Consider the following 57,671-nt stretch of genomic DNA (forward strand, 5'->3'; position numbering starts at 1 on the left):
TGATGATTCTCCCGCAACTATTAAGAGTTTTGGAGGCATCTTAATATGATTTGTGATATTTCATAAACTTCATCATCTGGAAGTTCAGGATATATTGGCAAAGACAGAATCTCTCTTGAAACAGCCTCTGAAACAGGAAAATCTCCCTCTTTGTATCCTAAAAAACTTACAGCTTTCTGTAAATGTAATGGTAAAGGATAATAAATAACTGAAGGAATATCATAGTTTGCCAATGTTTCTTTTATTTTATCTCTAAAAATTGAGCGTATACTATAAAGATGATATACATGATAGTTATTATCCTTTTCTTTGGGTGTGATTACAGCATCACTTAAAAGTTTTGTATAGAGAAAGGCTTTTTTTCGTCTTTGTTCATTATATTCTTCTATGTATCTAAGTTTTATTCTTAAAATTCCAGCCTGAATCTCATCAAGCCTTGAGTTTAAACCCACTGTTTCATGAATGTATCTACCGGGAGAACCATGATTTCTGAGTATTCTTATTTTTTGTGCTATTTCCGCATTATCTGTTACAACCATCCCACCATCACCAAAACATCCCAGATTTTTGCTTGGATAAAAACTAAAACAACCAACATCTCCAAAACTTCCAATTTTTTTATTGCCAATTCTCGCACCAAATGCCTGCGCAGCATCTTCAACTACTTTTAAACTATATTTTTGAGCAATTTCATTAATTTTCAACATATCTGCCGGTGCACCAAATATATGAACTGGAATAATAGCTTTTGTGTGTGGTGTGATTTTTTCTTCAATTTTTTCAGGGTCAATATTATAAGTATCCTTTTCAATATCAACAAAAACAGGTTTTGCTCCTACATAAAGGATAGCCTCAACTGTTGCAAAAAAAGTAAAGGGAGTTGTTATTACTTCATCTCCTTTTCCAATATTTAAAGCTTTGAGGGCTAAATGAAGGGCGTCTGTTCCTGATGCGACTCCAATGGCTTCAGATACTCCAAGATACGATTTAACTTCTTCTTCAAAAGTTTTTACATTTTCACCCAGTATATAATGAGAGCTTTCAAGAATCTCATTTATACATTTTAGTATTTCCTCTTTGATGTTTCCATATTGTGCCTGTAGGTCAATAAATGGTTTCATAAATCTTATTTCCCTCCGTTTATCTTATCTATTACTTCTATCACTTCAATTATTTCCTCAGGGGATGGTGCATATTGAGAAAGCTTTTTTTGTTTTACAGAATTTAAAAAATCTCTTATTTCCTCATATAGAGGCTGGGAATCTTTATTTTTTATAAGAATTTCAGTAACTTTCCCTGTATTGTCAACCTCTGTTAATGTCTTATTTATCAAATCTGCATATAAAACATTATTCTGCTGAACAATGGATATTCTTCTATTGAAAACAGAAGAAATCCTGCTTGCTGTAAGATGAGCTTTAACATTACAATTAGTATCAACAAACTCCATCCATACATTAGCATAATCAATCTTTGAAGTTACCATGTTCTGTTTGAAGGCTTTTAAATCCTTTAATTTAAAATTTCCTAAGTTTTTAAGTAACATCCATATTAAATCAATGTCATGTATCATAAGGTCATAGGTAACGTCAGTATCAGTTGCTCTGCCAAGAAAAGGAGATACTCTCTCTGCCTCAATAAAAACAGGATTTTTTAGATGTTCAACAAGAGTTTTTATTACAGGATTGTATCTTTCTATTAATCCAGCTTGAATTATTACATTCTTTTTTCTTGCTTCATTGAGAAGTTTTTCTGCAAAAACAGGTTTTTCGGTTAAAGGTTTTTCTATAAAAATAGCTTTCCCTTCATTTATTAATTCTATTCCTATATCAAAATGAGTAATGGTTGGAGTTACAACGAAAAATATTTGAGCTGGTTTTAATAAATCTTTATAGTCAGAGCAATATTTTAAGTTATACTGCTGCGCAATTTCTTTAGCTTTTACAATATCTTTATCTGCAATACCAACAATCTCAACATCAGGCATTTGAGCAAGTAATTTAATATGTCGTTGACCAAAATATCCTGCACCAATAACTGCGACTTTAAACTTCATCTATTATTTTTTCAATCTCCTTTTTAGCTTCTTTAAAACCATACTGTTTCAAAATTGACACAATTTTCTTTGATGCAATTTTCCTAAAAATTGTCTGTCTTCTTTTAATATCAGGGATTGTCTTCTGAATTTCCTTCCTAAGTTTTTTAAGATATTTTAAATATAATGCAAATTCTCTGCCATATAATTTTGAGATTTCGTCCCTTATAATTCTACTCAATGCTGGAAACTCAGTTGAAACAGCAATGGTTAAGTCTCCTTTATGGAGAATTGCTGGAACATTATAGAGTAACCCGTTAGTATTCAGATTAGATTGCCCGCTAACACAATTTACCAAGAATTTAGCATCTTTTGTTATCTGAGCATTTAATTTTTCATTTGATGTAGCAGCTATTACTAAAAAAGCATCTTTAATGTTTTCTTTTTTGTATTCAGTTTTTATGTAATCTATTTTCCCTTTTTGAACTATTTCTTTGAGGTTGTTACTAATTTCAGGACTTATTAATGTTATGTTAGCTCCGTATTTAAGCAGAGCTTTTATCTTTCTTTCAGCAACAGTTCCGCCACCAATAACAACACATTTTTTACCTTTTATGTCTGCAAGAATGGGGAAAAGCTTAGCCATTTATTGAAATCTGAATCCTTCTGCCTTTTTTGCAAACTGGCTATCTGGAAATTTTTCTTTTAAAAGTTTTAAATATTGCTTTGCTTTGTCTAACATATTAAGATTTTTGTATGAATCTACAAGCAAATAAAGAGTTTCATCCAGATTTTTGAAATCTGGATAGTTTTTAACAATTCCTTCAAATCTTCCAATAGCAGCCGTGTAAGAACCTTTTTTATGATAAAACTTGCCAATTATAAGCTCCCCTTCTGCTATAATATTTCTACATTTTTGAATTCTTAAAGGAAGAATATCCCCATAGGGATGTCTTGGATACATTTTTTCAAGTTTTAAAAATTCATTTAGTGCTTTTTGGGCTGTTCCAGCACCTCTTTCAGGTCCTTCTATTTGTCTAAAATATGCCATTCCAATACTATATTGGGCATAGGGAGCATAAGTAGATTCAGGGTAAAGCTCTATAAACCTTCTATATTCAGTAATTGCCAGCTCAGGTTCATCTTCTTTTAAATATGAATCAGCTATCTTAAGCTGGGCAAGAGGTGCATATTCCTTAGCTGATTCCCTGTTTTTTATTTCAAGGAGAAGCTTTCTTGCTTCTTCATACTCTTTTTTACTGACAAGTTCATCAGCTTTTTTTAAATAAACAACGGGATCAAACTCTTCTTTTTTAACAGCTTCTTTCCCACCACAACTGAGAAGCAGAGAAACAATAGCAGTAATGATAAGAAATTTAAACAAAATTTTCATAACATTTATTAAAACCTTAAATATTCAGTTTAGTCAAGCAGTCTTTCTTTACAAATTTTTCATCTGTCTTGGAGGGATTCGATATGTTCAACTCTTGTATTGTTCCACTATTTTATCTCCGCAGATGAGATGTTGCTTAACTGATTTCAGAAATTTTTTATTTAAATTTGAAATTCAACCTTCTTAACATCTCAAATGTATCTATATATTCTATTCTAAAATCCCTACAAATATTTGGGATAGGTATCTCCTTTTTAACATCGGGTTTATAGACTTCATGTGTGACTATTATATTTCTGTTACTTAAAGCATATGCAACAAGCCATGCATCTGCATTTTCAGCATCATAAAATTCTTTTTTGGCTTCTTGAGTAAATTGTGAATGATTTTCTGCCCATTCTATAACTCTTCTATAACTTGTTAGAATAAAATCGTCATCTGTTGATTTAAACCATTCAAAAAAACTTCCCTTTGCCCATTTAGATAACTCATCTTTACCTCTCAGGAGTTCATTTTTAACTCTATCAATGCTGATTAATTTACCTTTTTCAGCAAATTCTGATAATGCTTTCCAAAAAGGTGGAGCAATATCAAAAGCATAATAGCGTCTTGCTGCTTCTATGAATACATTTGCATCTAAAAGGTAAGTTTCTTCTCTATCCACTCAGTTTTTCCTTCAAATAATTTCTTCGTAAATTTCTCGTAAATCTCACCATATAATCCTGTTAATTTATAGGCTTCTCTATATAAAAGAGCCCCTTCTTTAACAGCGAGGTATACAATTTGACCAAATTTTTTTCCCACCCTTTGTAACTGCACCAAATAAAAATCCCCACCTTTATACTTAATTCTTTCTTTATTTAAATAGTATTTATAGAAATTCAAAAATTGTTCTTTATTAATCAAATTTATATCTAATGCTCTGCGTGCTATAACCAATTCACTAACTTTGAAATGCTTTGCAAGTTTCTGATATTTATCTTCATCATCCTTATAGGTTTCCCATATATCCCTAATAGCATTTTGAGGAACTAAAAATTCTGCAGCAACACGGTCACAAAATTGTTCAGTTTTATCATCTGCTGGAAGCAACTCTCTTAAGTCAAAAATAGCACTTTTGCCAAGCCAGACATGCACCAATTCATGAGCAAGAGTAAAAATTTGTGCTGCTCTGGCATCTTGTCCATTTATGAAAACAAACGGAGCAAGTTTATCAGTAATAACAAATCCCCTGAACTCCTGAACATCCAGTTTCCTGCGAGTATTATTACCAACTATTCCATTAATAATCACAAAAATACCTATCTCTTCTACAGCTTCTTTAAAATAATTGAATGCATGTTGCCATGTATTGAAAACCGCTGCCCAATTTTCTTTTAAACCTAATCTATTTTTGATTTTAGCTGATACATCGTTAATGTCATCTTCCAGACTAACCGTTCCTACAAAATCAAGGGGTTCATTACCTGTTTGTAAAAAGTATTCTTTAATCCAATCCTGTCTTTGTTTAATAATGTGAATTGTATCAATCAGTTCAGGGCTTAATTTCCTTTGTTCTCCTTTTGTTCTAAAAAATGGAATTGTGATTTCATCTTCAGGTAGAGCGCGAGTGAAAAACATTCCGAATGGTATATAAAGCATCTTAGCAAGCTGTTCTGCCTGCTTAATGGTAGGTTTATCTTCATCATTAAGCCATTTATCAATTTTGGGAAATTTTTTCTTTATAATATCCAGGTTTAGCCCGCTTCTATTAATTGCCCATATTAAAATTTCTTTATTAATATCTATTTTGCTCATAAATTTCCTTCCTTATTTTACAACTTTTTTCCCCATTGAACAAGCATTTAAATTGAAGATTCTCATGATAATTTTCAAAATCAAACTTTTTATTATCTATGAGGGTTTTTAATACTCACCTCTTTAATCTTTACCTCATACCGTGTTAGCCTTATGACATCTTTTTCTAATAATTCAATAATTTGTTCTTTTTTCAATTGAGGACTTATTTTGTCAATGTTAGCAATGCCTAATTCATCTTTATAGTCTTTGATTTTTTCGGCTATATCAAGTTTTAATTTCATAACTTCTAATTGTTTCATTTCTTTATCATATTCCCAATCTCTAATTATTTTTATAAATTCAACAAATGCCTTTGCAGCGGCTGGAAACCCTATTGCAATGCCTAAAGCCAATTCAATTGATAAAGGAGAATGTAAATGAATATGATAAACCTTTAATTTATCGGCTTCTGACAAAGGGCGAGTGAATCTCCTATAAAAATAATCAGAAACATAGATATTTTCAAATGTCTTAAGGTTTTCAAGATTATAAGGGGCAAGAAGCGCTAATCTATCATGAAGATAAACAAGGTCTTTAAGAAAAGTGGCTATATCTTCTAAATCATGAAGACACTTTTCCTCACATTCTATAATTAGTCGTGTAGTCATAACCAAAACCTCCAAGATTTAATCCTAAATTTTAAACAACATCTGTCCTGATAACATTTTATTTCAATTTGCAAAATATTAATTTATCAATGACTCACACAAAGCATTATAATGTTCTCTATCTTTATTCTGTAATTGAGTTAAAATTGTTATTACACAAGTTTCTACTTCATTGATATCAGGGAATTTTTGTATATGCTCTGGATTTTCTTCATGTGAATATTCATCCAAAACTTTGAGTGTAGATTTTTTTGTTGTTTCTTCACAATTAGTAAAAAATTTGTTACATTTATCTTTAAATTTTTTACCATCAGGGTACTTATAAAATAAATACGCTTCTATAAATCGTCTGGCTATATTGGGTAGAAGATAAAGTAATTCAAAACTTGATTTATCTTCTAATCCTTTAAAATCTTCAAGAATGCTGAATAAATAATTGTATTCAGATTTAAATCTTTTCAGAATAACAGGCAGATTTTCAATTATTGAGCATCTTTGGTTATTAATGCATACCTTCTTTATTAAATAAAAATTTTCTTTTTGCTCTTTAGTTTGTCTGTTTATTGTCCCTACAGGATCACTTTTAATCAAATCTTTTATTAAATTAAAAAAATCAAAATTGTGGGTTGTAATAAATAATTGTTTACAATTCAAAACTTTTTCGCTTAAAAAACCATATACTTTGAAAGTATGATTACTATCCAAACTTGACACCGGATCATCAATAAATATTATTGAATCATTAATATTAAAACTGGTTTCCTCTAATTTAGTTATGAAGTAGATTAAAGCTATAATGTTTTTCTCACCTGTACTTAAATTTTTAGCAATATTTTCATTTCTATAAATTTGATAAGTGCCATCATTCAGTGCTTTTAAATAAAGCTGATCATCTGAGAAGAAAGTTTTTAAATATTTATTAATTTTATCTGCTCCAATATTTGATCTAATTATTTCATTTTTAAATTTATCAATTTCTTTAGTAATTAATTCCATTTCTATATTTTTATTAGTTAACTCTTTAGTTAACTTCTCTATTTCTATTTTCTTATTAAGATAATCCAAGTCGTGAATCGCCAATGCAGAATAGTGATTAAGTAATTCTTGTTTAATCTTATTTTTTTCTTCAGATAGTCCTTGAATTTTTTTGTTATTTTGATTTATTAAATTATTTACTTCTTTCAGTATGCTATCTATCTCATCTTCAATATTTCCTAAAGATATCTTATCAATAACATCAAATGGCTTATTTCTTTTTTCTTTTAATTTCTTAAGCAAATAAGTTATCTTTTCTTCTTTGATAGATTCTATACATTTCTTCAACTCTTCTTTCTTTATTCTATAATTATCATGGAATTCCTCATAAAACCTTGCTTCGTCAGGAAGTTCAATTTTTTGTAAGTTATTTTTATATTCATTTATTTCTTTCTCAAGCAGATTTATCTCGTCTATTAATTCATTAAATTCTTTTGAAAAATGCTTGTTTAATCTATCAAAAAGATCAGCGGGTAAATTGTTCCCACAAAATTGACACTGTTTCTCGTTTTTATGTAAATCAATACCCTCTCTGACCCAATTATTCAACTTAGGGTTATCTCTTAATTTTTGTATTACTCGTTGTACGGATATTTTTTTATTCAGTACATTATTAGTCCTATTGGTTAATTCATTTACTTTTAAATGAACTGTAATGTTATCAATAGTTTTGTATTCTCTTTCATTTCTATAAGTATTTAATTTAGTCTCTAAATCCTTATCATTTAATATATATTTTTTGTAATTCTCACCTAAAATATTTATTTTATTTCCGAGTAAGGTTTTATCAAACTCTCGTTGATTAGTAATATTAAGAATTTTTCTTATCTCCGAAGCTTTATTTGTTAAAGATTGTACTGCACCCCATTTTTGAGGACACTTTTAAGTCTTCCAATTTGTAGAGCCTTATGCAACATTTCTTTTCTGCTCCATGTAGTATTTTAACTCATACTCCTCTGGTGATAAATATCCTAAAGCACTGTGCACATAAAGCCTGTTGTAACAATTCGTTATCCAGTCCTCTATCATCTCTCTGGCTTCATCAAGGCTCCTAAACTCATTGAGCCATATCAATTCCTCTTTTATCGTTCTTATTACCCTCTCAGTGTCAGCATTTCCCTTAGGATTGTCATAAGATGTAAATATTTGCTCTACTCCAAGCACTGCCATTTCCCTCATAAAAGCCCTGGATGTGGGCTGACTGCCGTTGTCACTTACAAGCTTTAATCCACTGCCTCTTATCCTGTCTTGAAATTCAGCCTGTAATGCCTTATCTAATGCAGCCATCCATTCAGCCGTCCTTGCCCTTAATGAAACCTCCAAGCCCACTATTTTCTTCGTATACCAGTCAAGTACCACTATTAAATATGCCCATCCAATACAAGGTATCATAAATTTAGTCATGTCAATTCCCCAGATTTCTTTCGGTCTGTTCGCCCTGGGCTTTCTACCCTCAGATTTCCTTTTAGCCCTGTGAACTATCTGGCTGACAAGTAATCCATGCTCTTTCATTATCTTTCTTACTGTCTTATGATTAACAAAAACTCCTTCTCTGTGTCTCAGCCAGGCAGTCACCCTCCGGTATCCCCAAAAAGGATGTTCTGCTTTTATAGCTTTTATTTTTAGTACTAACTCTAAAACATTTTTTATTCGCTTCGGTTTTTCAGCCTCCCTGGATTTAACAAAACTATAATACCTGCTTCTTGACAATCCCAATGCTTTACAAGACTCTTTCACTGTATAGCCTTCTTTGCGTAAATTGCTTAACCAATTCTATTTTCTCCCTAACAGTTCTTCTGTTTTTTTTAATATCTCTATCTGGATTGCCTGTTTCCCTATGATTCTCTGAAGCTTGTCTATCTCTGCTTTGTAAATGCTTTCATCAGCACTGCCACTGTTAAGTGCTTTTTTACCACCTTCCAAAAATTTGTCTCTCCAGCGATAATAAAGTCCTTGACTTATTTTGTGCTCCCTGCAGATGTCAGCTACTGATTTGACTCCTTTAATTCCTTCCAAAACTATCGCCATTTTTTCTTCTGCTGTCCACTTCCTTTGTTTCATTTATACTGCCCCCTATAAAGTCTTTTCTTTCTGCTTATGCAGAAAGTTTAACCTCTACTAATTGACTGTGTCCACTATTTAAGGGGTTCAGTATACCCTTTCTGTCACCCTGAGGCGTAAGCCGAAGGGTCTCCTCATGAGGAGATTCCTCACTACGTTCGGAATGTTCCGTGTTCTTTTGTCAAGTGCTTTTTACCAAACTGGGATTGAATTCTTTCCCACTTCTCAATACTCCAAAACACTGCCTGAGCAACTTATGCCCCACTGCCACCAATGCCAACTTCTTTGACTTCCCTTTTTTCAATAATCTCTCATATAATCCCTTGCAATATACATTCACCCTTATCGCTGACAGTGTACACATATAAAAAACCTTCCTCACATAACTGTTGCCCCTCTTCATTATGCTTCCCCTCCCCCTCACTGTATCTCCACTCTCATACGGCGAGGGACATATCCCTACAAAACTCCCTACTTCCTTCGCTCTGCTAAACCCCTCAAATCCCCTAAGCATTGATACTACTACACTTATCGCTCTGTCACTTATCCCAGGTATGCTCTCAAGTAATTCCCACTGCTTCTTAAATTTTTCCCTGCAAAGCTTCTGTATTTCTTTCTCTACTTTTTTCATGCTACTGCTCAGTGCCTTTATTATCCCATCATAATACCTTAGCACTTTCTTGATGCCCTCCATAGGAACATGGCTCAATGCCTCCCTCTGATTCTTAACCATGTTTATCTGCTTCTGAAAATCATCAAGTAACCTCAACCGAGTTTCTATTTGCTTCTGAGCCTCTGTCTTAGGTCTATATAGCTTCCCATCAAAAAATTGCCTCCCATACTCAGCTATCACTATGGAGTCTACTTTGTCTGTCTTTGCTCTCTTGCCCTTTGCCTCAAAAAATTTCCTCATTGAATAAGGATTAATCACTCCTACATTATATCCACTCTCATACAGATAATGAGCCAATCTCAGATGATAGACCCCTGTATGCTCCATAACAATTAGTAACTCCGATTTTTTTATCTCTTTCAAATGCCTATTCAATTCCTTCTCAAATTCCTCTGGACAATATAAACTCTTAAATGTTACTGTAGTGTCTCCATTGAGTATCGCTGCATTAAGATACTTCTTTGATACATCAATGCCTATAAAAACTTTGTAAGTGCTCATTATAAACCCCTCCTTATTAGTATATTGATTTTTTAGGAGGACTTCCTTTAACCTATCATCGTGGTAAGTAATACAGGTTCCAGACCTGATGTTCCCGTTCAGGTTCAGGAATCGCAAGGAGAGGGAGCAACATTCCGAACGGTCTTGCATGACCAATGACAACTCGCTCTTCCTCTCCTTCACTTTTACTCCTCCTCTATAATTGTAAACCATCACCACGATCTTTAACCTCCATTATTTAATATACGATGACAGAAAAGGCATACCTCGGAATGGCAGAAAAGATACCGCTTCTTCCGGGATGATAGACAGGGGTGTTATTCCAAGCGAAGCAGCCCTAAGCCGTAGGCGAAGGGTCTGCGAGGTATGATAACCACCTTCTATGCCAAAAAATATCTTAACCAAAAAAGAGATTTTTGTTAAACTAAATTATTATGATAGACAACTGGCTCAGAGAAATCAAAGAAAATCCTCAAAGTAAATCTGCTGGTATGATACTTATTCATAACGGAATCGTTAGAGAAACTTCAAAGGATGGAAAACCTGTTAAGGGTATGAAACTTTCCTATGATGCTAAAAAACTCAATGAAATAATTCATGATATAAAAACAAAACAAGGTATTGTGGATGTTAGAGTATGGATAAATGAAGGAGAGCTAAAAGTTGGAGATGATATAATGATAGTGCTTGTGGCTGGGAGACTGCGCACAGATGTTTTTCCAGCTTTGCAAGAACTTGTTGGAAAGATTAAAAATGAGGTTGTAAATGAAGAAGAAATTTTTTAAAGTTTTCATCATAGCTTTAATCTCTCTTTTATCCCTGTCATGTGTTGCTGAAATTGACCCAATCTCTGGCAAAAAAACCTATACTCTGCTTTCTACCAAACAAGAAATTGAGATAGGACAGAAAGTTGTTCCATCCGGGATAAACGAAAACGAAGGTTTGTATCCTGACAGAGAAGTTCAAAATTACATCAGACAACTCGGAGCAAGGATTGCGGCTGTCACTCCAAGAAAGGTGGAGTATCAGTTTTATATTGTAAACTCGCCAGAAATCAATGCTTTTGCATTGCCCGGAGGTCCTGTGTTCATTACCAGAGGAATAATACTCAAAATGGAAAGAGAAAGCGAACTTGTTGGTGTTTTAGCCCATGAACTTGGACACATAAATGCAAGGCATCATGCTAAATTTCTTGAAAAGAGTTTCGGTATGAATGCTCTTGTAAGCATTCTTGGGATAGCTTTACAAGGCAGTAACTATGCCTCAGCAGTCATGACAGTCGCTCAAATTTCCGCAGGATTACTTCAATTGAAATTTAGCCGTGACCAAGAAAACGAAGCTGATGCACTGGGAGTAAGATTTGCCTATCAGTCAGGATATGATCCTTGGGGTCTTGTGACAATGTTTGAAAAATTCAAAACTCTTGAAAGGGGTATGTCTGTTGAGTGGCTAAGCACCCATCCTTTGCCAGATACAAGAATAAAAAATGTCCAACAAATGATAGCTCAGCAGTATCCAGATTCTCAAAGACTAAAACAAAATAGCAATGAGTTTAATAGAGTTCATGAAATCCTAAAATCAACTAAAGAATCCTATGATATGGTTGAGGAAGCTAAAAAATACATTAAATCACGCAATTACACTCAAGCATTAAATCTTCTTGACAGAGCAATAGCAAGATACGGAAGCAATTATGCCTATACTTACAGAGCCTTAGTAAATCTAAATTTAAAAAAATACAATGAAGCCATTTCTGATGCTGACAGAGCTATTTCCCTTGACAGTCTCTATTTTAGACCAATGTTAATAAAAGGCGTAGCTCAAAACCAAATAGGGCAGTGGAATGCGAGCATAAACACTCTTGAAAAAGCTAAGAATCTCATAAATGATAATGCAGACCTTTATTATTACTTAGGAGTAAACTATCAGGCAGTAGGCAACAGAACAAAGGCAATTGACAATCTTTCCACAGCACTTCAGCTTACAGACGGCAAACGTGGGTGGGAAGCTGATGCTCAAAGAAGATTAAAAGCATTAAGAGGTTACTGAGGGAGCTAAAAAATGAAAAGAGCGCATCTTTTTATAAGTGGCAGAGTTCAGGGAGTTTTTTACAGAGCTTTTACAGAAGAGATTGCTCTATCTCTCAGATTAAATGGTTGGGTTAGAAATCTGAGAGATGGAAGAGTTGAAGCAGTATTTGAAGGAGAAGAAGAGAAAATCTCTATTGCTATACAACGTTGCAAAGAAGGTCCACCTCATGCCAGAGTTGACAATATTGAAATAATATGGGAAGAGCCTGAAGGTTTAAAAGGATTTGAGATAAAAAGGACTGCTTCCTGATCTAATGATGGCAGTCTTAAAAAAGTGAAGTTCAGGTTTAAGAAATCAGCAGGAATTCAATGTAGAGATAAACACTCAAATATTTCAAATTAATATCAAGATTACTTCTCATCATTATTCCCCCACCTGGAGTATTTAGAAATATTTGAAAAAATTTTTGACAGCGAGTATAATGTCTCCAAGCAAAATTTTGATGTTAAAATAAGCGAAAATGAAGTGGACAAATAATTGAAAGAAATACAAAAGGACTGGTGAAGGAGGTGTATATGAGAGAAAAATAAAAGAATAAGGAGGAGAATTAGCATGTTCAAAAAAATTGAAAACATTAAAAATCTTGGAACTTATTCAGGGTTTTCATGGAATAGCCAATTCTGTGAAGTTTTTAAAAGATATAATTTTATTTATGGTTGGAATTACTCTGGCAAAACAACTCTTTCAAGACTCTTTCATTGTTTAGAGATAAAAAAAACTCATCCAGATTACCCCCACCTTCAATTTACTATTGAAACTAATAACGGAAAAATTACAGAAAGAGATATAGAAAATAATAATCTTTCAATCAGAGTATTTAATGAAGAATTCGTTGAAGATAATTTCAAATGGAATGATGAAAATCATAGAGTAAATCCTGTCTTAATTCTTGGTAAAGAATCCTATACTGAACCCCTTAAATAGTGGACACAGTCAATTAGTAGAGGTTAAACTTTCTGCATAAGCAGAAAGAAAAGACTTTATAGGGGGCAGTATAAATGAAACAAAGGAAATGGACAGCAGAGGAAAAAATGGCGATAGTTTTGGAAGGAATTAAAGGAGTCAAATCTGTAGCTGACATCTGTAGGGAACATAAAATCAGTCAAGGACTTTATTATCGCTGGAGAGACAAATTTTTGGAAGGTGGTAAAAAAGCACTTAACAGTGGTAGTGCTGATGAAAGCATTTACAGAGCAGAGATAGACAAGCTTCAGAGAATCATAGGGAAACAGGCAATCCAGATAGAGATATTAAAAAAAACAGAAGAACTGTTAGGGAGAAAATAGAATTGGTTAAGCAATTACTCAAAGAAGGCTATACAGTGAAAGAGTCTTGTAAAGCATCGGGATTATCAAGAAGCAGGTATTATAGTTTTATTAATCTCAGAGAGATTGAAAAACCGAAGAAAATAAATGAGATAGAGATATTAGAGAAAATAAAAGCTATAAAAAGTGAGCATCCATTTTGGGGATACAGGAGAGTGACAGCATGGTTAAGGCACAGGGAAGGAGTTCTGATTAATCATAAGACAGTAAGCAAGATAATGAAGGAGCATAGCTTACTTGCAAGCCAGACAGTTCATAAAGCTAAGAGGAAAGCTGAGGGGAGAAAGCCCAGAACTCAAAGACCGAAAGAAATCTGGGGAATTGACATGACCAAATTTATGATACCTTGTATTGGATGGGCATATTTAGTAGTGGTGCTTGACTGGTATACTAAGAAAATAGTGGGTTGGGAGATATCATTAAGGGGAAGGACAGCTGAATGGAAGTCTGCATTGGATAAGGGATTGGTTTCTGAATTTAAAGAAGGAGTAAGAGGCAGAGGATTAAAGCTTGTTAGTGATAATGGCAGTCAACCAACAAGCCGAGCATTTATGAAGGAAATGGCAGTGCTTGGAATAGAGCAAATATTTACATCTTATGACAATCCTAAAGGGAATGCTGACACTGAGAGGGTAATAAGGACGATAAAAGAGGAATTGATATGGCTAAATGAGTTTAGAAGCCTTGATGAAGCCAGAGAAAGGATAGAGGACTGGATAACGAATTGTTACAACAAGCTTTATGTGCACAGTGCTTTAGGATATTTATCACCAGAGGAGTATGAGTTAAAATACTACAGGGAGCAGCAGAGAAATGTTGCATGAGGCTCTACAAATTGGAAGATTTAAAAGTGTCCTCAAAAATGGGGTGCAGTACAATCTTGGTATATTATAGGAGGAGGTGTTTTATGGATGAAAAAAAGATAAACAATAAAATTATGAGAATAATTGTTGGAGACATAACAGAAAGAAATACAGATGCTATAGTAAATGCTGCGAATAATTATCTTAAACATGGAGGAGGGGTTGCTGGAGCAATTGTGCGAAAAGGAGGGTATATAATACAGGAAGAAAGTGATAGAATAGGTTTTGTTCCAACAGGCTCAGCAGCAATAACATCTGCTGGCTCTTTGAAGACAAAATATGTTATCCATGCTGTAGGACCTAAATGGGGTGAAGGAGATGAAGAGAATAAATTGAAAAGTGCTGTATTGAGTAGTCTCAGAAAAGCAGAAGAATACCAATTGAAAAGCATTTCTTTTCCTGCCATAAGCTCTGGTATTTATGGATGTCCAAAAAGCATGGTAGCTAAGATTCTTGTTACAACAGTAGCTGAATATTTAAAGAGTCAGTCAACTTCCCTTGAAACTATAGAATTTTGCCTTTTTGATGAAGAGACTTATCGCTACTTTAAACAAGAGTTTGATAAAATATAAAGAAAGCCGGGATAGCTCAGCGGTAGAGCAGTCGATTCGTAATCGACCGGTCGTGGGTTCAAATCCCATTCCCGGCTTTTAATTTGTGTGTCTATCTGCTACTTTTGAAGCTCCGAAGGAATCAGGTTTAGTTACTGCTATATAACCCGAACCTATAATCATTTTTATGACTTCTTTTACCAAACTTCTTGTTGCTCCATTTTTCCCCACATCAAGATGTATCTCTACTGGTAAACGGGAAACACCATTTTCAGAAAGCTTTTTTTTCAAAGCTTCAGCAATTTCCAAACTTAAAGAGGCTTCGGTAAATATTCTTAATTTTAAATTGTCCATTTTTTCATATTTAAGTTTTCTATAGAAATATCTACCCCCTGAACCTTTACGATGAATTATTATTGCTGTCACAAATATGGTCTCTTCTCCGGGGAAAGAATCACTGCCTACAATCAGGCTATATTTTTTGTCTGGTTCTTCTTTGACAAATTCTATTATTTTCTCAAAGACTTGCTCAAAAGATACAGAACCAAACGTTGGACTATTAAAAACTGATTTTATTAACGACTCAGCTTCCATTTATTTTTATCTTACCAAATTTTAATAAAATTAACATAATCAACAGAGAAGTTTACTAATTGACATATTTTAATCTACAATGCTATAAAAATTTATAGCACTTTGCGGGCGTAACTCAGCGGGAGAGTGTCAGCTTCCCAAGCTGAAGGTCGCGGGTTCGAATCCCGTCGCCCGCTTTTTTATTGGAGGTTAAGTTTGTCAATATTCAAAGAAGAAGATTTAGCACTCCTCATAGATTCAAAAGGTAGAAAGTATCTTGTTAGTTTAAAAAAAGATGCCACCTTTTCCTTTCATAAAGGATACGTGCAATTTAATGATATTATTGGTAAAAATGACGGACTTAAAGTTTTCTCTTCTATGGGAGAAAAACTTTATGTTTTTAAACCTACTCTTGAAGAATATATACTTAAAATGAAAAGAGGTGCTCAGATTATCTATCCGAAGGATATATCAAGAATTATAACTCTTCTTGATATTTTTCCAGGAGCAAAAGTTTTTGAAGCAGGAACAGGTTCTGGAGCACTGACTTTATATCTTTTAAGAGCAGTGGGCGAAAGCGGGAAAATAGTATCTTATGAGAAGAGAAAAGATTTCCATGAAACAGCAAAAGTAAATATTGAAAAATTTATGAAGAACAAATCATACGGAGAATTAACCCTTGAAAATAAAGATATTTCTGAAGGAATAGATGAAAAGGATTTTGACAGAGTAATTCTTGACCTTACAGAACCATGGCTTTTTCTTGATAAAGTTATAGATGTTTTGAAACCAGGAGGCATTATTGGCTGCTATCTCACAACAGTTCTTCAGATTTATAGTTTAATGGAAGAGTTTGATAAAAAATTTTATGACCGCCTCTATAAAATTGGTATATTTGAACTTCTTGAAAGAAAGTGGGAAAAAGAAGGTTTAAGCCTGAGGCCTGCATTAAGAATGGTGGCACATACAGGATTTATTGTTGCTTTTAGAAAACTGTCGTGACTTACAGAGTTTTACTCATTAATCCATGGATTTATGATTTTGCTGCCTATAATTTCTGGGCAAGACCTCTTGGCTTACTCAAAGTTGCTGAGTTTTTAAGTCAATTTAATCTAAAACTTTTTTTCATTGACTGCTGTGACTCATTTATAGTTAAAAAATATGGAACTGGAAAGTATAGTTATCAGATTGTTGAAAAGCCTGATATTCTCAGAAATATTCCCAAAAAATATAAAAGATATGGAATTAGTCTTGATGAGTTCATAGATAAACTAAAAGAGATTTCTCATGTAGATTTGATTTTAATTACATCAATAATGGCTTATTGGTGGTATGGAGTAAATGAAGTTGTAAATATCATCAGGGAAAAGTTCCCTAATATTCCAATAGTTATCGGAGGAATTTATGCAACACTTTATAAGGAACATGCAAAGGAAAAAATAAATGCTGATTCTATATATACAGGACAGATAGAAGATAGACTGATTGATAATATCAGTAATTTCGGAATCAAACTTAAAAGAGTCAGAGAACAATCTAAATTCTGGTGGCAGTTAGGTTTTTACAATAAAATACCCTATGCTCCCATATTAACTTCTACTGGATGTCCGTTTAGATGTCACTATTGTGCATCTTCCCTCATATATAAATCATTTGAGCAAAGAAAAATAGAAGAAGTTATCAATGAAATAGAAGAACTCTATAATATGGGTGTAAGAGATTTTGCTTTTTATGATGACGCATTGCTTTATAAATCTGAAACACACTTAGAGCCCTTACTTAGAGAAATAATCAAGAGAAACTTTCAATTGAGGTTTCATACTCCAAATGGACTTCATGCAAGATTTATTAATAAAAATGTTGCTCAATTGATGAAAAAAGCTGGATTTAAAACATTGAGATTGAGCCTTGAGACCGTAAATATTAAAAGACAGATTGAAACAGGTGGAAAGGTAACTAATGAAGAACTTGAAAAAGCAGTTTTTTATCTTAAGGAAGCAGGATTTTTATCTCAAGATATAGGTGTTTATATAATGTATGGATTGCCAGAACAAAGCCTTGATGAAGTAAGAGTTGGGGTTGATTTTCTGAAAAAACTAAAAGTTAGAATACATTTAACAGAGTTTTCTCCTATAAAAGGAACTTATTACTGGGATGAACTTGTCAAAAAAGGAGTTATCCCTGATGATTTGGATCCTCTTTTAACCAATAATACAATTTTTTCAGAACTTTTTTCTGGATATTCAAAAGAAGAATTACAAAGATTAAAAATTGAAGTAAATCAATTTAATTTGCTATTATAATCCAGCATTTTGTGGAGGTTAAATATGGTTAGAAAATCAAAAATGATAAGCATGGAACGAAGATTTAAAATTTTAATTAAAAAAATACAACAAACACTTCACCCATCACTTCTTGAAAGAGCAAAATAAATTGATAGCACTGTTTTTTGCAACTCCGATTGAGTGTGAGATAATTTTTGATAGATTAAAGAATAAATCAAGTTTTGTTTTAAAAAAAGTTTCTTTTATAAAGGGTAAAATACAAAAGCATGAAATACTCTTATGTATATCAGGAATCGGGAAAATAAATGCTTCAATTGCATCAATCCTTGCATTTGAAAACTTTCCCATAAATAAAGCAATTATCTCAGGAATAGCGGGAGCGTATCCATCCTCTGGACTTGATATTGGTGATATTGCCGTTGCTGAAAAGGAGATAGAAGCAGATCAAGGGCTATTAATCAATTGTGAAACTGGTGAAAATTCTTTTCTTTTTATGGATTATCAGGAATTTCCCCTTCATATACCTACTTCATTACAAAATTATAAAAAAGGAACATTTCTCACTGTTTCAGCCTGCACTGGAAATCTAAAAAGAGCAAATTTTCTTGAGAAAAAATTCGGTGCTATATGTGAAAATATGGAAGGCGCTGCTATAGCAAAAGTTGGTCAACTTTATAATATTCCTGTTACTGAGATAAGAAGTATTAGCAACATAGTTACTGATAGAACTGAACTTTTAATAACTAAAGAAGTTAAAAATGCTGCGGAGATAGTTCAGAAATTTATACTTGAGAACCCTCTTCTTTTTGAATAGATTTAATCTGAGCAATAATTTTTTGAACGCTTTCTTTTAATTTTCCGTAATCATCTCCTGAAACACCAAGAAATGCTTCATAGTGTTTCAATGCGTCGGTTTTTTTATTTAGTCTATAATATGTTACTGCAATATTATAGTGTGTTTCAGGATTTTCAGGGTCTCTTTCAAGTGCTTGCAAAAAAAATTGTTCTGCCTTTTCATATTCAGCCTTATTTAAATAAACAAGCCCCATGTTTGCGTAAGCTAAGGCAAAAGAAGTGTCAATTTCAATTGCTTTTTGGAATTTTTCTACAGCTTCATTAAATTTATCAAGATAAAAAAGTGCAAGACCATAATTATTGTAGAGTTCAGGAGATTGATAGTTTTCATTTAATAACTCATCATAAATTTTACAGGCTTCTTCAAACTCTCTATATCTAAGAAGTAGATTTGCTTCTTCCAGTTTTTCTTCAAAGTTGATTTTATTTTCCATAGCAAAAAATTATAGCAAAATTACTGAGGCTTTGTATACATATACCATGGTTTTTCAGATGGTCTTTCTATTCCGCATATTTTTGCAACGGCATCAACCATTTGATTTGCATTAAAGGGTCTTATAATAACATTATCAACCATTCTGTCCTGAATAAGTTTTAATATTTCCTGCTTTGGAGTATCAGCTGAAATTATAAGAAGAATTTTTATTTTGGATTTGTCTCTAATTGTCTGCAAAAAAGGAATTGAACTTTCATTATCAATTTTTGAATCTATTACTATTCCACAAAAATCTGTTTCTCCTGCAAAAAGTTTCTCAACTTGATAGATATGGTCAAAATATTGAGCAGAAACAACCGGAAGGTCTTTTAATGCCCAGTTAATAGTGTTTTTGATGTCCTGTTGCACGCATACAATAATTTTTTTCTTCATAATGCCTCCACAAATAAATTAGCTAAAAAATTTAATGTCTTCTGCACACCTTCAGTTTTTAAAATTTCACTGAATTGAGATACATCTATTATAAAGTATTCATCTTTCTTTTTAGCAGTTATAAGAAAAGCCTGAAGAAAATCCTTTTCTGAAAGAACTACTTCTATAGCATAATCCTGATTTCTTTTCCATACAGAAAAACACTTTAAATATAAGCCCTCTTCAATCTTAAATTCCTTATGAGATATTGCATTAATATTCAATTCTTTATTGAATACTTTTACAGGAAACAACTCCTTCACCTCCGTAATTTTTTTGACTTCTATAAGTGCTGGTTCTTTTTCTTTTTTAAGAACAATATCCCATATACTTTTGCCCATTGAAAGCCATTTTTTTTCATATTTTGTTAAGGGCTCATTGATAGAGGGATTTGAAATACTGGTGGAAAAGCATTTCAGAAAATTACTCTCTTGTAAGGTAAACTCAACAAAGGGATAATCATCTGTTCTTATCTTAATTTCACCATTGGGAATGAGTTTTTTTGCATAAATAAAAAGATTCTCTCTTTTTGTAAGTCTTTTTTCAACATGAGATTTTTTAAACCAAGGGTCTGGATAGTTCATTATTATCATTTTGACGCTTTTGTCTTTGAACAAAAGCTGAAATGCCCAGTAAGCATCAAGCCGTGTACAATAAATATTATTGATTTCTCTGAGTTTACATTTTTTTAAAAGTTTGTTAACAGGTATCCATGATTTTTCAATTCCGAAAAATATCTCCTCTCTGTTTCTCTCAGCAAGTGCGATTAAAAAATCCCCTGAACCAAAACCGATTTCAACTATAAAGTTATCAAGATTAAGAGGTTTCTGAGCTTTTCTATAATCAATATAGGTTTGCATAAACTAAAAGTTGAAAGGTGTAGGAGTAAAGGTCAATAGGAAAATAATAAAAGACAATATTCCTACAATTCTTCTACTTAATGATAATCTACTTTCCCATACTAATATAGGTGGATGGTCTACACCTAAAAAGACAAGCAATAATGCCCATACAAGCCATCCATACCAGTAAAAGACTCCTAAAGCAGCGATAAAAAAAAGCATTGTTCGTGAGATATAGAAATGCCATTTTCCAAATAATGCATATGCAATATGACCGCCGTCAAGTTGTCCTACAGGTAAAAGATTCATTGAAGTTACAAATAGTCCTATCCATCCAGCAAAGGCAACAGAATGAAGAAGAACATCCTGACCTGCCGGAATATTGCCAAGAGTAAACTTAACAAGTAAAGAAAAAAGAATAGAGTCTCCAAGCATGAACATATCTTCTCCATAAGTTAAAGGAATGATTTTTGACATTTTAAGCCCTATGATGCAAGCAATTAGAGATAAAATAAAGCCTACTATCGGACCTGTTGCTCCTATGTCAATAAGTGCTTTTCTTGTAAGAATAGGTGATTTCATCTTTATAAAAGCTCCGAAAGTTCCTATTATTGAAGGAGCAGGAATAAAATATGGCAATGTTGCTTTTGTTCTGTGAGCTTTTGATGCAAAGTAATGACCCATCTCATGTCCAAGTAAAATTGTCATTATACTTATTGAAAATGGATAACCTTCCCATAGCCTCATTGGCTCTTTAAACAGATTAATCCCCTGCTGAAGTGCTCCTGCAAAAAGAGTTGTAAAAATAGTCATAATAAAAAGAATCAAAGGAATTAAATATTTTTTCACTAAACAATAACTCCTTTCACATCGTATTCATAGCCTTCAGTTATAAGTATAGTTACTTTTTCTCCTGCTTTCAAATCTGCTGTATTTTCTAATATTACCACACCATCTATTTCTGGAGCATGACAATAAAGCCTTGCTATTGCAATATCAGCATCAATATAATCTATCAATGCCTCATATTTTTTCCCAATAAGTGCTCGGTTTTTTTCAAGAGATATAACTGCCTGTCTTGCCATAATCTCATTATATCTTCTATTTTTAACATTTTCAGGAATCTGTCCCTTTAAACTATAAGCCTTAGTTCCTTCCTCTTTTGAGTATTTAAATACTCCAAGCCTGTCAAACTGAACTTCTTCTATAAAGTCAACAAGTCTTTGAAACTCTTCTTCTGTTTCTGTAGGAAAGCCAACAATAAAAGTGCTTCTTAAGGTAACTTCCGGTATTGCTTGTCTAATTTGTTTTATCTTTTTTAGATACTCCTTTTTTGTTCCTCTCCTTCCCATTAATCGGAGAATTCTTTCTTCACTGTGTTGCATAGGAATATCAAGATATTTGACGATTTTTTCTTCATCAGCAATTGTTTCTATTAAATTTTCATCAATATCAGATGGATAAAGATAAAGAAGCCTTATCCAGAAATCTCCTTTTATAGAACATAAATCTTTAAGAAGTCTTTTCAAAGTATATCCTTTCAAATCTTTACCATACTGTGTGATATCCTGAGCAACCAAAATAAACTCTTTTATTCCTGAATGAACAAAATTCTCTACTTCTTTAAGTATCTCTTCAGGATTTAAACTTCTAAAAGGACCACGAACATCTGGAATTATACAGAAACTGCATCTTCTGCTACATCCCTCAGCAATTTTTATATATCTATAGCTTGGTGGTTCTACAGTATATTGAAAATTTTGAGATATAAAATTAGAGTTTTTGCTGAATTGTTTAATATAGTCTATTATTTTATCCTTTTCGTCAACACCGAAAACTGCATCAATTTCAGGTATCTCTTTTTCCAATTCTTTTCCATATCTTTTTGAAAGACATCCAAAAACAATAAGTTTTCTGTCAATTTTAAACTTTGCTGCTGTTAAAATTTCATCAATTGATTCTTCTTTTGCATCATTTATAAAACAGCAGGTATTTATGAAAACAAAATCTGCTTTTTTAAACTCCTCCACATAATAAAATCCTTCTTTTGTTAATGCATCAATTAAATGGCGTGAGTCTACAGTGTTTTTGGGACATCCGAGAGTGATTACTGTAAAATTTTTCATTATTGAAAATGCTGCCAACCTTCTGGCTTTGTAGGAATTTTGCCTCTCTGAGGATCTATCAGATATATACCTTTTTCTTCAACTATTCTCCCCACAGGAATCAAACCAAACTCTTTAGCATCCTGCCTATCAGATATAACAAGAAGCTCATAATCCTCACCACCAGAGAGTATGGGGTTCATAGGTTCAATATTTAAATAATCTGCAATTTTTGTAATCGCTGGATGAATAGGAAGTTGATCTAAATAAATTTCTGCTCCAACCTTATTTTCCTCACAAAGTCTATGTAAATCAATAAGCAATCCATCACTTATATCCATCATAGCCTTTGCAATATGTTTGAATTTATCAGGTTTTCTTGCAATAGGCATAAGGTGTCTCTCTAAAATTTCATTGATGCCCTTAAATTTTAAGAGTCTATCAGGATATTCCTTGCAATTTTTGAAATTTCTAATTGATTTTATAAATCTTTTTTCATCATCAGAAAGATTGTTTAGAAGATTTAAACCAGCTGATGAAAGACCAAGGTAAGACGTTATGAAAATTAAATCGCCTGCCTGTGCACCTTTCCTTAAAATAGGTTTTTCAGCCTCTCCAACTGCAAAACCTGAAAGAACTATATTTTTACTTCTTGAGAGGTCACCACCAATTAAAAATCCACCATAATGTTTTAATGCATCTTCAATTCCATCAAATAATTCCTTAAAATCTTGGTCCGATACAGTTTCTGGAACTCCTGCAGAAAATAAAAAACCCTTAAAATCTCCCCCCATTGCATAGATATCACTCACATTTACAGAAACAATCTTGAATCCAAGATGATAAAAAGATGTATAGCTCAGCTCAAAATGAACATCCTCAATCATTAAATCAGTAGTAAGAATCGCAGAACTTTTAAGATTTAAAACTGCTGCATCATCTCCTATTCCGATCCCAATATCTTCAGGCAATGAAAATCTATCTCTTATTTCTTTTACAAGGGTAAGTTCATCTTTTTTCATAAATACAATTAGACAGTTACAACTTGCTTTTTGTCAATCTTTGTTTTTATTTTTGAGAATATGTGTTTTAAAACCTGATCCATTGATTCTGCAAGGATAAATTTCATTCCTTCCTTTACATATTTCGGTAATTCCTCAAGGTCTTTTTTATTTCTTTTAGGTATGATAACTGTTTTTATACCCATTCTTTTTGCAGCAAGCACTTTTTCTTTAAGTCCTCCAATTGGTAGAACCCTTCCTCTTAAAGTAATCTCTCCTGTCATTGCAACATCTTTTCTCAAAGGTTTTCCTGTGAAAACAGAGGCAATTGCTGATGCCATTGTTATTCCTGCTGAAGGACCATCCTTAGGAATAGCACCTGCAGGAACATGTATATGTAAATCCATTGTACTGAAGAGTTTTTCATCAATTTTTAGTTCTTTAGCCTTTGATTTTACATAGCTTAAAGCAGCTTGTGCAGACTCTTTCATAACCTCACCGAGTTGTCCCGTAAGAATGAGATTTCCTTTCCCTTTCATGATAGTTGCTTCAACATATATTACATCGCCGCCAGCTTCAGTCCAAGCAAGACCTGTGGCAACTCCGACCTCTTCTTTTTTAAGTTCTTCCTCTGGAAGATATTTAGGAGCACCAATAAATTTAGAAACTTTTTGGGGGGTAATATAAAATTTTTTCTTTTTTCCCTCCGTAATAAATTTAGCTACTTTTCTACATAGATTAGCTATTTCTCTTTCAAGATTTCTTACTCCTGCTTCCCTTGTGTAATGAGTAATTATATATTTTATGGCTTTATCGCTAATCTTCATAATTGAATAATTAAGCCCGTGTTCTTCAAGTTGTTTTGGAATTAGATATTTTTTTGCAATCTGAAGCTTTTCTTCTTCAGTGTATCCTGAAAGATATATTATTTCCATTCTATCTCTTAGAGCTGAAGGAATGGTATCAGCAATATTACCAGTGCATACAAACATAACATTGCTTAAATCAAATGGAACAGCAAGGTAATGGTCAACAAAACTGTTATTTTGCTCAGGGTCAAGGACTTCCAAAAGTGCAGAAGAAGGATCACCTCTGAAATCCATTCCAAGTTTGTCTATTTCATCAAGCATAAATACAGGATTATTTGTTCCTGCCTGTCTTATACCCTGAATTATTCTGCCAGGAAGTGCTCCAACATATGTTCTTCTGTGTCCTCTAATTTCTGCTTCATCTCTTACTCCTCCAAGAGATATTCTCACAAATTCTCTACCAAGAGCTTTTGCAATAGAGCGGCCTAAGGAGGTTTTGCCAACCCCTGGAGGACCAATAAAGCAGAGAATTGGTCCCTTCATTTTTTCCTTTAATTTTCTTACACTCAGATATTCAAGTATTCTTTCTTTGACTTTTTCAAGATCATAGTGGTCTTTGTCGAGGACTTCTTTAGCTGCTTTTATATCAAGTCTATCTTCTGTTGAACGGGACCATGGCAGTTCAGTCAACCATTCAAGATATGTTCTGACAACTGCTGATTCAGCTGCCTCAGGGTGCATTCTTTCAAGTCTTTTAAGTTGTTTTTCGGCTTCTTCTTTTACTTTTTGAGGCATTTTTGCTTCTTCAATTTTTTTTCTAAATTCGTTTATCTCTTCTGCTTTTTCATCAATGTCTCCAAGCTCTTTCTGAATAGCTTTAAGCTGCTCTCTCAGAAAATACTCTCTCTGTGTTTTATCTATTTCATCTCTTGCCTCTTTTTTAATTTTTTGCTGGATTGTGAGCAACTGAATTTCCCTATTAAGAATTTCTCTTATTTTATTTAACCTTTCAAAAGGATCTGTAATTTCAAGAATTTGCTGTGCTTCAGAGCTTTTTAATCCGAGATTAGAAGCAATAAGGTCAGCAAGCCTTCCCGGCTCATCAATATTTTCAATTATCACCATTGCATCAGGTGGTATATTTTTCCCAAGTGAAATTGCCTTTTCAAGTTGCTCTTTTACTGTTCTTACCAATGCTTCATGTTCAAGAGTAAATTCTTTTAGTTGAATATCTTCAATTTTTTCTATTTTTGCAAGATAAAAACCTTCAAACTGTGAAAACTCTAATGCCTTTGCTTTTGAAAGTCCTTGAACAAGTATTTTAAGCCTTCCATCAGGCAATCTCAGCATTCTCATAATCATGCAAACTGTCCCTATATTGTAAAGGTCTTGAGGTTCGGGAGTTTCTATATTGAAATCTTTCTGAGTAAGTAAAAGAATGAGTCTGTTAGTATTTAAGGAATGTTCAACAGCTTTAACAGAAATATCTCTTCCAACAAATAGCGGAATTATCATGTAAGGGAAAATAACTATGTCTCTTACAGCCAGAATTGGAAGCTGTTCTGGTATTTCTATTTCTTTATTTTCTTGTTTTTCATTGGTTTGTTCTTTATCTTCCTTTTTTATTTCATCCATTTTTGCCCCCTGAAAAAATTTTTCAATCTTTAGTTTAATTTTAACAGTTTTTTCTAAATTTTTGATATTTTTAAAAAAGATTTTTTAGTTGATGTAAAAGTTTGAGAGTTTTTCCTGTAGAAATTTTACAAACTCAGAAGAAATTTCCCTGTCTTTCAAGGCAAATTCAACTATTGTTTTTAAATAGCCAAGCTTTTCTCCTGCATCGTATCTTTTACCCTTAAGAATATATCCATATATTGCAGTTTCCTCTAAAAGCGATTTTAAAGCATCGGTTAATTGAATTTCTCCGCTTTTACCTGGTTGAAGATTTTCAAGATATTTGAATATCTGAGGAGTTAATATATATCTGCCAATTATTGCAAGTCGTGAAGGACTAAAAGATGCTTCGGGCTTTTCTACTAAGTCGTCAATAATGTAATAACCATTAACTGTTTTTCCAGAAACTATGCCATATCTTGAAACTTCACTTAGAGGAACTTCCTCAAGAGCTATTACAGGAGCTTTTTTTGCTTCATAAATTTTCATCATTTCATTCAAAATAGAGTATTCAGGGTCTATTAAATCATCACTGAGAATTACTATAAAAGCTTCATCTTTGACAAATGGTTTAGCACAGAGGATAGCATCTCCAAGTCCTTTAGGTTCTTTCTGTCTAATATATGCAAAATTGAGATTTTCAAAACAGTTTATTTTGTCTAAAAGTTCATACTTTCCAGCAGTTTTGAGTCTTTCTTCCAATTCATAAGCTTTGTCAAAATGGTCTTCAATAGCTCTTTTATGTTTACCTGTGATAAATAAAAATTCTTCAATTCCTGCTTTTACTGCTTCCTCAACCGCATATTGAATAAGCGGTTTATCTATTATAGGAAGCATTTCTTTCGGTGAAGCCTTTGTTGCGGGAAGAAATCTTGTTCCAAGCCCTGCTACAGGAAGGACAGCCTTTTTAATCATTATGCCCTCCAAAATAAAAATAATGCCGGAGACGAGACTCGAACTCGTACGGAGGGAACCCTCCGAGGGATTTTAAGTCCCTTGCGTCTACCAGTTCCGCCACTCCGGCTTTATTTAAGATACAAAAAAAATCAAACTTTATTCAAGTATTGCACCTTTGTCAGCTGAACTAACATTACGGGCATATCTCAGAAGATATCCTTTTTCTATTTTTTGTTTTGGAGGTTTCCAGTTTTTAAGCCTCTTTTTAATTTCGCTTTCTGAAATAAGAATTTCAATTTTCCTTTTTGGTATATCAATAAGAATTTTATCACCATCTTTAACAATAGCAATCGGACCACCACGAGCTGCTTCTGGTGATACATGTCCAATGCATGGTCCTCTGGTACCACCTGAAAATCTTCCATCTGTAATCAAGGCAACGGATTCATTAAGTCCCATTCCTGTGATTGCGCTTGTTGGAGAAAGCATTTCTCTCATGCCAGGACCGCCAGAAGGTCCTTCATATCTTATTATGATTACATCACCTTCTTTAATTTTTCCATCAAGAATTGCTTTCATAGCATTTTCTTCAGAATCAAAGCATCTGGCAATTCCTTCAAATTTAAGCATTTTTGAAGAAACAGCAGTTTGCTTTACAACAGCTCCATCTGGTGCAAGATTTCCTTTAAGGATAGCAACTCCTCCTTCTTTGTGATAAGCTTTTTTGATTGAACGAATTACATTTTCATCGTAAATTTCTGCTTTTTGAGCAATTTCTTTTATATCAATACCTGAAACTGTCGGATTTGAATAAATTTTATCTTTAAGTCTTTTAAGAACCGCTGGGATTCCTCCAGCTTTATAAAGGTCTTCCATGTAGTGTTCACCTGAAGGAATTATATTCACAAGATGTGGCGTTTTTCTGCTTATTTCATCAAATACTTCAAGTGGAAGATTTATGCCTGCTTCATTGGCAATTGCCTTTATGTGAAGCACGGTATTTGTAGAGCCACCAAGTGCCATATCAACTGCGATAGCATTATAAAAAGCTTCTTTTGTAAGTATCTGACGTGCATTGATTTTTTTTCTAACAAGTTCAACAATCTTTACTCCTGTTTCAAAGGCAAGTCTTCTTTTTTCAGACATAACAGCAGGAGTTGCAGCAGTTCCTGGCAAACTCATACCAAGAGCTTCAGTAACACATGCCATTGTATTTGCAGTATACATTCCCTGACAGGAGCCTGCTCCAGGACAGGCACAAAGTTCAAGTGCTTCAAGGTCTTTTTCTGTTAAAACTCCTTTTTTGAATTTTCCAATAGCCTCAAAGGTATCAGAAGTAAGATTTCTTCTCTGCCCCTTATAGTAACCTGCGAGCATCGGACCTGCTGTAAGTACAATTGCAGGGATATCAAGCCTTGCTGCAGCCATAAGCATTCCGGGAGTAATTTTATCACAGTTCGTAAGAAGAACAATTCCATCAAATTGATGTGCCTCAACAATGCATTCAATTATATCTGCGATCAATTCTCTTGATGGCAAAGAATACTTCATTCCTTTATGTCCCATTGCTATTCCATCACAAATACCGGGAATACCAAAGAAAAATGGATAGCCTCCTCCGGTATGGATTCCTTTTTCTATAAATCTCTCAAGTTCTTTCATTGAAATATGTCCGGGTATTATATCTGTAAAACTCGTAGCCACCCCTATGAATGGTTTATTCATTTCGGATTTTGGAATTCCTGTTGCGAAAAGAAGAGCCCTGTGAGGAGTTCTTTCAAGACCTTTTTTAATGCTGTCGCTTCTCACTTAGTTGCCTCCTTTGAGAGCTTAGTTTTGTATTGTCTTATGATTTCAGCCATTTTATCTTTCTTATAAAGTTTCTCTTTCTGCATTCTTTTTTTCTCAACTTCTTCTTCAGGAGTTAAATAAGGTTTTTTGTTCATTTCATCAAGAATACTATCAAGATGCCTGTGTTCTTCATAAAGCTTGCGAAATTCTTCATTTTCTCTTTTTAGAACTTCAATGATTTCTTCTTCTCTCATGGAACACCTCCTAAGGAATGTTTTTTAAATTTTACAACAAATAAGAAAAAATTGGTAAAAAAATTTTTTGATATATGGTATAATTCTTTTCATTTTTTAAAATTTTTGGAGGTGGGTATGAAGCAACTCTTCAGGTTTCTATTATTTTTCGGCTTTTTTATTAGTTTTTTTTCTGTTTCCTTTGCTACTGAGAATGAACCAGGTGCTTCTGTAAGACTAAGGCAGGAAATCTGGGATAATGTAGTCTCTCTCGGAACAGCTCGTGATGCTCAACCTGACAGAAACTTTTTTAGACTAAGAATTCAGCTATGGGACAATGTAAAGTTTAATGATAATTTAAGTGCCTATGCAAGAATAGCGACTGAGCCAAAATATTATGATGGTCCTTATGAATTACCCCTTGACAATAGAACAAATTTTAAAAATCTTGACCAGGATGAGGTGCTGATTGATAATTTATATATTGATATTAAAAAACCTTTTGATATACCAATAAATTTCCGCATAGGTAGGCAGGATTTTCTTGGTAAAGACATGTATGGAGAAGGATTTCTAATTCTTGATGGTACGCCAGGTGATGGTTCAAGAACCTTTTATTTTAATGCATTAAAGGCTACGGTTTTGATTGCTGAGGGACAATCTGTTGATATTGTGTATGTCTCAGACCCTAAAACAGACCAATATCTGTCAAGCCTTCATCCAGCATATTACGATAGTGGCACTGCAGGTCGTACATATATAGAGCATAAAAAAAGGCTTACTGCTTCAAATGAGAGGGGATTCTGGGTCTATGGAAGGAATAAAATATTTGAATGGTTGAATATAGAACCTTACTACATCTATAAAAAAGAAGAGGAGTATATTGAAATTGATGAAAAATATATCAATACCTTCGGTATAAGAACAGTTTTCAAAGTAAATGACTTTACGCTAAGAGGCGAAATAGCCCGACAGATAGGAAAATATGATGATGGTGGAAAGAAAATAAGAGGAGTTGGAGGATATGCTTTTGCAGGTTATGGTTTTAAAAACTCGCCACTTACACCAAACGTAGAAGTAGGTTATGTATATCTATCGGGCGATAAAACAGTTTCTAACGATAAGGATGAAGGATTTAATCCTTTATTTTCAAGAGCACCGCAGTGGAATGAGCTTTTGATCTATACCTTAATTCCTGAAACTTCAGGTAAAGGTGGTCCAATTCCTGGGTACTGGACAAACATGAAAGCATTGGTAGCAAATTTAAAAATTTATCCATTTAAGAATGCTGATATAAAATTGTCTTATCAGCATTTATGGGCTGATGAGCAAATTCAAAGCAGTAGCATAAATTCAACGTATCAAAATATGTTTTCATATAATGGCAAAAACAGAGGTGACCTCTGGGCAGTTATAGGAAACTATAAATTCAATAAAAATCTTGATGGAATGCTTCAGATTGAGTATTTTGAACCCGGTGATTTTTATAAAGATGCTAAAAATGCCACTTTCATAAGATGGCAGCTTCAGTATAAACTATAAGAGAGGTTTAACTAATGAGGATGAGAGAAAAATTAAAATATTTCATAGTTTTCCTCATCCTCTTTTTTCCTATTTCCATCTCCCATGCATGGGATTGTAAAACCCATGCCTATATTGCAAAAAAAGCTGGGATTAGAATTCCTGAGGCAGCATGTATGCCTGACATTATTAGAGATGAAAACTATGATTTGCTTGCACCTTTTCATTATCATGATGCTTCACCTGATACCGTAGTTACTCCTGAATATATAGATAAATTTGGTATCAAAGAGGCTTTTCTTTTAGTAGATGGTAAAAATTTTAGAATTTCAGTTCCTCATCCTGCAGGAGTGCTTTACTGGAAAATAGTTCAGATTTATGAAAAAATGAAATCTCTTGACAGAACAAAACCTGACAATGTTCTTGCTTATGAATACTATCTTGTTAGCATAGCCCATTATATAGGAGACCTTTCTCAGCCTCTTCATAATTTTCCTTATGGAGACTCACCTGCAAGTGATGGAAAAATGTATGAAAAGGAGGGCTATTTTAATAGGGAATATCATATAAAATTTGATGAAGCTTTTAGCCATTATTTAAATACATCCGCAGATATCCACATTAAAATAGATAATGCAATAAAACAGATAAAGTTAAGTTCCAAAGAAGATTTGAAAAAGGAAATCTCTGAGATAGCAAATTCAGCAATAAAAATAGCTAACAAATGCTATAATGAAAACAGATTGCCCAACGAAGAAGAACTTATAAAACAAATATCATGGTCTATTTCTCTGCTCAGGGCAGTTATCATATCAACGAATTAATATCACCGTGACAGAGAACAAAGTCATATTTTAATGGGTCTTCTGGCTCTATTTTCTTTAAATATTCGGTAATTTCCATAGCAGTTTTTATACTCTGAGTGTTTCTTTTGGTAAAGCCCAATTTTTTTGAAACTCTCCATATATGCACATCAAGAGGAATAATAAGTTCAGATGGTTTAATTGTATTCCATAGAGCAAAATCAATATCCCTTTTCCTTACCATCCATCTGAGAAAAAGATTAATTCTCTTGCAGGGACTTCCTTTCAATGGGTCTGGGAAAAAGTGAAGTAATCCTTTGGTTTTAATATTTTTTCCATATATAGGTTTCAAATTTACCTTAAATGCTGATTGAACAAAGTTAGAAATTTTTTGAATATGACTGTCCGATTGAAAATAATATTCCAGAGATTTTATTGGAGACTGCTGAATCAACTTTTTAAGAATGAAAAGAAAGGCAACAACATCATAAACACTACTGAATCTGTATTTAATCTCTAATTTTTTCATTAAAGAAGAAGGGTTGAAATTTAATATAAACTCTGAAGGATGCTGTCCCATGATATTAAAAAGTCCTTCAAGAAAATTACAAAAAGATTTTATATTTCCATAGGCAAAAAAAGAGGCAATTATTCCTGCTATTTCTATGTCTAAAGGATTTTTATATCTCTTAGGAAATCTTATAGGGTCTCTCTCTACAGTAGATTGGAAGTCAAAAGAATTATATAATCTTTCCAATTTATCTATTATTTTATCCATGTCATATTTTTGATTATTTTCAAATCTTTATGCAATAATAAAATCTAATCTTTTAACTTAAATAAAGAGTTCGGAGGTTTTTATGGGAATGACAATTGCAGAAAAAATTCTTGCTGCCCATGCTGGTAAAAAGGAAGTCACACCAGGTGAAATAATAAATGCGAAGGTAGATATAGTTTTAGCCAACGATATTACAGCTCCAATTGCTATAAAAGAGTTTGAAAAGCTTGGCGTTAAAGATGTGTTTGATAGAGAACGCATAGCCCTTGTGCCTGACCATTTTACTCCTCAAAAGGATATAAAAGCTGCTGAACAGTGTAAAATGCTTAGAGAATTTGCGCAAAAATATAAAATCAAACACTATTTTGAAATTGGCAGAGTAGGAATAGAACATGCCCTTCTTCCAGAAGAAGGCATAGTGCTTCCTGGTGACCTTGTAATCGGAGCAGACAGTCACACTTGCACCTATGGTGCTTTAGGTGCTTTTGCAACTGGCGTGGGCTCTACGGATGCGGCAATAGCAATGGCAACAGGTGAATGCTGGTTTAAAGTTCCTGAGACAATAAAATTTATATATTACGGGAAACTTCAAAAATGGGTTAGTGGGAAAGACTTAATCTTATATACAATTGGTGATATTGGAGTTGACGGAGCCTCCTATATGGCAATGGAATTTATAGGAGAAGTAATTGACAATATGCCAATGAGCGGAAGATTTAGTATGTGTAATATGGCAATTGAGGCGGGAGCAAAAGCCGGTATAATTGTTCCTGACAAGATTACAGAGGAATATGTCAAACTACGTGCAAAAAGACCTTATAAAATCTATAATTCAGACCAAGATGCAAAATACTTTGAAATAAAAGAATATGACTGTTCAAGAATTCCTCCAGTGGTTGCCTGCCCTCATCTTCCTTCTAATGTCAAACCTGCAAATGAGCTTTCTCATATAAAAATAGACCAGGTGGTAATAGGTTCATGCACCAATGGAAGGCTTGAAGACTTAAGAGAAGCAGCAATGGTTTTGAAGGGCAGAAAGGTGCATCCTGAAGTAAGAATGATAATCATCCCAGCAACACAAAAAATCTATATGCAAGCATTAAAAGAAGGTTTAATTGAAATATTCATAGATGCCCAGGCAGTAGTTTCACCTCCTACTTGCGGTCCATGCCTCGGAGGGCATATGGGCATTCTTGCAAAAGGCGAAAGAGCTATTGCAACAACTAACAGAAACTTTGTTGGCAGAATGGGACATCCTGAGAGTGAAGTATATCTCAGCAATCCAGCAGTTGCTGCTGCAAGCGGAGTGCTTGGGAGAATTGGAACACCTGAAGAATTAGGGCTTTAGATTAGATAGAATCTTTTGCTCTAATTTACGCATTTTTCTTGCTTCGCTGTCAGATACTTCATGGTCATAGCCGAGGAGATGAAGGATACCATGTGCTAAAATTCTATCAAGTTCTTGCCAGAATGTTTTATTATATTGCTTTGCTTGTGAGAAAACTTTTTTAGGATTAATAATAATTTCGCCAAGAAATAAATTGCCAGAAGGTTCGTTTTCTAAATAGGGGAAAGATAAAATATCAGTAACAGAATTTTTGCCTCTGTATTTAGAATTGAGCTCTTTCATTTTTTGATCTCCGACAAATATTACAGATATTAACAGAAAGGCTGGATTTTTAACGGTTATTTTAGATAGTTTTTTATCTTTGGTTTCATATAAAAAACTAACTATTTTTTTTATTCTGCTTATTACTTTTTTTGATGCAACTCTAATTTTTCTCTGTCTATTGATAACTTCAACAGAAATTCTCATACTATTTTTTCCTTTGCAGGTTCTGGATAGGAAATTCTTCTGTGAAATATTCCTGCAAGAATGTATTCAAACTTCTTTTTTATCTCACTTAAATCTTTCAGAGTGATTTCACATTCATCAAGTTGTCCATCAAGAAAGATATTTTTAATTATTTTATCTACAAGTCCTGAAATTCTTGCTGGTGTTGGATCATCAAGAGTTCTTGAAGCAGCTTCTACAGCATCTGCAAGCATAATAAGTGCTGCAAGCTTTGTTTGTGGTTTTGGACCCGGATATCTGTAATCCTGTTCAGATGGAGGAGTTTCCATTTCCTTTAAAGCTTTTTGATAAAAATATGTAACAAGCGTGGTTCCATGATGTTGTTGAATTACATCTTTAACTATTTCGGGTAAATTGAACTCTTCCGCAAGTTCAACTCCGTCTTTTACATGAGCAATTATAATCATACTGCTTAGATGAGGATTAAGCTTTTCATGCTTACTTATACAACCTGTCTGATTTTCAACAAAATACTCTGGCATTCTTATTTTGCCTATATCATGATAATAAGAAGCAACTTTTGCAATCAAAGGGTTAACTCCAACTACTTCTGAAGCAGCTTCTGCAAGACTTCCTACTATCATGCTATGATGATAAGTTCCAGGTGCTTCAACTGAAAGTTGCTTCATCAATGGATGGTCAATATCAAGTAATTCTACCAAACTTACAGGGGTTGTCACATTAAACAATCTTTCTATAGCAGGTAAACACAAAAAACACAATGCTGATACTGTAAATCCATTTATAACTGAAAAAACAACGGCAAAATATAGTGAATGTAAATCAAAAAATCCCATTATAAGAAGAATAGCACTTGAACTAAATATATTTGCCAATGCTATATATATTCCTGCATTTATGATATCAGTCCTTTTTTTACATTTAAGAAGGCTGAATGCACCGATAAGGCATCCGATAAAAACATAAAGAGGTATTAGAGAGGTTTTTAACCATATACCAGCCATAAGGCTAAGAATTAAAGAAAATGTTATAGCGGTATGAAAGTCAAATATTAATACTACAATTACAGGTCCTAGGGCAAGAGGTATTCCAAATGTGTGCATAACTATGCTTTCAACTCCTAATCCTTTAGAAAACACTAAAAATATATGTTCAAATCCTCTTGAAATAATCAGTGTGAAAACTATAAGGCTTGCAAGCAAAGCCATCATTTTTTTCTTTTTAAGATAGGCTGGTTTGTACCTTTTTAAATCTCTATAGAAAAATATAAGAAGAAGAAAAATAACAATAAAACTTCCAAAGAATGAAGATATGCCAGATTTAAAATCATGAAGCAAGAAGGCATTTAAAAGTGATAAAATTATAAGATAAGGTAAAGTCTCTCTTTCAATAAGTATTTTTCTTTCTTTTCCATTTTGATGTGTTTTGAATTTTTCAATAAATTTTCTTAGATAAGACCTATCTGGAGTAGTAGGCTTAAGTTGGGGGTTGTCTTTCATGTTTTTCATAGGCTTTTATAATCTCCTGAACAAGTCTATGTCTTACTACATCTTTTTCAGTGAAATAAATAATTTTTATTCCTTGTACATCTTTAAGAATTTTTAAAGCTTCAACTAGCCCTGATATTTTTTGAGGTGGAAGGTCTATCTGTGTAATATCTCCGGTAATAACTGTTTTTGAACCAAAACCAAGTCTTGTCAAATACATTTTCATCTGCTCTGTTGTTGTATTCTGAGCTTCATCAAGGATTATAAAGGCATCATTGAGAGTTCTACCTCTCATAAATGCAAGGGGTGCAATCTCAATAGCTCCCTTTTCAATAAGTTTGGAAGCTCTGTCCAGGTCAAGCATATCATAGAGTGCGTCATAAAGCGGTCTAAGATATGGGCTCACTTTTTCCTCTATAGCACCTGGAAGAAATCCTAATTTTTCTCCTGCCTCAACAGCAGGCCTTACAAGAACTATTCTGGAGACTTGTCTTGTTAGTAAAAAGTGAATTGCCATAGCCATTGCAAGATAAGTTTTCCCAGTTCCTGCAGGACCTATTCCAAAGACTATGTCATACTTCAACATAGCTTCCATATATGCTTTTTGCATTTCTGTTTTAGGAATGATAACTCTTTTTTTTGAAGGAATGGGGATTCCTCCTTTAAAAAGACTCAGTATGGATACAGGCTTGCCTTCTTTAAGTCCTTGAATAGAATGAATAATATCTTCAGGCTTTATGATATATCCTTCTCTATTAACTGTTCTTATTTCTTCTATTATTTTTTCTACCTTTTCAATATCTCTTTCATCTTCTCCTTGAATAATTAGTTTGTTTCCTCTAACATTTAAAGTTACATTCAGAGCATCTTCTATTAACTGAAAGATTTTATCCAATCCCCCATGGATAAATGGATATTCTCTTTCTTCATCAAGTTCAATTATACGTGCGATGGCTATCCTCCTTTTGAATGTTTACTTATTTTAATTATAAAGTTTTCAAAACCCTTTGACTTAAGAATTTCTGAAGCTTTTTGAGCATCAGTAAATCGTCTGTAATAACCTGTTCTAATTTTGTATAAATTTTCTTTGAGAAGTTGAGCATTAATTCCTGCTTCTTTAAGTTTTTTCATTAAAATTTCTGCATTTTCAATTTCATTAAAAGCGCCTATCTGAAGTGTATACATAGCTTTTCTATAAGTTAGTTTTTTTGAGATATGTTTTTCTACCTTTGAGGTTTTTGGTAACTCTTTATTTTCTTTAACTTCACTTTTTTCCATTGCTTCCACTTCTTTGATTATTTTTACATTTTCTTTTTCTGATTCCTTTTCTGAACTTTCAGGTTGATTTTGTTGAATAGTATTATCCTGTTTTTTTGCAAGCTGGGACTCAAAGGTAGATGGTAGAACTGTTTTTTCAGGCTCAATAGTTTTTTGAACATAAACTTCTTTTGCTGGTACTGTAATATAACCAATTGTATAGCCAACTAAGACTCCAATAATTGCTATACTGAAAACTATTAAAAAAAATGTTTTTTTATGTATCACTATAAGTTCCTCACCCTTTTTTTTCATATGATTAACATAGCATCACCATATGAAAAAAATCTATATCCTTTTTCAATAGCTTCTCTGTAAGCTTTTTTCACTTTTTGCATTTCACAGAAAGCATAAACCATGGCAAGAGGAGTTGACTTTGGTAAATGAAAATTTGTAATTAATGCATCAACAATTTTAAAAGAAAATTCTGGATAAATAAAAATATCTGTGCTACCCTTTATTTTATAATTATCAGACCCCCTATCTTCATATTTGCCTGAAGCATATCCTTCTAATGCTCTTGTTGTTGTTGTACCAACTGAAAAAATTCTTTTACCAGCCTTTTTAATTGCGTATATTTCTTCTATAAGAGTCTTGTCTATCTCAAAATATTCGGGATCCATTTTATGTTCCTGCAATTTGTCCACTTTTATTGGTTTGAAAGTTCCTACTCCAACATGAAGAGTTATTTCTCTTAATTTAACACCTTTACTTATGATAGTTTCCAAGAGTTCCTTTGTGAAATGAAGTCCTGCTGTAGGAGCTGCAATAGAACCATTCATTTTTGCATAAACTGTCTGATAGTCTTGTCTATCACTCTGGATAGGTTTCCTTTTAATATAAGGAGGTAAGGGCATAAACCCTTTTTCATTGATGAGATTCCTCACTTTAGGAGAGGTCATATTCTTGAAAACAATATATCTTCCGTCACAATTATTTCTGAGTTCAGCTATAAACTCATCAATAAAAACTTCTCCTTCATAGCTTCCTTTAGTCATTACTTCCCAGACAACGTTTTGAGATGAACATTTTTTTTCTTTAATTAAAAGAATTTCTATTTTTCCTCCTGAAGGCTTTTCCGCGATTAGTCTTGCAGGGATAACTTTTGTGTTATTAATAATAAGAATATCACCTTCATTTAAATATTCAACAATTTCATAAAATATTCTATGCTCTATTTCCCCAGTGTTTTTGTGTAAAACAAGAAGACGAGATTTATCTCTTTCTGATAAGGGTTTCTGGGCAATTAAATCTGTAGGCAGAGTATAATTAAGTTCAGTTATTTTCATTGATTATGTTTATTTCCGTCCCTGGATAAAAATATTGAAGAATTTCCTTATAATTCTTTCCCTCTTGTGCCATCTGAAACGCGCACCATTGACACATTCCAACTCCATGACCATATCCTTTTCCTTCAAACACTATACCATCATCTTCAATTCTAATAGATGTAATCATTGTACTTGGCAGTGCTGTCCACTGAAGAAGTCTTCTGAGTTCCGTTGCTTTTACTAATTTTTTGTTTTTACCATCACTGAATTCAAGTTCTTTTACTCTTCCGGTAGTGGTGTAACTTGCTATTTTAACATAAGATATCTTTGTCATTGATAAAACCTTTTCAAGGATTTCAAAAGAAATTTTTTTCTCCCATAAAGTATAAGGTGATGGTGTTGATGGGACTTCTACTGACTTTAAATATGGATATTCTTTTCCAAAAACTTCCTTTGGCTCTTCTGTTTTTTCTACACTACAGGCATGATAAAAAGCCATTACTGGCTCTCCATTATAACTAAGTATCTGTCCTTTTGTTTCTCTGACAGCTTTTTCTACCTCTTCTGTTCCTTCATCTTCTTTGTAAACCTGATGAAATACTGAGGATGTTACATCGTAAAAATTTTTTGTTCTGTTGCGAAGAATATGGGCAACTGCATAAGTCCTTGCCAAAACTGCTTGTGCTTTCAAGGCTTCTTCTGGCCAATGAATCCCAACCTCTGATGCAACAACTCCTTTTACATAGTCTTCAAGTTGAATTACATTTATGAGAAAATATCCTTCATTTCCTTTCCATATCTCTATCTCACCATGATAAGCTGAACCGTTCACAATGGTTTTTGCTGCAACTTTTTTTATTTTTTCTAATTCATTTGAAGATGGCCTTTTATCTCCTAAAAGAACTCTTATAAAAGAATTGCTATTTTTATCCATTGCATAGGTTTGCAAACTAAAAATTAGAGTAATCAGGATTGGTAAAATTAATCTCATCTCTTTCATTTCCTGCTTAGAAGATAAAATATCAGACTAATTATAATACTTAAGAGTATTGATGTGCCAAGAGGGAAATAAAATATAAAATTTTTTCTCTCAATTACAATATCTCCTGGGAGCCTGCCAATAAAAGGGATTTTGCCAGTTAACATGAGAATTAAACCGATTATAATTGTAATTATTCCAATAAGAATTAAAAATTTTCCAATCTCATTCATAATCTATTTTCTTTAAATATCTTTCAGCCTCTGAATATATGCATCCACAGTATTTCTGTCTGTAAAGTTCAATCTCTTGAGCAGTATTCATTGCTTTTCTGAATCCTTTTCTAAAGTCTTCTGCAATAAAATTGATGTTATAGTTTTTGCTTATTTGCATTCCTATTTTTATTATTTTATCAAACTTTTGATATGGGCTTACTAATAGGGTGGTTGTAAAATCTGTAATTCCAATTACTTTAGCTTTTTCAGCAGTTTTTTCAAGTCTTATTCTATAACATATTTCACATCTTTCCTTTTCTCTTCCTGAAACCAGTTTTAAAAACTTATAAAACTCACTATAATCAGCATCATAAATAACTTCAAGATTCCATAATTTTTGTAGTTTTTTCAAAGAGTCAAGTCGCAGTTGATATTCTGTATATGGATGAATATTGGGATTATACCAAAATAAAACCACATCAAATCCTTTATTTTTAAGAACTTCATAAGGATAAATAGCACAGTTACTGCAACATGTGTGAAGCAGTATTCTCATTAAAACAACCTTTCAGGTATTTTTCTTTTTAAAACCTCATAGGCAAACCTGGTAGCCACTCTTCCCCTTGCTGTTCTTTCAATAAATCCTTCCTGCATGAGATAGGGTTCATATACATCTTCAATTGTATCTTTATCTTCTCTTAATGATGCTGCTATTGATTCAATACCTGCAGGTCCGCCATTAAACTTCTCAATTATTGTAAGAAGAATTTTTCTATCCATATCATCAAGCCCATAGTCATCAACATCCATGGCAATCAGTGCTTCCTGTGCTATTTGTAAATCTATAATATCTTTATCCTTAACCTGAGCAAAGTCTCTTATTCTTTTAAGTAATCTATTTGCTACTCTCGGAGTTCCACGAGATCTCCTCGCAATCTCCGTAGCGGCGTTTTCTTCTATCAAAATTCCGAGAATTCTTGCTGACCTTTTTACAATTTCTTTGAGTTCTTCTGAATTGTAAAACTCTAATCTGAAAACAACTCCGAAACGATCTCTTAGTGGTGATGTAATAAGTCCTGTTCTTGTTGTTGCACCAATAAGCGTGAATCTCGGAAGGTTTATTTTTATTGAGCGAGCAGAAGGTCCTTGACCAACGATTATATCAAGGGTAAAATCTTCCATTGCAGGATACAATATCTCCTCAACCATTCTTGGAAGTCTGTGAATTTCGTCAATAAATAAGATATCTCTGTCAGAAAGATTTGTGAGAATTGCTGCAACATCACCTGCCCGTTCAAGAACAGGTCCTGATGTGCTTTTAATATTCACTCCAAGTTCATTTGCTATAACTGTTGCAAGGGTTGTTTTTCCAAGCCCAGGAGGACCGCAGAAAAGGACATGATCAAGGGGTTCCTGCCTTATAAGTGCAGCCTTGATAAAAACTTCAATATTATCTTTAATTTTTTTCTGCCCTATAAATTCTTTTAAACTCTTGGGTCTCAGTGTAATATCTAAAAGCTCGTTATTTTCCATCTTTTCCAGCTAATATACTCAAAGACTCCCTAATTATTGTTGCTTCATCTTTTTCATTATTATAAATTTTATCCAAAACTTCTTTTGCTTCAAGTCTTTTATACCCAAGATTTAAAAGAGCTGACAAAATATCATCATATTTCTGGTCTTTTTCATATTGCAAAGAAGGCAAAATACCTCTCAATTCAAGAAGAATTCTTTGAGCAGTTTTTTTACCAATTCCAGGAATTTTGCTTAGTGATTTTATATCTTCGTGGTCAATTATTTTGTAAAGAGTTTCTCTATCATAGGTTGAAAGAATATTGATTGCCATTTTTGGACCAATGCCTGCAATTTTTATTAGTTCCTCAAAAAGGTCTCTCTCTGAGCTTTCTAAAAATCCATAAATTTCAATGGATTCTTCTTTTACAATTAGAGATGTAAAAATCTGAGTTTCTTCATCTCTGTTAATATATCTGGACACTCTGATTGGTATTTTAACTGAATAACCGATCCCACCTGTTTGAATAACAATCTTATCCGGTTTAACTGTAATAACTTTCCCTTTTATGAAATCAAGCATTTATTTATTTTAACACTTTTAACTGATTTCGCATACATTTACTTCTATAACGTAATTAAAAATGTGAATATGCAAAAGTAGTATATTTTGTTTTTTGATATCGTAGAATTTTAACTACCAGAAATTGCCTGAATATTGACAAACAAAAGCGAAAATGGCTATTATTTAAAACTTCAATGATTTCATTTATAAAATTCATTGGTAGATACTCAATAGAGCTTTTTGTGTTTCTTGGAAAAATGTTTATTTTCCTTGTAGATTCAATTTATTACATTTTTATACCTCCATTTAAGTTCCGTAATTTTCTCAGACAAGTAAGATTTTTCGGCAATAAATCAATGATTGTAGTAATTTTTACAGGTGCTTTTAGTGGTATGGTTTTAGCTCTTCAGGGATACTATGCATTAAATAAATTCGGAGCAGAAGCATTGCTCGGTCCTGTTGTTGCACTTTCTCTTATAAGAGAGTTGGGTCCTGTTCTCTGTGCATTAATGGTTACCGGAAGAGCTGGTTCTGCGGTGACAGCAGAGATTGGAATCATGCGAATTACTGAACAGATTGATGCTCTTACTGTAATGGCAGTTAATCCCATGAAATATGTAGTTGTGCCGAATATTCTTGCTGGTATAGTTGCTTTTCCTCTTTTAACAGCAGTTTTTGATGTTATAGGTATTTATGGTGGATATCTTGTTTCTGTTCATGCATTGGGACTTAGTGAAGGAACATATTTTTCACAGATGGAGCTTTATGTTGACATGGAAGATATAAGAATTGGGCTTTATAAATCATTGAGTTTTGGACTGCTTGTAACCTGGATTTGCACATTCATGGGATATACCTCAGGTTACGGTGCAAGAGGTGTAAGCAGAGCAACAACTAACGCTGTTGTGCTTTCCTCTGTTGTTATTCTCCTCTGGGATTATATGCTTGGAGCATTTCTTTTATGATTGAAATAAAAGAACTTTACAAATCTTTTGGAAAACAGCAAGTATTAAAAGGTGTTAGTTTGGTTATAAATGAAGGAGAGGTAACTGCTGTAATTGGAAGAAGTGGAGGCGGGAAATCTGTTCTTCTTAAACACATTGTTGGATTACTAAAGCCAGACAGAGGAAGTATATTTATAAAGGGACAGGATATAACAAAGCTAAAAGGAATCAAGCTTGATGAAATAAGAGCAGATATTGGAGTAGTTTTTCAGGGAGGTGCACTTTTTGATTCAATGACTGTTTATGACAATGTTGCATTTCCTCTTGCAGAGAAAACTAAACTAAATAAAAAAGAGATTTATGAAAGAGTTATAAAAGCACTAAGTGATGTTGGACTTCAGGGGATGGAGTATAAATATCCCGCAGAACTCAGTGGAGGAATGCGTAAAAGAGTTGCTCTCGCAAGAGCATTAATAGCTCATCCAAAAATAATTTTGTTTGATGAGCCCACAACAGGTCTTGATCCTATTCTGGTTCGGTCTATTCATAAACTTATAAGAGATACTCAGAAACAGTACGGCTTTACTGGGTTGATAATAAGTCATGAAATTCCTGAAATATTTGAGATTTCAGATAGAGTTGCGATGCTTCATAATGGAAAAATTGTTGAAGTAGGAACGCCAGAGGAAATTCAAAAAAGTGATAATATTGTTGTAAAAAATTTTATAATGGGAATAGAAAACGGAGGGAATAATGAAGAAAGAACATCTTGAAATATTAGTTGGAGTATTTGTTTTAATTGGAATTCTTTCGCTCGGATATCTTTCTTTCAGGCTTGGTAAGATTGATATGTTTAAGACAGGTTACTATACTGTTTATGCAGAGTTTGACAAGGTAGGAGGGATTAAAAAAGGATCTGTCGTAGAAATTGCTGGAGTTCCTGTAGGATCTGTTGAAAAAGTAACTCTTAATAATAAATACCAGGCAGTGGTTGAATTGAAGATACTAAGTTCAATTAAGCTTCCAGATGATTCAATTGCTTCAATTAGGACAAAGGGATTAATTGGCGAAAAATATGTTCAGATTACTCCAGGAGGCTCTGAACAATATATTGCTCAGAATGGCAAAATTAGGGAAACAGAATCATCAGTAGATATAGAGGAGGTATTGTCAAAATATGTGTTCGGTAAAATTTAGAGGTTTGATTTTTATCTTTATAGTTTTTATTTCATCAGTTTGTTTTGCAGAAGACAGGATAGTTCTTGACCTTAAAGGATGTATTGAAAGAGTTGTTAGATTTCACCCAGAGCTTGGAGAATTTAAACAGGATGTTGAAATTTATAAAGCAAAACTTACTGAGGCTCAAGCTGCAGTATTTCCCCAGATTGAATTAATGGCTTTAGGTGGTCCGTCTCCGAAAGCAGAAAAAGAGGCAATATCTCCAGAGATAAGAACAGATGTTAAATCAACTACAATTAATGGTATTTTTGGAATGCTCACGATGCAGGTATTGCAGCCAATTTATACCTTTGGCAAGCTTTCAGGATATAAAACTGCTGCAGAAGGAGGAATTAAAGTTTCAGAAGCAGAACTTGAAAAAAAGCGTTCAGAGATTATTTTGAAAACCAAGGAGCTTTATTGGAGTCTTTCTCTGATAAGAGAATTAAGAAATTTGGCAAATGAGATTAAAGATGAACTTGAGAAAGCAATAAAACGCACAGAAGAAGATTTAAAAAAAGATATTCCACCTGCTGATGAGCTTACTCTTTATAAACTTAAAACCTATTTTGGCGAAGTTAAAAGAAATTTAAATGAGATTGATAAGAATGAAGCAATAATAATAGAAGCTTTAAGATTTATGGCAGGACTTTCAGGTAAAAGGATTGAGATAATTACAGAACCCTTAAAGTATGAAGAATCATATATGAAACCAGATGAATTAATTGCTAAAGCTTTTATTTTAAGACCTGAGATGATTCAGATAAGAGAAGGACTTAAGGCAAGACAATCCTTAATTGATGTTGAAAAAAGTAATCTTTATCCACAGATTTTTTTCTTAGTTAAGGGTTCTTTAGCGGGAGCAACCAACAGAGACAGAATTCATAATCCGTATATTTATGACCCTCTTAATGATTCTATGCTTGCAGCTGTGCTTGGGATGAAACTCAATATAGATTTCGGAATAACAAAGGGTAAGATAAGAGAAGCAGAGATTGAGTATCAAAAAATAGTTGAAAAGAAAAAACTTGCTGAAAACGGTATCCCTGTTCAAATTATGAAAGCATACATTGAGCTACAGGAAGCATCAAAGAGTGCTAAGGATATGGAAGAAGCTTATCAAAATGCAAAAAAATGGCTTGTAACTGCAGATGCAAATATTGATATGGGTATTGGAGAGACAAAGGATTTAGCTGATGCTGTGCTTGCGTATGCAACTACAAGAATAAATCATTTAAAAGCACTTTACAACCAAAAAATGGCTTTGGCAAACTTAGTTCAGGCATCAGGACTTGATAAAGATGAAAGGGAGGTTAAATAGAATGAAAAAATTGATACTGATTTTATTAATTCTTGTATTTACAATCTCAGGTGCTTTCGCTGTTGTTTCTCCGAAAGAGCAGATTAAAAAGACTGTTGATAAGGTAATAAGCATTCTCAAAGACCCTAAATATAAAGGCAAAAATAAAACCCAGCAAAGAAGATTAGCTTTAAGAACAGAAATAGGAAAAGTTTTTGATTTTGAGGAAATGTCAAAGCGCTCATTAGGAGTTTACTGGAAAGATAGAACACCTCAGGAGAAAAAAGAGTTTATTGAGCTTTATAAAGATCTGCTTGAAAGGTCTTACATTGATAAAATTGAATCATATACTGATGAAGAGGTAATTTATACAGATGAAAAAGTTGAAAATAGTAAATATGCTGAAGTAAAAACAAAGATAATAACAAAGGACAAAAAGGAGATTCCGATTGATTACAGGCTTTATTTTGCGGGAAAAGAATGGAAAGTTTATGATATTGTTATAGAAGGAGTTAGTCTTGTAAGTAATTACCGTTCTCAATTCAATAAAATTATTAGAAATCATTCCTATCAAGAACTTGTAAAAAGGATGAAAACAAAACAAACAGAGGAACTAATGAGGGAAAAATAAATGTTTACAATCCTTTTAGTTGGAAAATCTTCTTTTATATCAAACTATTTGAATAGTTTAAATAAAAACAAATTTTCGGTTAAATTTTTTCCAAATATTGATGAAACATTGCAGAATATTGACCGTTATGAACCTAAATTAATACTTTTAGTCGCAGATCAAGAAGAGACAGATTTATTGGATTTTTGTAAAAAGATAAGAGAAAAATACTCTCTTTTATTGCCAATTTTACTGGTTGTAGATTTTTATTCTTTTGTTAATCTTAATCAATTTAAAAACTTAGGAGTAGATTTTATAATTAAACCATTTACTCAGGAAGAATTTAATGCAAAAATAGAGTCTTTTCTATCTGAACAGGAAAAAACTGTAGAGCATATTTATGAAAAAGAAAGTGAAATTATTGATAAACTTAGACCTTATATAAGAGAGGAAGTTAGAGCGGAGATGCAAACTATTTTAAAACAAATTCTGGAGGGCATGGAGCAGAAGCATGTTTAAGAAAGAGTTATCAATTAGTGAAATCTATAAACCTCAGGAGATTGAAAAAAAACTTTACAGTTTCTGGGAAGAAAAAGGATTTTTTAAACCAGACTCTGATTCTGAAAAGCCTTCTTATTGTATAGTAATTCCACCTCCAAATGTGACAGGAACTCTTCATATGGGGCATGCTTTAAATGCTACGCTTCAGGATATTCTTATAAGATGGAAAAGAATGCTTGGATATGCAGCATTATGGATTCCGGGAACTGATCATGCGGGGATTGCTACTCAGAATGTTGTGGAAAGGCAATTACTTCAAGAAGGTATTGATAGATATCAATTAGGAAGAACAGCCTTTCTTGAAAGAGTATGGCAGTGGAAAGAATCCTGTGGAGGTAGAATAATAGAACAACTTAAAAGAATAGGCGCATCATGTGACTGGTCTCGTCTTCGTTTTACAATGGATGAAGGGCTTAGTCAGGCTGTTAAAGAAGTTTTTCTAAGACTCTTTGAAGAGGGATTGATATACAGGGATTTAAGGCTCATAAACTGGTGTCCGAGATGTCATACCGCGCTTTCTGATCTTGAAGTAGAACACGAGGAATTAGAAGGCAAACTATACTATATTAAATATCCTCTGAAAGAAGACCCTGAAAAATTCATCACAGTGGCAACAACGCGTCCTGAAACCATGCTTGGTGACACAGCAGTTGCAGTTAATCCAGAGGATAAAAGGTATAAAAATCTTATTGGTAAAGTATTAATACTACCATTGATAAATAGAGAGATTCCTGTAATTGCAGATAGTGCTGTAGATATGGAATTTGGAACAGGTGCTGTTAAAGTAACACCGTCTCATGATTTTAATGATGCTGAGATGGCTCAAAGACATAATCTTCCTTATGTTTGTGTAATTAATGAAGAAGGCAGGATGACAGAGGAGGCTGGAAAATATAAAGGACTTGAAAGGTATGATGCGAGAAACAAAATTATCAATGATTTAACAGAGCTTGGTCTTCTTGAAAAAACAGAAAAACACAAACATGCTGTTGGGCATTGCTACAGATGTAAAACAGTTATAGAGCCTTTTCAGACAGTTCAATGGTATGTCAAGATAAAACCCTTAGCTGAAGAGGCGGTTAGAGTTGTAGAGGAAGGGAAAATCAAGTTTATCCCAGAAGGTTGGGTTAACAATTACTATGCATGGATGCGTGATATTAAAGACTGGTGTATTTCAAGACAGCTATGGTGGGGGCACAGAATTCCTGTATGGTATTGTGCAGAATGTAAAACCATTGATGGCAAAGAGCAAGGTGATTTAATAGAAATTTTGTTTTATAAACCTATTACTCTTAATGGAAAGGAAATATGGGGAGGCAGTTTCAATGAATTGAAAAAACTCGGGGTTTCAAAGGAAGAGATTGAACAAAGGGCTAAAATGATAAAAATACCGAAAGAGATTAAACATTTTGCAAATAGAGAAGAACCAAAAACTTGTCCTTATTGCGGAAGTAAAGAATTGATACAAGATCCTGATGTTCTTGATACATGGTTTTCCTCTGCATTATGGCCATTTTCAACGCTCGGTTGGCCTGAGGAAACAGAAGATTTAAAACGATTTTATCCAACAAATGTTCTTGTAACAGGGTTTGACATAATATTTTTCTGGGTTGCAAGAATGATTATGATGGGTATGAAGTTTATGAAAGATGTACCATTTAGGGATGTTTATATACATGCTCTTGTAAGGGACTCCAAGGGACAGAAGATGAGTAAATCAAAGGGCAATGTTATAGACCCGATTGTGATGATAGAAAAATATGGAGCAGATGCTTTCAGATTCACATTGGCAGCATTTGCAGCTCAGGGAAGAGACATCAAATTTTCAGAAGAAAGAGTTGAAGGATACAGACATTTTATAAATAAAATCTGGAATGCAATGAAGTTTATAATGAGTTTTGCTCATTTAAGAACAAAAGAAGAAGTCAAATTAGAAGACGTCAAATCATTGAAAGACAGATGGATTTTGTCCAAACTCTCAGATGCTATATATGAAACAAACAGAGCACTTGATGCTTATAGATTTAATGATGCTGCAGGAACTGTTTATCAGTTTTTATGGCATGAATTTTGTGACTGGTATATAGAGCTAAGCAAAGTTGTTCTATATTCTGATACAGAGGAAAAAGACGAAACAGTTAATTGTCTTTTCTATGTTTTTGAAAACATCCTTAAACTTCTTCATCCTTTCATGCCATATGTTACAGAGGAGATATGGCTTAATATTTTGGGAAAGGAAAAATCTTTAATGATTTCACTATATCCTACTCATGATTTGATAAACAAAGATGAAGAAGCAATAGATAAGATGGAACATATAATTGAGGCAATTTCAGGAATACGAAGCATTCGTGGAGAATTAAATATCGCGCCTTCTTTAAATGTTGATGTTTATATAAAATCTTTAACTCCTCAAGCAGAAAATATTTTAAATGAGGGATATCAGTTTATTTTGAAACTTGCAAAAGCAAAAAGTTTGAAAATACAAAAAGATCTTAGCAGAGCAAAAGGCTCTGCTGTATCAGTTAAGAAAAATTTTGAAATATATATACCAATTAAAGGATTGATTGACATAGAACAGGAGAAAAAAAGACTTTTAAAAGAACTTCAAAAGACAGAACAAGATATTAATTTTCTCAATAAAAAGCTGATGAATGAGGATTTTATAAAAAACGCTCCTGAGGACGTTGTAAAAAAGGATAAAGAAAAATATGAGGGACTTCTCGTAAAACATGATAAAATAAAAGAAAATCTTTCAGTTATTGAAGAATTAAAAAATTAGGGGGAAACAATGGAAGAAAAGCTTGATATTGAAGGGCAGAGCCTTGATATAGTTGAAGCTGAGTTTTTAAATGTAAAACAAAGCACGATTAGAGCTGTTGAGGCTGGTACAGCAGAATTGCAGCAGGTTTGTGCATTAAGTATTGATTCTGAAAAAGCTGAGATTACTCAGGGAGCAATCGGATTTGTGAAATCTAATGAGTTGAATATGAATCAGTGTATAAGCGGAGTTTCAACAGGAGAAAAAACAGAGATTAATTTTTCACTATGTCCTTTTGCTCTTAGTAGGGATAAAGCAGAAATAAAAAGGTCAGCAACAGGTCTCATAATAGGTAGTAATGTAGAAGTTAAAAACTCCGCAAGTGTAATTGTGATAGGTAAGAATATAGAAGGAAACATTACAACACTTTTTGACTGGAAAAGCGCTCTTGCAGTTACTGCAGTTGCAGGAGGCATTTACGGACTTTTAAGACTTTTTCTTAAAAAATAATGTTTAATCCTTTGATTGATGAGCTTTTTAAACTTTCAATAATAGAAGATATTGGAAATGGAGATATAACCTCTCAGCTTATTATACCTGAAGATTGTAAAGCATTAGCTCAGATAATATGCAAGGAGGATATTATTCTTGCAGGCATGCCTTTTGTAAAAAGATTTTTTACTATTCTATCTTCATACTTTGGATTCCAACCTGAGCAAATATATTTTGAGGAATACTATAAAGATGGTGATTTTATTAAAAAATCCAATGTCATAGCTTCTGTTAAAGGAAATACGAGGTTACTGCTTGCAGGTGAGAGGATTGCTTTGAATCTTTTACAGAGGCTTTCAGGTATTGCTACATTTACAAGAGAGTTTGTAAAAAAAGTAGAAGATTTACCAGTAAAAATTCTTGATACAAGAAAAACAACTCCTGGATTAAGATTTATGGAAAAATACGCAGTAAAAATTGGTGGAGGTATTAATCATCGGTTTGCACTTTATGATGCAGTTTTAATAAAAGATAATCATATAAAAGTTGTAGGATCTGTTAGAGAGGCTGTGATAAAAGCTAAAAATCAATGTATACATCAAAAAGTAGAGGTAGAGGTAAAAAATCTTAAAGAACTTGAAGAAGCAATTTCTGCAGAAGCAGATATAATCATGCTTGACAATATGAATATTGAAGAAATGAAAAAAGCGGTAGAGATTGCAAATGGAAGAGTTTTACTTGAAGCATCAGGTGGTGTAAATCTTGAAAATATTAGAAATATCGCATTAACAGGTGTTGATTTTATATCAATTGGTGCATTAACTCATTCAGCTACTGCTGTTGATATTAGCATGAAGATAAGGGAGGTTTTATGAGTATTACATATAAAAAAGCAGGAGTTGATATTGATGAAGCAGATAAATTTGTCAGCATGATTTCTCCTATTGTTAAAACGACATTTCGTAAAGAAGTTCTCACTGAAATAGGACTTTTTGCAGGATTATTTAAATTTGATGTAAAAAAATATAAAGAACCAGTGTTGGTTAGTGGAACAGATGGAGTTGGAACAAAGCTCAAAATAGCCTTTGAAGCAGATAAACACGATACAGTTGGAATAGACCTTGTTGCCATGTGTGTGAATGATATTTTAACAGTTGGTGCAGAACCCTTGTTTTTCCTTGATTACTTCGCAACTGGAAAACTTAATGCAGCAAAAGCTACGGAAGTTATAAAAGGTATTGTTCAAGGTTGTAAAGAAGCTGGTTGTGCTCTTATAGGAGGGGAGACTGCAGAATTACCGAGGTTTTATAAAAAAAATGAATATGACCTTGCAGGATTTGCTGTAGGTGTAGTTGATAGAAAAGAAATAATTGATGGTTCTTCAATAAAAGAAGGAGACGTTTTCATAGGTGTAGCATCTTCAGGGCTTCATAGCAATGGTTTTTCTCTTGCAAGAAAAGTCCTTTTTGATATAGGCAAATTGAGAATTGATCAGTATATACCTGAATTAAACTGTATCCTTGCAAAGGAACTACTTAAACCAACAGAAATTTATGTTAAAGCATATTTTGCCCTTAAAGATAAAGTCAAAGTTAAAGGTATGGCACATATAACTGGTGGAGGTATCCCCGGAAATTTATCCAGAATTTTACCTAAAAATATAACAGCAATTTTAGACAAAAATAGCTGGACTGTGCCTTCAATTTTTCATTTAATAAAAAACATAGGTAAAATTAATGAAGCAGAGATGTTTAAAGTTTTTAACATGGGAATAGGTTATATTTTTGTTGTTGAACAAAATGAAATTCAAAAATCCTTAGCCATCTTAAATAAAAAGGGTTACAAAGCCTATTTAATTGGAAAAGCTTCAAAAGGTGGTGAAGATAAAATCACAATAAAATGAAAATATTTCAGAAGGAAACGCAGTTAGGTGAAATTTTTTTAAAGTTTATAGATATATATTCAGAATCTGTAATTGTTTTTGAACCTGAAAGATATGAAATATTATATATGAATCAGAAAGCAAAAGATTTTTTGGAAGGGAATCCAGATTTATCAACATTTTTTCAAGAAGATGAATATTTAAACTTCATAAAATTAATAAAAGATTGTCATAAAGTTGAAGAAAACAGGGTTATTAGTTTTAAAAGAAATGACAATAAAAAGGGAGTTTTGCTTTTTAGTTTATACCCCGTTGCATATGATGATTACAGGACAGTTTGTTTTACATTTAAAGATATTACAGAAAAAATTAATAAAAAAGAAGAAAAACGAAGAAAAAATGCTCAACTTATACTACAGGACAAGCTAAAATCTGTAGATTTAGTTACATCCAGCATATCTCATGAAATAAACAATATTTGTAATTTTATGGTTAATAATCTGAAAATTACTTTTCAAGCATGGAATGATATTTTTACTATAATTAAGGAATATGAAGATGAAAATGGAGAATTTTTGATAGGAGGGATTTCTTCTTCAGAAATAGATAAAGTAATACCTCGACTTATGATTTCAGTAATAGATGGGATTAACAGAATTTCCGATACAATTGATGATTTTAGAAAATATGTGAAAGAAGGTTTGAAGTCAGAAACTGCGGTTATTGATATAAATGAGGTTGTAAGAAGAGTAGTTACAATTCTTAATCATCATATTTTTATTTATACAGAGAACTTTAATTTTAATTTTACTGAAGGATTGCCAAAGATTAAAGGCAATATGCAGAAATTAGAGCAACTAATAATAAATTTACTAATGAATGCATTACAGTCATTACCAAATAGACAGAGAGGAGTTTTTATTTCTACAGGTATGACATCAGATAAAGTATATATTGAAATTAATGATGAGGGAGTAGGAATTCCAAAGAATATTATGCCTCATATATATGAACCTTTTTTCTCTACTAAATATTCATCAGGTGGTTCAGGGCTTGGACTTTATCTTTCCAAATCCATTATAGAAGATTTTGGTGGTGAAATTAATATTCAGTCTGAGGAAAATAGAGGAACAAAAGTAACAATTTATCTTCCCTATGTTTTAGAAAATGGAAAATTTTAATTACAGTGTTGCTATTGTAGATGATGAAAAGGAGGCACTATACTCTTATTCTCTTATTTTAAAACAGGCAGGGCTTAAAGATGTTGTTTTAATTCAAGATTCCCGTGAAATTCCTATTATTTTAAAAGAAAGAACTTTTTCTATTTTGCTTCTTGACCTTTCAATGCCGTATATATCAGGTTTTGATTTGCTAAAGTATCTTTCAGTAGAGTATCCAGAAATTCCAGTTATTATAATAACAGCAATAAAAGACATAGAAACTGCAGTTGAGTGTATGAAAATTGGTGCATGCGATTATCTCGTAAAGCCTATTGAAAAAAATAAGTTAATATCATCTATAAAAAAAGCATTAGAAATGAATAGGTTAAAAGAAGAAATTTTAGGATTAAAACATAGATTGATTGAAGATAAACTGGAACAAGAAAACGCTTTTTCAGAGATCATAACTGTTAATCAGAAAATGAGAGGAATTTTTAAATATATTGAAGTAATATCAAAAACTGAACAACCTGTTTTAGTTACAGGAGAAACAGGAACAGGAAAAGAACTCGTTGCAAGAGCAATACATAAGATAAGTGAAAAAAAGGGAGAATTTGTAGCAGTAAATGTTGCAGGTCTTGATGATACCATGTTTTCAGATACTTTATTCGGTCATAGAAAAGGGGCATTTACTGGAGCTTTTTCTAATAGGGAGGGATTGATTTCAAGAGCAAAGGGAGGGACCCTGTTTCTTGATGAGATTGGAGATTTATCAGAAGCTTCTCAGCTTAAGCTTTTAAGGGTTATTCAGGAAAAGGTCTATTATCCTTTGGGGTCTGACCTTCCTAAAAATACTGATGCAAGACTAATCGTTGCAACCAATCAGGATATACAGGAAATGGTTAATAGTGGAAAGTTTAGAAAAGATTTATTTTATAGACTTAAAGCTCATCATGTTCATTTACCACCTTTAAGGGAAAGAAAGGATGATATTCCTGTTTTACTTGAATATTTTATTGAAGAGGCTGCTCTTTCTCTTTCAAAAAAACCTCCTAAATATCCTGAAGAATTGATAATACTTTTGATGAATTATCCTTTTCCTGGCAACATAAGAGAATTAAAAATGATAGTTTATGATGCAGTAGCAAGATGTAAATCTAATTTTTTATCCTTGGAGATTTTTAAAGATATGATAGATATAAGCAATACAATTGATAAGGAACTTAAAAGTGAGATAGTAAAGTTTTATATTCAGATGAGGTTTCCAGAAAGGCTTCCAACCTTAAAAGAGATGGAAGAAATACTTGTTACCGAAGCTTTAAGAAGATCAAAAGGAAATCAGGGTATAGCAGCTTCTATGCTTGGTATAACAAGACAGGCACTCAACAAAAGACTACACAAAAAAACAACCCCCTGAAAAAATTTTTTCTATATTTTAGATTAAGCAAAAAAAGTTGCACCCATTTATATTGCTAATTAATTGAATAATATTAAAAAATTCTATGGCATGAGAATTGATAATCTATAAAATAGATGAACCGATTAAATCTTCCATACAGCCCCCTGAGAAGTTTAATCGGGAGACAGGGGATGCTTTTGAGGTGTGTAACTTCAAGGCATCCTTTTTTATTTAAAAAATTAAACAAGGAGGAGGTCATATGGAGATTACAAGACGAAGTTTTTTGAAAATCTCCACAGGTGCTCTGCTTCTTAGCTCGCTGGGACTTAATCTTGAGCCTGCAAAGGCTTATGCTGCTGAGCTGAGAATAAAGGGTGCTAAGGAGACAACGCATATCTGTCCTTACTGTGGATATGGATGTAGTATTATCGTTTATTCCAAAGAAGGAAAGGTGATTAATGCAGAAGGCGATCCTGATAGTCCTCTTAATGAAGGTTCTCTTTGTCCAAAAGGAGCTGCAGTTTATCAACTCGTAAACAATCCTAACAGAATTACTGAACCGATGTATCGTGCACCAGGTGCAACAGAATGGAAGAAGATTTCATGGGAGGAAGCATTAAACAAAATTGCAAGACTGGTCAAGAAAACAAGAGATAAGTATTTTATTACCAAAAATGCTAAAGGACAGGTTGTAAACAGAGTAGATGCTATCGCTCATGTTGGCTCTGCTGCCCTTGAAAATGAAGAATGCTATTTATTACAAAAATTAATGCGTTCATGGGGACTTGTTTATATTGAGCATCAGGCTCGTATATGACACTCTCCTACTGTAGCGGCTCTGGCAGAGTCGTTTGGTAGAGGAGCAATGACAAATCACTGGATTGATTTTAGAAATGCAGATGTAATTTTAAACATGGGTGGTAATACAGCATCAAATCATCCCATGTCAATGAAATGGATAATGAAAGCCAAAGAACAAAGAGGTGCTAAACTTGTTGTAGTTGATCCTCGTTTTACACAAACAGCATCAAAAGCAGACCTCTATGTTCCGATTCGTCCAGGAACAGATATTGTATTTCTTGGTGGTTTAATAAAATACATAATTGACAATAACCTTTACTTTAAAGATTATGTATTAAATTATACGGATGCGTCATTCCTTGTTGATCCAAACTTTAAAACAGCTGAAGACCTTGATGGATTATTTTCTGGCTATGATGAGAAGAAGAGAACTTATGACAAATCCACATGGAAATATCAGCTTGATGAAAATGGTATACCAAAGAAAGATCCAACGCTTCAGAATCCAAACTGTGTATTTCAGCTTTTAAAGAAACAATACTCAAGATATACAATAGATACAGTTTCTAATATCACAGGAGCACCAAAAGATAAAATTGAAGAAGCATACAAAATTATTGGTTCTACAGGAAAACCTGACAGAACATGCACAGTCTCTTATGCAATGGGCTGGACCCAGCATACTGTAGGAACACAGAATATAAGAGCATTTTCAATTGTTCAACTCTTACTCGGCAATATGGGAATGGCTGGTGGTGGAATCAATGCTCAGAGAGGTGAACCAAATGTTCAGGGTTCAACTGACCATGCTTTGCTTTTCCATCTATGGCCTGGTTATAATCCTTCACCTGTAGCAAGTGATGTTGATTTAAAGACTTATATTGAAAAATATACCCCTAAGACAAAAGAGCCAAAGAGTGTTAACTGGTGGGCTAACAGGCCAAAATATGTAATCAGTTACCTTAAAGAGCTTTATGGAGACAAAGCTACAAAGGAGAATGATTTCTGTTACAGTTATCTTCCAAAGAGAGATGATACACAAAACTGCTCATGGTTAGTGCTTTTTGATGAAATGTATAAAGGAAATATAAAAGGCTTCTTTGCCTGGGGACAGAACCCAGCTTGTGGTTCCTCAAATGCAGGGAAGGTGAGAAAAGCACTTGCAAAGCTTGAATGGCTTGTATGCGTGAATCTCTGGGACACAGAAACTTCTTCTTTCTGGAAAGGTCCAGGAATGGATCCCAAGAAGATAAAAACAGAAGTATTCATGCTTCCAGCTGCTTCATCACTGGAAAAAGAAGGTAGCAGAACAAACTCAAGCAGATTAGGACAGTGGTTATATCAAGCTGTAAAACCTATTGGAAAATGCAAATCCGATGAAGAGATAATGAATGAGCTTTATTGGAGAGTAAAGAAACTCTATCAAAAAGAAAAAGGAGCCTTTCCTGAGCCAATTATACATCTTACGTGGGATTATGGAGAAAAAGACCAAGATGGTAAGGTTAAACATATTGATGTTCACAAAGTAGCAAAAGCAATAAATGGATACTTTACAACAGATATACAGGAACATCCAATTGACAAAAAATCATACAAGAAAGGTCAGCAGGTGCCGAGCTTTATTTTACTTAGGGATGACGGAAGTACAGCCTGTGGTTGCTGGATATATTCAGGCAGTTATACAGATGCTGGCAATATGATGGCAAGAAGAGGTAAGGAAGACCCAACAGGGCTTGGGCTTTATCCAAACTGGGCATGGTGCTGGCCCGTAAATAGAAGAATAATTTACAACCGTGCAAGCTGTGACCCACAGGGCAATCCATGGGATCCAAAGAGAGCAATACTTAAGTGGGATGCAACAAACAAGAAGTGGGTAGGAGATGTGCCTGACGGACCAGCTCCACCACTTGCAATGGAAGGTGGAAAACTTCCATTCATTATGAAACCTCTTGGAGTCGGAGCTATATTTGGACCAGGACTTGCAGATGGTCCATTCCCAACACATTATGAGCCGCTGGAATGTCCTTTCCAGGAAAATCCACTTTACAAGAAAACAAGAATTAATCCGACAGTTAAGATATTTGGTACAGATGCAGATACCTTTGTATATTGTGATACAAGATATCCTTATGTAGGTACTACATACAGAGTAACAGAACACTGGCAGACTGGTGCAATGACAAGACATCAGGAGTGGTTGCTTGAACTTCAACCCCAGATATTTGCAGAAATAGACCCTGTACTTGCAAAGGAAAAGGGAATAAAGAGCGGAGACAAAGTAATTGTATCTTCTGCAAGAGGAAAACTCTGGGCTATAGCTATAGTTACAGACAGATTGCAACCATTTAAAGTAATGGGACAAACCATACACATGGTAGGACTGCCATGGCATTATGGCTGGAGATTCCCGAAAGATGGTTCAGGTGGAGATAGTGCAAATCTGCTTACCCCGACAATTGGTGATGCAAATACCATGATACCTGAAACAAAGGCATTCATGGTAAACATAGAGAAGGCATAGGAGGTGAAACATGGCACGTAAAGGATTATTAATAACACCAGATATATGCATAGGATGTAGAGCCTGTCAGGTTGCATGCAAAGAATGGAATCAGCTTCCTGCAAGTAAGACAAAAAATTACGGAACTTATGAAAATCCACCTGACCTGGATGGAAATACATACAACAAAATCAGATTTATAGAGCATAAGGACCCTAAGGGATTTCGCTGGCTTTTTGTAAGTCAACGCTGCATGCATTGTGGAGAGCCTGCTTGTGTTCAGATATGTCCTGTTGGAGCATTGATGAAAGATAAGGAAACAGGAATTGTTTATTATGACAAAAACAAATGCATAGCCTGTCATGCCTGTAAGTCTGCCTGCCCCTTTGATGTACCAAGATATGATGACGGTGGAAAGGGTAAGATAGCAAAATGTCATCTTTGCATAGACAGAGTAAAGGCTGGACTTACACCTGCCTGTGCAAAGACCTGTCCAACAGGAGCAATTAAATATGGAGACAGAGATGCATTGATAAAAGAGGCAAAGGCAAAGGGCTTTAAGCTTTATGGAGAGACAGATCTTGGTGGATTGGGTGTAGTATTTGCTCTCAAGGATTCACCAAAGGTCTACAAACTTGCAGAGAATCCGAGAATATCAGAGTCTGTGGCATTCTGGGGTTCTGTATTAAGAACACTTGTAGGAAGAAGTGGTTCAACTACATCTTCGTTCATCAAATATCTTGCTCAAAAATCTACTGAATAAGTTTTTTAATTAAGGGGAGGATTCGAACCTCCCCTGATTTTTTTATAGTTCTACTATTCTAATTTTTGG

59 protein-coding genes, 3 tRNA genes and 2 pseudogenes (2 of these 64 cut by a window edge) are annotated in these 57,671 nt (G+C 33.4%); 28 read left to right on the plus strand and 36 right to left on the minus strand.

Annotation, left to right across the window (positions count from 1 at the left end; genetic code table 11):
• From lpxB to THEYE_RS04150, 12 genes and pseudogenes are all read right to left on the minus strand, one after another.
• Window positions 1-39: the beginning of a lipid-A-disaccharide synthase gene (gene lpxB, locus THEYE_RS04100; RefSeq protein WP_012545666.1), read on the minus strand. Its footprint begins 1,107 nt before the window's first position; 39 of the gene's 1,146 nt are visible here — the first part of the coding sequence; the start codon lies at window positions 37-39; the stop codon falls past the left edge of the window.
• Window positions 21-1,121, minus strand: a complete 1,101-nt coding sequence (locus THEYE_RS04105; protein ID WP_012546476.1) for a DegT/DnrJ/EryC1/StrS family aminotransferase — start codon at window positions 1,119-1,121, stop codon at window positions 21-23. Before THEYE_RS04105 ends, lpxB begins: the two co-directional genes overlap by 19 nt.
• A gap of 5 nt (window positions 1,122-1,126) precedes the next feature.
• Window positions 1,127-2,056, minus strand: coding sequence for a Gfo/Idh/MocA family protein (locus THEYE_RS04110; protein WP_012545905.1), 930 nt, complete (start codon window positions 2,054-2,056; stop codon window positions 1,127-1,129).
• The gene (locus THEYE_RS04115) at window positions 2,046-2,681 is read right to left on the minus strand and encodes a precorrin-2 dehydrogenase/sirohydrochlorin ferrochelatase family protein (protein WP_012546750.1); all 636 of its coding nucleotides are present in this window, start codon (window positions 2,679-2,681) and stop codon (window positions 2,046-2,048) included. Before THEYE_RS04115 ends, THEYE_RS04110 begins: the two co-directional genes overlap by 11 nt.
• Window positions 2,682-3,428 (minus strand): outer membrane protein assembly factor BamD, encoded by a 747-nt coding sequence (locus THEYE_RS04120; RefSeq protein ID WP_012546017.1) that lies wholly within the window; start codon window positions 3,426-3,428, stop codon window positions 2,682-2,684.
• A 157-nt stretch (window positions 3,429-3,585) separates the two neighbouring features.
• A complete protein-coding gene (locus THEYE_RS04125; protein WP_012544978.1) occupies window positions 3,586-4,092 on the minus strand; it encodes a DUF4411 family protein in 507 nt (168 codons plus the stop codon).
• Window positions 4,065-5,225 carry an ImmA/IrrE family metallo-endopeptidase gene (locus THEYE_RS04130; RefSeq protein ID WP_012546117.1) on the minus strand — a complete coding sequence of 387 codons (1,161 nt, stop codon included), beginning with the start codon at window positions 5,223-5,225 and terminating at the stop codon, window positions 4,065-4,067. The genes THEYE_RS04125 and THEYE_RS04130 overlap by 28 nt, the downstream gene beginning before the upstream one ends.
• A 92-nt stretch (window positions 5,226-5,317) precedes the next feature.
• Entirely contained in the window at window positions 5,318-5,875 is a 558-nt protein-coding gene (locus THEYE_RS04135) for a hypothetical protein (RefSeq protein ID WP_012545265.1), read from the minus strand.
• 78 nt (window positions 5,876-5,953) lie between these two features.
• Window positions 5,954-7,741 (minus strand): annotated as a pseudogene (locus tag THEYE_RS04140) (AAA family ATPase); the annotation flags it as partial.
• A 75-nt stretch (window positions 7,742-7,816) separates the two neighbouring features.
• Window positions 7,817-8,650: pseudogene (locus THEYE_RS04145) on the minus strand (IS3 family transposase); the annotation flags it as partial.
• Window positions 8,651-8,683: 33 nt separating this feature from the next.
• The gene (locus THEYE_RS10385) at window positions 8,684-8,971 is read right to left on the minus strand and encodes a transposase (RefSeq protein WP_012545884.1); all 288 of its coding nucleotides are present in this window, start codon (window positions 8,969-8,971) and stop codon (window positions 8,684-8,686) included.
• Window positions 8,972-9,152: 181 nt separating this feature from the next.
• On the minus strand, window positions 9,153-10,145 hold the full coding sequence (locus tag THEYE_RS04150) for an IS110 family RNA-guided transposase (protein WP_164924833.1): 993 nt from the start codon (window positions 10,143-10,145) through the stop codon (window positions 9,153-9,155).
• Between the two features lie 434 nt (window positions 10,146-10,579).
• On the opposite strand from THEYE_RS04150, the gene THEYE_RS04155 reads away from it, so the two are divergent.
• The 7 genes from THEYE_RS04155 to THEYE_RS04185 all read left to right on the plus strand — a co-directional run bounded on the left by THEYE_RS04155 (window position 10,580) and on the right by THEYE_RS04185 (window position 15,073).
• A complete protein-coding gene (locus THEYE_RS04155) occupies window positions 10,580-10,930 on the plus strand; it encodes a molybdenum cofactor biosynthesis protein MoaE (protein WP_012546341.1) in 351 nt (116 codons plus the stop codon).
• Window positions 10,911-12,194 (plus strand): beta-barrel assembly-enhancing protease, encoded by a 1,284-nt coding sequence (locus THEYE_RS04160; RefSeq protein ID WP_012544988.1) that lies wholly within the window; start codon window positions 10,911-10,913, stop codon window positions 12,192-12,194. The genes THEYE_RS04155 and THEYE_RS04160 overlap by 20 nt, the downstream gene beginning before the upstream one ends.
• A gap of 12 nt (window positions 12,195-12,206) precedes the next feature.
• Window positions 12,207-12,485 carry an acylphosphatase gene (locus THEYE_RS04165; RefSeq protein WP_012545551.1) on the plus strand — a complete coding sequence of 93 codons (279 nt, stop codon included), beginning with the start codon at window positions 12,207-12,209 and terminating at the stop codon, window positions 12,483-12,485.
• A 303-nt stretch (window positions 12,486-12,788) separates the two neighbouring features.
• Window positions 12,789-13,160 carry an AAA family ATPase gene (locus THEYE_RS04170; RefSeq protein ID WP_012545216.1) on the plus strand — a complete coding sequence of 124 codons (372 nt, stop codon included), beginning with the start codon at window positions 12,789-12,791 and terminating at the stop codon, window positions 13,158-13,160.
• A gap of 74 nt (window positions 13,161-13,234) precedes the next feature.
• Window positions 13,235-14,385, plus strand: a protein-coding gene (locus THEYE_RS04175) for an IS3 family transposase (RefSeq protein WP_422640666.1) whose coding sequence is annotated in 2 segments (ribosomal slippage) — window positions 13,235-13,501 and window positions 13,504-14,385 — 1,149 coding nt in all. Because the reading frame shifts where the segments join, the coding sequence is not laid out codon by codon here.
• Window positions 14,386-14,468: 83 nt separating this feature from the next.
• On the plus strand, window positions 14,469-14,996 hold the full coding sequence (locus THEYE_RS04180) for a macro domain-containing protein (protein ID WP_012545295.1): 528 nt from the start codon (window positions 14,469-14,471) through the stop codon (window positions 14,994-14,996).
• A 5-nt stretch (window positions 14,997-15,001) separates the two neighbouring features.
• Window positions 15,002-15,073 (plus strand) — tRNA-Thr (locus THEYE_RS04185).
• Between the two features lies 1 nt (window position 15,074).
• On the opposite strand, the gene THEYE_RS04190 is transcribed toward THEYE_RS04185, so the two are convergent.
• Entirely contained in the window at window positions 15,075-15,569 is a 495-nt protein-coding gene (locus THEYE_RS04190; RefSeq protein ID WP_012546838.1) for a ribonuclease H-like YkuK family protein, read from the minus strand.
• A gap of 104 nt (window positions 15,570-15,673) precedes the next feature.
• Here THEYE_RS04190 and THEYE_RS04195 point away from each other — a divergent pair.
• The 4 genes from THEYE_RS04195 to THEYE_RS04210 all read left to right on the plus strand — a co-directional run bounded on the left by THEYE_RS04195 (window position 15,674) and on the right by THEYE_RS04210 (window position 18,647).
• Window positions 15,674-15,745, plus strand: a tRNA-Gly gene (locus THEYE_RS04195).
• 19 nt (window positions 15,746-15,764) lie between these two features.
• The gene (locus THEYE_RS04200) at window positions 15,765-16,550 is read left to right on the plus strand and encodes a tRNA (adenine-N1)-methyltransferase (protein WP_012546052.1); all 786 of its coding nucleotides are present in this window, start codon (window positions 15,765-15,767) and stop codon (window positions 16,548-16,550) included.
• A complete protein-coding gene (locus THEYE_RS04205) occupies window positions 16,547-17,851 on the plus strand; it encodes a B12-binding domain-containing radical SAM protein (RefSeq protein WP_012545411.1) in 1,305 nt (434 codons plus the stop codon). The genes THEYE_RS04200 and THEYE_RS04205 overlap by 4 nt, the downstream gene beginning before the upstream one ends.
• 130 nt (window positions 17,852-17,981) lie before the next feature.
• Window positions 17,982-18,647 carry a phosphorylase family protein gene (locus THEYE_RS04210; RefSeq protein ID WP_012546685.1) on the plus strand — a complete coding sequence of 222 codons (666 nt, stop codon included), beginning with the start codon at window positions 17,982-17,984 and terminating at the stop codon, window positions 18,645-18,647.
• On the opposite strand, the gene THEYE_RS04215 is transcribed toward THEYE_RS04210, so the two are convergent.
• The 11 genes from THEYE_RS04215 to THEYE_RS04265 all read right to left on the minus strand — a co-directional run bounded on the left by THEYE_RS04215 (window position 18,616) and on the right by THEYE_RS04265 (window position 28,968).
• On the minus strand, window positions 18,616-19,122 hold the full coding sequence (locus tag THEYE_RS04215; RefSeq protein ID WP_012546483.1) for a tetratricopeptide repeat protein: 507 nt from the start codon (window positions 19,120-19,122) through the stop codon (window positions 18,616-18,618). The genes THEYE_RS04210 and THEYE_RS04215 overlap by 32 nt on opposite strands.
• A gap of 20 nt (window positions 19,123-19,142) precedes the next feature.
• Window positions 19,143-19,556, minus strand: a complete 414-nt coding sequence (locus THEYE_RS04220; RefSeq protein WP_012545505.1) for a hypothetical protein — start codon at window positions 19,554-19,556, stop codon at window positions 19,143-19,145.
• Window positions 19,553-20,455 carry a tRNA (guanosine(46)-N7)-methyltransferase TrmB gene (gene trmB / locus THEYE_RS04225; protein WP_012545935.1) on the minus strand — a complete coding sequence of 301 codons (903 nt, stop codon included), beginning with the start codon at window positions 20,453-20,455 and terminating at the stop codon, window positions 19,553-19,555. Before trmB ends, THEYE_RS04220 begins: the two co-directional genes overlap by 4 nt.
• A gap of 3 nt (window positions 20,456-20,458) precedes the next feature.
• On the minus strand, window positions 20,459-21,286 hold the full coding sequence (locus tag THEYE_RS04230; RefSeq protein ID WP_012545051.1) for a site-2 protease family protein: 828 nt from the start codon (window positions 21,284-21,286) through the stop codon (window positions 20,459-20,461).
• Window positions 21,286-22,563, minus strand: a complete 1,278-nt coding sequence (gene rimO, locus THEYE_RS04235; RefSeq protein WP_012546475.1) for a 30S ribosomal protein S12 methylthiotransferase RimO — start codon at window positions 22,561-22,563, stop codon at window positions 21,286-21,288. The genes THEYE_RS04230 and rimO overlap by 1 nt, the downstream gene beginning before the upstream one ends.
• Complete coding sequence (thiL, locus tag THEYE_RS04240) at window positions 22,563-23,564, minus strand: thiamine-phosphate kinase (protein WP_012546377.1); 1,002 nt, start codon at window positions 23,562-23,564, stop codon at window positions 22,563-22,565. The genes rimO and thiL overlap by 1 nt, the downstream gene beginning before the upstream one ends.
• Before the next feature lie 8 nt (window positions 23,565-23,572).
• On the minus strand, window positions 23,573-25,987 hold the full coding sequence (gene lon, locus THEYE_RS04245; RefSeq protein ID WP_012545466.1) for an endopeptidase La: 2,415 nt from the start codon (window positions 25,985-25,987) through the stop codon (window positions 23,573-23,575).
• An 84-nt stretch (window positions 25,988-26,071) separates the two neighbouring features.
• Window positions 26,072-26,941 (minus strand): UTP--glucose-1-phosphate uridylyltransferase GalU, encoded by an 870-nt coding sequence (galU, locus tag THEYE_RS04250; RefSeq protein ID WP_012546586.1) that lies wholly within the window; start codon window positions 26,939-26,941, stop codon window positions 26,072-26,074.
• Between the two features lie 23 nt (window positions 26,942-26,964).
• Window positions 26,965-27,050: transfer RNA gene (locus THEYE_RS04255), tRNA-Leu, on the minus strand.
• A 29-nt stretch (window positions 27,051-27,079) separates the two neighbouring features.
• The gene (gene ilvD, locus THEYE_RS04260) at window positions 27,080-28,732 is read right to left on the minus strand and encodes a dihydroxy-acid dehydratase (RefSeq protein ID WP_012546643.1); all 1,653 of its coding nucleotides are present in this window, start codon (window positions 28,730-28,732) and stop codon (window positions 27,080-27,082) included.
• Window positions 28,729-28,968 (minus strand): DUF465 domain-containing protein, encoded by a 240-nt coding sequence (locus THEYE_RS04265; protein ID WP_012546280.1) that lies wholly within the window; start codon window positions 28,966-28,968, stop codon window positions 28,729-28,731. The genes ilvD and THEYE_RS04265 overlap by 4 nt, the downstream gene beginning before the upstream one ends.
• 117 nt (window positions 28,969-29,085) lie before the next feature.
• On the opposite strand from THEYE_RS04265, the gene THEYE_RS04270 reads away from it, so the two are divergent.
• Window positions 29,086-30,489: an alginate export family protein gene (locus THEYE_RS04270; RefSeq protein ID WP_012544916.1), complete on the plus strand. Its 1,404-nt coding sequence runs from the start codon at window positions 29,086-29,088 to the stop codon at window positions 30,487-30,489.
• A 20-nt stretch (window positions 30,490-30,509) separates the two neighbouring features.
• Window positions 30,510-31,292 (plus strand): S1/P1 nuclease, encoded by a 783-nt coding sequence (locus THEYE_RS04275; RefSeq protein ID WP_164924835.1) that lies wholly within the window; start codon window positions 30,510-30,512, stop codon window positions 31,290-31,292.
• Here THEYE_RS04275 and THEYE_RS04280 read toward each other — a convergent pair.
• Window positions 31,276-32,049 (minus strand): TIGR02757 family protein, encoded by a 774-nt coding sequence (locus THEYE_RS04280; protein WP_012546049.1) that lies wholly within the window; start codon window positions 32,047-32,049, stop codon window positions 31,276-31,278. The two genes, THEYE_RS04275 and THEYE_RS04280, sit on opposite strands and share 17 nt — an antisense overlap.
• Before the next feature lie 82 nt (window positions 32,050-32,131).
• Here THEYE_RS04280 and leuC point away from each other — a divergent pair, with 82 nt between their 5' ends.
• Window positions 32,132-33,397: a 3-isopropylmalate dehydratase large subunit gene (gene leuC / locus THEYE_RS04285; protein WP_012545762.1), complete on the plus strand. Its 1,266-nt coding sequence runs from the start codon at window positions 32,132-32,134 to the stop codon at window positions 33,395-33,397.
• On the opposite strand, the gene ybeY is transcribed toward leuC, so the two are convergent.
• Genes ybeY through ruvA form a run of 10 tightly spaced genes read right to left on the minus strand, consistent with a single transcriptional unit; the run spans window position 33,386 to window position 41,229 of the window.
• Window positions 33,386-33,865, minus strand: coding sequence for an rRNA maturation RNase YbeY (ybeY, locus tag THEYE_RS04290; RefSeq protein ID WP_012546720.1), 480 nt, complete (start codon window positions 33,863-33,865; stop codon window positions 33,386-33,388). The genes leuC and ybeY overlap by 12 nt on opposite strands.
• On the minus strand, window positions 33,862-35,373 hold the full coding sequence (locus THEYE_RS04295) for an HD family phosphohydrolase (RefSeq protein WP_012546232.1): 1,512 nt from the start codon (window positions 35,371-35,373) through the stop codon (window positions 33,862-33,864). Before THEYE_RS04295 ends, ybeY begins: the two co-directional genes overlap by 4 nt.
• Window positions 35,342-36,247, minus strand: a complete 906-nt coding sequence (locus tag THEYE_RS04300) for a PhoH family protein (RefSeq protein WP_012545286.1) — start codon at window positions 36,245-36,247, stop codon at window positions 35,342-35,344. The genes THEYE_RS04295 and THEYE_RS04300 overlap by 32 nt, the downstream gene beginning before the upstream one ends.
• A gap of 59 nt (window positions 36,248-36,306) precedes the next feature.
• Window positions 36,307-36,924 carry an SPOR domain-containing protein gene (locus THEYE_RS04305; RefSeq protein ID WP_012546352.1) on the minus strand — a complete coding sequence of 206 codons (618 nt, stop codon included), beginning with the start codon at window positions 36,922-36,924 and terminating at the stop codon, window positions 36,307-36,309.
• The gene (queA, locus tag THEYE_RS04310) at window positions 36,921-37,958 is read right to left on the minus strand and encodes a tRNA preQ1(34) S-adenosylmethionine ribosyltransferase-isomerase QueA (protein WP_012545420.1); all 1,038 of its coding nucleotides are present in this window, start codon (window positions 37,956-37,958) and stop codon (window positions 36,921-36,923) included. Before queA ends, THEYE_RS04305 begins: the two co-directional genes overlap by 4 nt.
• Window positions 37,945-38,940, minus strand: a complete 996-nt coding sequence (locus THEYE_RS04315) for a SpoIID/LytB domain-containing protein (protein WP_051345853.1) — start codon at window positions 38,938-38,940, stop codon at window positions 37,945-37,947. The genes queA and THEYE_RS04315 overlap by 14 nt, the downstream gene beginning before the upstream one ends.
• The gene (locus THEYE_RS10655; RefSeq protein WP_012545707.1) at window positions 38,937-39,152 is read right to left on the minus strand and encodes a DUF2905 domain-containing protein; all 216 of its coding nucleotides are present in this window, start codon (window positions 39,150-39,152) and stop codon (window positions 38,937-38,939) included. Before THEYE_RS10655 ends, THEYE_RS04315 begins: the two co-directional genes overlap by 4 nt.
• Window positions 39,145-39,690, minus strand: coding sequence for an epoxyqueuosine reductase QueH (locus THEYE_RS04325; protein ID WP_012546830.1), 546 nt, complete (start codon window positions 39,688-39,690; stop codon window positions 39,145-39,147). The genes THEYE_RS10655 and THEYE_RS04325 overlap by 8 nt, the downstream gene beginning before the upstream one ends.
• A complete protein-coding gene (gene ruvB / locus THEYE_RS04330; protein WP_012546115.1) occupies window positions 39,690-40,667 on the minus strand; it encodes a Holliday junction branch migration DNA helicase RuvB in 978 nt (325 codons plus the stop codon). The genes THEYE_RS04325 and ruvB overlap by 1 nt, the downstream gene beginning before the upstream one ends.
• Window positions 40,657-41,229, minus strand: a complete 573-nt coding sequence (gene ruvA / locus THEYE_RS04335) for a Holliday junction branch migration protein RuvA (protein WP_012545070.1) — start codon at window positions 41,227-41,229, stop codon at window positions 40,657-40,659. The genes ruvB and ruvA overlap by 11 nt, the downstream gene beginning before the upstream one ends.
• Window positions 41,230-41,405: 176 nt before the next feature.
• Between ruvA and THEYE_RS04340 the strand changes: the two genes are divergently transcribed.
• The 14 genes from THEYE_RS04340 (at window position 41,406) to THEYE_RS04405 (ending at window position 57,602) form a co-directional block, all read left to right on the plus strand.
• Window positions 41,406-42,176, plus strand: a complete 771-nt coding sequence (locus tag THEYE_RS04340) for an MlaE family ABC transporter permease (RefSeq protein ID WP_012545987.1) — start codon at window positions 41,406-41,408, stop codon at window positions 42,174-42,176.
• The gene (locus tag THEYE_RS04345; RefSeq protein WP_012546205.1) at window positions 42,173-42,928 is read left to right on the plus strand and encodes an ABC transporter ATP-binding protein; all 756 of its coding nucleotides are present in this window, start codon (window positions 42,173-42,175) and stop codon (window positions 42,926-42,928) included. Before THEYE_RS04340 ends, THEYE_RS04345 begins: the two co-directional genes overlap by 4 nt.
• Window positions 42,909-43,352 (plus strand): outer membrane lipid asymmetry maintenance protein MlaD, encoded by a 444-nt coding sequence (gene mlaD, locus THEYE_RS04350; protein WP_012545373.1) that lies wholly within the window; start codon window positions 42,909-42,911, stop codon window positions 43,350-43,352. Before THEYE_RS04345 ends, mlaD begins: the two co-directional genes overlap by 20 nt.
• Entirely contained in the window at window positions 43,333-44,694 is a 1,362-nt protein-coding gene (locus tag THEYE_RS04355) for a TolC family protein (RefSeq protein ID WP_012544922.1), read from the plus strand. The genes mlaD and THEYE_RS04355 overlap by 20 nt, the downstream gene beginning before the upstream one ends.
• A 1-nt stretch (window position 44,695) precedes the next feature.
• Entirely contained in the window at window positions 44,696-45,304 is a 609-nt protein-coding gene (locus tag THEYE_RS04360; protein ID WP_012546348.1) for an MlaC/ttg2D family ABC transporter substrate-binding protein, read from the plus strand.
• Window positions 45,305-45,802 (plus strand): response regulator, encoded by a 498-nt coding sequence (locus THEYE_RS04365; protein ID WP_012545196.1) that lies wholly within the window; start codon window positions 45,305-45,307, stop codon window positions 45,800-45,802.
• Window positions 45,795-48,626 (plus strand): valine--tRNA ligase, encoded by a 2,832-nt coding sequence (locus THEYE_RS04370; RefSeq protein WP_012545538.1) that lies wholly within the window; start codon window positions 45,795-45,797, stop codon window positions 48,624-48,626. The genes THEYE_RS04365 and THEYE_RS04370 overlap by 8 nt, the downstream gene beginning before the upstream one ends.
• A 9-nt stretch (window positions 48,627-48,635) precedes the next feature.
• Window positions 48,636-49,115 carry a hypothetical protein gene (locus THEYE_RS04375; protein WP_012546000.1) on the plus strand — a complete coding sequence of 160 codons (480 nt, stop codon included), beginning with the start codon at window positions 48,636-48,638 and terminating at the stop codon, window positions 49,113-49,115.
• Window positions 49,115-49,972, plus strand: a complete 858-nt coding sequence (nadC, locus tag THEYE_RS04380) for a carboxylating nicotinate-nucleotide diphosphorylase (RefSeq protein WP_012545113.1) — start codon at window positions 49,115-49,117, stop codon at window positions 49,970-49,972. The genes THEYE_RS04375 and nadC overlap by 1 nt, the downstream gene beginning before the upstream one ends.
• Window positions 49,969-51,000 carry a phosphoribosylformylglycinamidine cyclo-ligase gene (purM, locus tag THEYE_RS04385; protein ID WP_012545739.1) on the plus strand — a complete coding sequence of 344 codons (1,032 nt, stop codon included), beginning with the start codon at window positions 49,969-49,971 and terminating at the stop codon, window positions 50,998-51,000. The genes nadC and purM overlap by 4 nt, the downstream gene beginning before the upstream one ends.
• Entirely contained in the window at window positions 50,997-52,160 is a 1,164-nt protein-coding gene (locus tag THEYE_RS04390; RefSeq protein ID WP_012546469.1) for an ATP-binding protein, read from the plus strand. Before purM ends, THEYE_RS04390 begins: the two co-directional genes overlap by 4 nt.
• Window positions 52,147-53,556, plus strand: a complete 1,410-nt coding sequence (locus tag THEYE_RS04395) for a sigma-54-dependent transcriptional regulator (protein ID WP_012546569.1) — start codon at window positions 52,147-52,149, stop codon at window positions 53,554-53,556. Before THEYE_RS04390 ends, THEYE_RS04395 begins: the two co-directional genes overlap by 14 nt.
• Window positions 53,557-53,797: 241 nt before the next feature.
• Window positions 53,798-56,860 (plus strand): formate dehydrogenase-N subunit alpha, encoded by a 3,063-nt coding sequence (fdnG, locus tag THEYE_RS04400; protein ID WP_012546362.1) that lies wholly within the window; start codon window positions 53,798-53,800, stop codon window positions 56,858-56,860.
• A gap of 10 nt (window positions 56,861-56,870) precedes the next feature.
• Entirely contained in the window at window positions 56,871-57,602 is a 732-nt protein-coding gene (locus THEYE_RS04405; protein ID WP_012545194.1) for a 4Fe-4S dicluster domain-containing protein, read from the plus strand.
• A 42-nt stretch (window positions 57,603-57,644) separates the two neighbouring features.
• Here the strand turns inward: THEYE_RS04405 and THEYE_RS04410 are convergent, their stop codons facing one another.
• Window positions 57,645-57,671 carry the 3' end of a radical SAM/SPASM domain-containing protein gene (locus THEYE_RS04410; RefSeq protein WP_012546361.1) on the minus strand. It continues 954 nt past the right edge of the window, so 27 of the gene's 981 nt are visible here — the last part of the coding sequence; its start codon lies off the right edge, out of view; it ends in the stop codon at window positions 57,645-57,647.

The organism is Thermodesulfovibrio yellowstonii DSM 11347 (assembly GCF_000020985.1).
GTDB lineage: Bacteria > Nitrospirota > Thermodesulfovibrionia > Thermodesulfovibrionales > Thermodesulfovibrionaceae > Thermodesulfovibrio > Thermodesulfovibrio yellowstonii.

Coding starts and splice junctions, on each gene's coding strand:
- THEYE_RS04165 (WP_012545551.1), top strand. CDS start 12,207: ATGAAAAGAGCGCATCTTTTTATAAGTGGCAGAGTTCAGGGAGTTTTT.
- THEYE_RS04280 (WP_012546049.1), bottom strand. CDS start 32,049: ATGGATAAAATAATAGATAAATTGGAAAGATTATATAATTCTTTTGAC.
- THEYE_RS04395 (WP_012546569.1), top strand. CDS start 52,147: ATGGAAAATTTTAATTACAGTGTTGCTATTGTAGATGATGAAAAGGAG.
- THEYE_RS04355 (WP_012544922.1), top strand. CDS start 43,333: ATGTGTTCGGTAAAATTTAGAGGTTTGATTTTTATCTTTATAGTTTTT.
- THEYE_RS04295 (WP_012546232.1), bottom strand. CDS start 35,373: ATGAAAAACATGAAAGACAACCCCCAACTTAAGCCTACTACTCCAGAT.
- THEYE_RS04160 (WP_012544988.1), top strand. CDS start 10,911: ATGAAGAAGAAATTTTTTAAAGTTTTCATCATAGCTTTAATCTCTCTT.
- THEYE_RS04215 (WP_012546483.1), bottom strand. CDS start 19,122: ATGGAAAATAAAATCAACTTTGAAGAAAAACTGGAAGAAGCAAATCTA.
- THEYE_RS04365 (WP_012545196.1), top strand. CDS start 45,305: ATGTTTACAATCCTTTTAGTTGGAAAATCTTCTTTTATATCAAACTAT.
- THEYE_RS04220 (WP_012545505.1), bottom strand. CDS start 19,556: ATGAAGAAAAAAATTATTGTATGCGTGCAACAGGACATCAAAAACACT.
- ybeY (WP_012546720.1), bottom strand. CDS start 33,865: ATGAGAATTTCTGTTGAAGTTATCAATAGACAGAGAAAAATTAGAGTT.
- leuC (WP_012545762.1), top strand. CDS start 32,132: ATGGGAATGACAATTGCAGAAAAAATTCTTGCTGCCCATGCTGGTAAA.
- THEYE_RS04130 (WP_012546117.1), bottom strand. CDS start 5,225: ATGAGCAAAATAGATATTAATAAAGAAATTTTAATATGGGCAATTAAT.
- ruvA (WP_012545070.1), bottom strand. CDS start 41,229: ATGCTTGATTTCATAAAAGGGAAAGTTATTACAGTTAAACCGGATAAG.
- nadC (WP_012545113.1), top strand. CDS start 49,115: ATGTTTAATCCTTTGATTGATGAGCTTTTTAAACTTTCAATAATAGAA.
- THEYE_RS04190 (WP_012546838.1), bottom strand. CDS start 15,569: ATGGAAGCTGAGTCGTTAATAAAATCAGTTTTTAATAGTCCAACGTTT.
- THEYE_RS04345 (WP_012546205.1), top strand. CDS start 42,173: ATGATTGAAATAAAAGAACTTTACAAATCTTTTGGAAAACAGCAAGTA.
- THEYE_RS04340 (WP_012545987.1), top strand. CDS start 41,406: ATGATTTCATTTATAAAATTCATTGGTAGATACTCAATAGAGCTTTTT.
- ruvB (WP_012546115.1), bottom strand. CDS start 40,667: ATGGAAAATAACGAGCTTTTAGATATTACACTGAGACCCAAGAGTTTA.
- THEYE_RS04275 (WP_164924835.1), top strand. CDS start 30,510: ATGAGAGAAAAATTAAAATATTTCATAGTTTTCCTCATCCTCTTTTTT.
- rimO (WP_012546475.1), bottom strand. CDS start 22,563: ATGAAAAATTTTACAGTAATCACTCTCGGATGTCCCAAAAACACTGTA.
- THEYE_RS04135 (WP_012545265.1), bottom strand. CDS start 5,875: ATGACTACACGACTAATTATAGAATGTGAGGAAAAGTGTCTTCATGAT.
- THEYE_RS04315 (WP_051345853.1), bottom strand. CDS start 38,940: ATGAAAGAGATGAGATTAATTTTACCAATCCTGATTACTCTAATTTTT.
- THEYE_RS04180 (WP_012545295.1), top strand. CDS start 14,469: ATGGATGAAAAAAAGATAAACAATAAAATTATGAGAATAATTGTTGGA.
- THEYE_RS04120 (WP_012546017.1), bottom strand. CDS start 3,428: ATGAAAATTTTGTTTAAATTTCTTATCATTACTGCTATTGTTTCTCTG.
- THEYE_RS04155 (WP_012546341.1), top strand. CDS start 10,580: ATGATAGACAACTGGCTCAGAGAAATCAAAGAAAATCCTCAAAGTAAA.
- THEYE_RS04110 (WP_012545905.1), bottom strand. CDS start 2,056: ATGAAGTTTAAAGTCGCAGTTATTGGTGCAGGATATTTTGGTCAACGA.
- purM (WP_012545739.1), top strand. CDS start 49,969: ATGAGTATTACATATAAAAAAGCAGGAGTTGATATTGATGAAGCAGAT.
- galU (WP_012546586.1), bottom strand. CDS start 26,941: ATGATTAAAAAGGCTGTCCTTCCTGTAGCAGGGCTTGGAACAAGATTT.
- queA (WP_012545420.1), bottom strand. CDS start 37,958: ATGAAAATAACTGAACTTAATTATACTCTGCCTACAGATTTAATTGCC.
- THEYE_RS04105 (WP_012546476.1), bottom strand. CDS start 1,121: ATGAAACCATTTATTGACCTACAGGCACAATATGGAAACATCAAAGAG.
- THEYE_RS04360 (WP_012546348.1), top strand. CDS start 44,696: ATGAAAAAATTGATACTGATTTTATTAATTCTTGTATTTACAATCTCA.
- THEYE_RS04375 (WP_012546000.1), top strand. CDS start 48,636: ATGGAAGAAAAGCTTGATATTGAAGGGCAGAGCCTTGATATAGTTGAA.
- mlaD (WP_012545373.1), top strand. CDS start 42,909: ATGAAGAAAGAACATCTTGAAATATTAGTTGGAGTATTTGTTTTAATT.
- THEYE_RS04305 (WP_012546352.1), bottom strand. CDS start 36,924: ATGAAAAAAAAGGGTGAGGAACTTATAGTGATACATAAAAAAACATTT.
- thiL (WP_012546377.1), bottom strand. CDS start 23,564: ATGAAAAAAGATGAACTTACCCTTGTAAAAGAAATAAGAGATAGATTT.
- THEYE_RS04370 (WP_012545538.1), top strand. CDS start 45,795: ATGTTTAAGAAAGAGTTATCAATTAGTGAAATCTATAAACCTCAGGAG.
- trmB (WP_012545935.1), bottom strand. CDS start 20,455: ATGCAAACCTATATTGATTATAGAAAAGCTCAGAAACCTCTTAATCTT.
- THEYE_RS04405 (WP_012545194.1), top strand. CDS start 56,871: ATGGCACGTAAAGGATTATTAATAACACCAGATATATGCATAGGATGT.
- THEYE_RS04115 (WP_012546750.1), bottom strand. CDS start 2,681: ATGGCTAAGCTTTTCCCCATTCTTGCAGACATAAAAGGTAAAAAATGT.
- THEYE_RS04270 (WP_012544916.1), top strand. CDS start 29,086: ATGAAGCAACTCTTCAGGTTTCTATTATTTTTCGGCTTTTTTATTAGT.
- THEYE_RS04265 (WP_012546280.1), bottom strand. CDS start 28,968: ATGAGAGAAGAAGAAATCATTGAAGTTCTAAAAAGAGAAAATGAAGAA.
- THEYE_RS10655 (WP_012545707.1), bottom strand. CDS start 39,152: ATGAATGAGATTGGAAAATTTTTAATTCTTATTGGAATAATTACAATT.
- THEYE_RS04390 (WP_012546469.1), top strand. CDS start 50,997: ATGAAAATATTTCAGAAGGAAACGCAGTTAGGTGAAATTTTTTTAAAG.
- THEYE_RS10385 (WP_012545884.1), bottom strand. CDS start 8,971: ATGAAACAAAGGAAGTGGACAGCAGAAGAAAAAATGGCGATAGTTTTG.
- THEYE_RS04150 (WP_164924833.1), bottom strand. CDS start 10,145: ATGAGCACTTACAAAGTTTTTATAGGCATTGATGTATCAAAGAAGTAT.
- THEYE_RS04325 (WP_012546830.1), bottom strand. CDS start 39,690: ATGAGAATACTGCTTCACACATGTTGCAGTAACTGTGCTATTTATCCT.
- THEYE_RS04170 (WP_012545216.1), top strand. CDS start 12,789: ATGTTCAAAAAAATTGAAAACATTAAAAATCTTGGAACTTATTCAGGG.
- lon (WP_012545466.1), bottom strand. CDS start 25,987: ATGGATGAAATAAAAAAGGAAGATAAAGAACAAACCAATGAAAAACAA.